This window comes from Pseudomonas sp. UBA6276, from assembly GCF_002438365.1.
Classification (GTDB): domain Bacteria; phylum Pseudomonadota; class Gammaproteobacteria; order Pseudomonadales; family Pseudomonadaceae; genus Aquipseudomonas; species Aquipseudomonas coleopterorum.
This window is the reverse complement of record NZ_DJUS01000185.1, coordinates 1-52,332: the sequence shown is the minus strand read 5'-3', so window position 1 is coordinate 52,332 and position 52,332 is coordinate 1. Positions and strand designations below refer to the sequence as shown.

53 protein-coding genes, 1 pseudogene and 1 riboswitch are annotated in these 52,332 nt (G+C 63.5%); of the genes and pseudogenes, 32 read left to right on the top strand and 22 right to left on the bottom strand.

Translation table 11 applies throughout. The features are described 5' to 3' along the window. Both B2V21_RS20880 and B2V21_RS20875 read left to right on the top strand, forming a co-directional pair. A partial coding sequence (locus B2V21_RS20880) for a MazG nucleotide pyrophosphohydrolase domain-containing protein (protein ID WP_286917911.1) occupies positions 1-308 on the top strand: 308 nt, incomplete at its 5' end. 26 nt (positions 309-334) lie between these two features. Then, positions 335-877, top strand: coding sequence for a DUF2058 domain-containing protein (locus B2V21_RS20875; RefSeq protein WP_049859054.1), 543 nt, complete (start codon positions 335-337; stop codon positions 875-877). A gap of 54 nt (positions 878-931) precedes the next feature. Here the strand turns inward: B2V21_RS20875 and B2V21_RS20870 are convergent, their stop codons facing one another. The 5 genes from B2V21_RS20870 to purM form a co-directional block, all read right to left on the bottom strand. Next, positions 932-1,114, bottom strand: coding sequence for a hypothetical protein (locus B2V21_RS20870; protein ID WP_049859055.1), 183 nt, complete (start codon positions 1,112-1,114; stop codon positions 932-934). 253 nt (positions 1,115-1,367) lie between these two features. Next, complete coding sequence (locus B2V21_RS20865; RefSeq protein ID WP_049859056.1) at positions 1,368-2,726, bottom strand: dicarboxylate/amino acid:cation symporter; 1,359 nt, start codon at positions 2,724-2,726, stop codon at positions 1,368-1,370. A gap of 331 nt (positions 2,727-3,057) precedes the next feature. Then, entirely contained in the window at positions 3,058-3,768 is a 711-nt protein-coding gene (locus B2V21_RS20860; RefSeq protein WP_049859057.1) for a DUF3108 domain-containing protein, read from the bottom strand. An 8-nt stretch (positions 3,769-3,776) separates the two neighbouring features. Then, positions 3,777-4,424 carry a phosphoribosylglycinamide formyltransferase gene (gene purN, locus B2V21_RS20855; protein ID WP_286917910.1) on the bottom strand — a complete coding sequence of 216 codons (648 nt, stop codon included), beginning with the start codon at positions 4,422-4,424 and terminating at the stop codon, positions 3,777-3,779. Continuing rightward, positions 4,424-5,482, bottom strand: coding sequence for a phosphoribosylformylglycinamidine cyclo-ligase (gene purM / locus B2V21_RS20850; RefSeq protein ID WP_056843136.1), 1,059 nt, complete (start codon positions 5,480-5,482; stop codon positions 4,424-4,426). Before purM ends, purN begins: the two co-directional genes overlap by 1 nt. A 245-nt stretch (positions 5,483-5,727) precedes the next feature. On the opposite strand from purM, the gene B2V21_RS20845 reads away from it, so the two are divergent. From B2V21_RS20845 to B2V21_RS20825, 5 genes are all read left to right on the top strand, one after another. Continuing rightward, positions 5,728-6,771 (top strand): DUF2066 domain-containing protein, encoded by a 1,044-nt coding sequence (locus B2V21_RS20845; protein WP_286917909.1) that lies wholly within the window; start codon positions 5,728-5,730, stop codon positions 6,769-6,771. Between the two features lie 95 nt (positions 6,772-6,866). Then, positions 6,867-7,940: an AI-2E family transporter gene (locus B2V21_RS20840; RefSeq protein WP_286917908.1), complete on the top strand. Its 1,074-nt coding sequence runs from the start codon at positions 6,867-6,869 to the stop codon at positions 7,938-7,940. Positions 7,941-8,092: 152 nt separating this feature from the next. After that, the gene (gene hda, locus B2V21_RS20835; RefSeq protein WP_049859062.1) at positions 8,093-8,797 is read left to right on the top strand and encodes a DnaA regulatory inactivator Hda; all 705 of its coding nucleotides are present in this window, start codon (positions 8,093-8,095) and stop codon (positions 8,795-8,797) included. 312 nt (positions 8,798-9,109) lie between these two features. Then, on the top strand, positions 9,110-9,745 hold the full coding sequence (locus tag B2V21_RS20830) for a C40 family peptidase (RefSeq protein WP_049859063.1): 636 nt from the start codon (positions 9,110-9,112) through the stop codon (positions 9,743-9,745). A 108-nt stretch (positions 9,746-9,853) separates the two neighbouring features. Further along, positions 9,854-10,399 (top strand): C40 family peptidase, encoded by a 546-nt coding sequence (locus B2V21_RS20825; RefSeq protein WP_049859064.1) that lies wholly within the window; start codon positions 9,854-9,856, stop codon positions 10,397-10,399. 39 nt (positions 10,400-10,438) lie between these two features. Here B2V21_RS20825 and B2V21_RS20820 read toward each other — a convergent pair whose 3' ends face one another. Then, the gene (locus B2V21_RS20820; RefSeq protein WP_286917907.1) at positions 10,439-11,752 is read right to left on the bottom strand and encodes a PQQ-dependent sugar dehydrogenase; all 1,314 of its coding nucleotides are present in this window, start codon (positions 11,750-11,752) and stop codon (positions 10,439-10,441) included. Positions 11,753-11,872: 120 nt separating this feature from the next. Continuing rightward, positions 11,873-12,093: riboswitch (cobalamin riboswitch) on the top strand. 163 nt (positions 12,094-12,256) lie between these two features. Here B2V21_RS20820 and cobO point away from each other — a divergent pair. The 12 genes from cobO (at position 12,257) to B2V21_RS20760 (ending at position 22,490) form a co-directional block, all read left to right on the top strand. Beyond that, the gene (gene cobO, locus B2V21_RS20815) at positions 12,257-12,868 is read left to right on the top strand and encodes a cob(I)yrinic acid a,c-diamide adenosyltransferase (protein WP_049859066.1); all 612 of its coding nucleotides are present in this window, start codon (positions 12,257-12,259) and stop codon (positions 12,866-12,868) included. Then, the gene (locus B2V21_RS20810; protein WP_286917906.1) at positions 12,865-14,199 is read left to right on the top strand and encodes a cobyrinate a,c-diamide synthase; all 1,335 of its coding nucleotides are present in this window, start codon (positions 12,865-12,867) and stop codon (positions 14,197-14,199) included. The genes cobO and B2V21_RS20810 overlap by 4 nt, the downstream gene beginning before the upstream one ends. Then, positions 14,196-14,843, top strand: coding sequence for a 5,6-dimethylbenzimidazole synthase (bluB, locus tag B2V21_RS20805; protein WP_286917905.1), 648 nt, complete (start codon positions 14,196-14,198; stop codon positions 14,841-14,843). Before B2V21_RS20810 ends, bluB begins: the two co-directional genes overlap by 4 nt. Before the next feature lie 11 nt (positions 14,844-14,854). Then, on the top strand, positions 14,855-15,748 hold the full coding sequence (cbiB, locus tag B2V21_RS20800) for an adenosylcobinamide-phosphate synthase CbiB (protein WP_376787096.1): 894 nt from the start codon (positions 14,855-14,857) through the stop codon (positions 15,746-15,748). Further along, on the top strand, positions 15,741-16,733 hold the full coding sequence (cobD, locus tag B2V21_RS20795) for a threonine-phosphate decarboxylase CobD (RefSeq protein WP_286917903.1): 993 nt from the start codon (positions 15,741-15,743) through the stop codon (positions 16,731-16,733). Before cbiB ends, cobD begins: the two co-directional genes overlap by 8 nt. Next, positions 16,730-18,196 (top strand): cobyric acid synthase, encoded by a 1,467-nt coding sequence (locus B2V21_RS20790; RefSeq protein ID WP_286917902.1) that lies wholly within the window; start codon positions 16,730-16,732, stop codon positions 18,194-18,196. Before cobD ends, B2V21_RS20790 begins: the two co-directional genes overlap by 4 nt. A gap of 1 nt (position 18,197) precedes the next feature. Beyond that, complete coding sequence (cobU, locus tag B2V21_RS20785; RefSeq protein ID WP_286917901.1) at positions 18,198-18,719, top strand: bifunctional adenosylcobinamide kinase/adenosylcobinamide-phosphate guanylyltransferase; 522 nt, start codon at positions 18,198-18,200, stop codon at positions 18,717-18,719. Then, positions 18,716-19,771 (top strand): nicotinate-nucleotide--dimethylbenzimidazole phosphoribosyltransferase, encoded by a 1,056-nt coding sequence (gene cobT / locus B2V21_RS20780; RefSeq protein ID WP_286917900.1) that lies wholly within the window; start codon positions 18,716-18,718, stop codon positions 19,769-19,771. The genes cobU and cobT overlap by 4 nt, the downstream gene beginning before the upstream one ends. Next, on the top strand, positions 19,768-20,340 hold the full coding sequence (gene cobC / locus B2V21_RS20775; protein WP_049859074.1) for an alpha-ribazole phosphatase family protein: 573 nt from the start codon (positions 19,768-19,770) through the stop codon (positions 20,338-20,340). Before cobT ends, cobC begins: the two co-directional genes overlap by 4 nt. A gap of 2 nt (positions 20,341-20,342) precedes the next feature. Next, a complete protein-coding gene (locus tag B2V21_RS20770) occupies positions 20,343-21,062 on the top strand; it encodes an adenosylcobinamide-GDP ribazoletransferase (protein WP_286917899.1) in 720 nt (239 codons plus the stop codon). Positions 21,063-21,159: 97 nt separating this feature from the next. Next, positions 21,160-22,368 carry an MFS transporter gene (locus B2V21_RS20765; RefSeq protein ID WP_122741812.1) on the top strand — a complete coding sequence of 403 codons (1,209 nt, stop codon included), beginning with the start codon at positions 21,160-21,162 and terminating at the stop codon, positions 22,366-22,368. Then, positions 22,365-22,490, top strand: a complete 126-nt coding sequence (locus tag B2V21_RS20760; RefSeq protein WP_269082549.1) for a hypothetical protein — start codon at positions 22,365-22,367, stop codon at positions 22,488-22,490. Before B2V21_RS20765 ends, B2V21_RS20760 begins: the two co-directional genes overlap by 4 nt. A 55-nt stretch (positions 22,491-22,545) precedes the next feature. Here the strand turns inward: B2V21_RS20760 and B2V21_RS20755 are convergent, their stop codons facing one another. Further along, positions 22,546-23,808 (bottom strand): OmpP1/FadL family transporter, encoded by a 1,263-nt coding sequence (locus B2V21_RS20755; RefSeq protein WP_056843121.1) that lies wholly within the window; start codon positions 23,806-23,808, stop codon positions 22,546-22,548. Positions 23,809-24,236: 428 nt separating this feature from the next. Next, on the bottom strand, positions 24,237-24,458 hold the full coding sequence (locus B2V21_RS20750; protein ID WP_049859078.1) for a hypothetical protein: 222 nt from the start codon (positions 24,456-24,458) through the stop codon (positions 24,237-24,239). A gap of 785 nt (positions 24,459-25,243) precedes the next feature. Between B2V21_RS20750 and B2V21_RS21690 the strand changes: the two are divergent. The 6 genes and pseudogenes from B2V21_RS21690 to B2V21_RS20725 form a co-directional block, all read left to right on the top strand. Then, positions 25,244-26,020: pseudogene (locus B2V21_RS21690) on the top strand (PAS domain-containing protein); the annotation flags it as partial. Continuing rightward, positions 26,000-26,551: a methyl-accepting chemotaxis protein gene (locus B2V21_RS21685; RefSeq protein WP_269083344.1), complete on the top strand. Its 552-nt coding sequence runs from the start codon at positions 26,000-26,002 to the stop codon at positions 26,549-26,551. The pseudogene B2V21_RS21690 and the gene B2V21_RS21685, both read left to right, overlap by 21 nt. A 69-nt stretch (positions 26,552-26,620) precedes the next feature. After that, complete coding sequence (gene msrA, locus B2V21_RS20740; RefSeq protein ID WP_286917898.1) at positions 26,621-27,127, top strand: peptide-methionine (S)-S-oxide reductase MsrA; 507 nt, start codon at positions 26,621-26,623, stop codon at positions 27,125-27,127. Between the two features lie 406 nt (positions 27,128-27,533). Next, positions 27,534-29,759, top strand: a complete 2,226-nt coding sequence (locus B2V21_RS20735) for a TonB-dependent siderophore receptor (protein ID WP_286917897.1) — start codon at positions 27,534-27,536, stop codon at positions 29,757-29,759. Positions 29,760-29,834: 75 nt separating this feature from the next. Continuing rightward, complete coding sequence (cobF, locus tag B2V21_RS20730; RefSeq protein ID WP_286917896.1) at positions 29,835-30,590, top strand: precorrin-6A synthase (deacetylating); 756 nt, start codon at positions 29,835-29,837, stop codon at positions 30,588-30,590. 246 nt (positions 30,591-30,836) lie between these two features. After that, entirely contained in the window at positions 30,837-32,897 is a 2,061-nt protein-coding gene (locus tag B2V21_RS20725; protein ID WP_286917895.1) for a hybrid sensor histidine kinase/response regulator, read from the top strand. 60 nt (positions 32,898-32,957) lie between these two features. On the opposite strand, the gene B2V21_RS20720 is transcribed toward B2V21_RS20725, so the two are convergent. From B2V21_RS20720 to B2V21_RS20705, 4 genes are all read right to left on the bottom strand, one after another. Next, the gene (locus B2V21_RS20720; RefSeq protein WP_156463138.1) at positions 32,958-33,101 is read right to left on the bottom strand and encodes a hypothetical protein; all 144 of its coding nucleotides are present in this window, start codon (positions 33,099-33,101) and stop codon (positions 32,958-32,960) included. A gap of 176 nt (positions 33,102-33,277) precedes the next feature. After that, positions 33,278-34,216 (bottom strand): class I SAM-dependent methyltransferase, encoded by a 939-nt coding sequence (locus B2V21_RS20715; protein ID WP_286917894.1) that lies wholly within the window; start codon positions 34,214-34,216, stop codon positions 33,278-33,280. Between the two features lie 37 nt (positions 34,217-34,253). Beyond that, positions 34,254-35,141: a YghX family hydrolase gene (yghX, locus tag B2V21_RS20710; RefSeq protein WP_056843113.1), complete on the bottom strand. Its 888-nt coding sequence runs from the start codon at positions 35,139-35,141 to the stop codon at positions 34,254-34,256. A gap of 84 nt (positions 35,142-35,225) precedes the next feature. After that, positions 35,226-35,435: a DUF6434 domain-containing protein gene (locus tag B2V21_RS20705; RefSeq protein ID WP_043188013.1), complete on the bottom strand. Its 210-nt coding sequence runs from the start codon at positions 35,433-35,435 to the stop codon at positions 35,226-35,228. Positions 35,436-35,601: 166 nt separating this feature from the next. Between B2V21_RS20705 and B2V21_RS20700 the strand changes: the two genes are divergently transcribed. Then, the gene (locus B2V21_RS20700; protein ID WP_090357287.1) at positions 35,602-36,258 is read left to right on the top strand and encodes an alpha/beta family hydrolase; all 657 of its coding nucleotides are present in this window, start codon (positions 35,602-35,604) and stop codon (positions 36,256-36,258) included. A 55-nt stretch (positions 36,259-36,313) separates the two neighbouring features. Here the strand turns inward: B2V21_RS20700 and B2V21_RS20695 are convergent, their stop codons facing one another. The 10 genes from B2V21_RS20695 to acnA all read right to left on the bottom strand — a co-directional run bounded on the left by B2V21_RS20695 (position 36,314) and on the right by acnA (position 47,200). Next, entirely contained in the window at positions 36,314-37,879 is a 1,566-nt protein-coding gene (locus B2V21_RS20695; RefSeq protein WP_056843111.1) for a methyl-accepting chemotaxis protein, read from the bottom strand. A 145-nt stretch (positions 37,880-38,024) separates the two neighbouring features. After that, entirely contained in the window at positions 38,025-38,903 is an 879-nt protein-coding gene (locus tag B2V21_RS20690; RefSeq protein WP_286917893.1) for a metal ABC transporter substrate-binding protein, read from the bottom strand. Continuing rightward, entirely contained in the window at positions 38,904-39,803 is a 900-nt protein-coding gene (locus tag B2V21_RS20685) for a metal ABC transporter permease (RefSeq protein ID WP_376787090.1), read from the bottom strand. Beyond that, positions 39,803-40,552, bottom strand: a complete 750-nt coding sequence (locus tag B2V21_RS20680) for a metal ABC transporter ATP-binding protein (protein WP_286917892.1) — start codon at positions 40,550-40,552, stop codon at positions 39,803-39,805. Before B2V21_RS20680 ends, B2V21_RS20685 begins: the two co-directional genes overlap by 1 nt. Then, a complete protein-coding gene (locus B2V21_RS20675; RefSeq protein WP_049859092.1) occupies positions 40,549-41,478 on the bottom strand; it encodes a metal ABC transporter substrate-binding protein in 930 nt (309 codons plus the stop codon). The genes B2V21_RS20680 and B2V21_RS20675 overlap by 4 nt, the downstream gene beginning before the upstream one ends. Before the next feature lie 26 nt (positions 41,479-41,504). Next, the gene (locus B2V21_RS20670) at positions 41,505-42,068 is read right to left on the bottom strand and encodes a DUF6162 family protein (RefSeq protein ID WP_286917891.1); all 564 of its coding nucleotides are present in this window, start codon (positions 42,066-42,068) and stop codon (positions 41,505-41,507) included. Then, positions 42,065-42,400 (bottom strand): hypothetical protein, encoded by a 336-nt coding sequence (locus B2V21_RS20665; RefSeq protein WP_286917890.1) that lies wholly within the window; start codon positions 42,398-42,400, stop codon positions 42,065-42,067. Before B2V21_RS20665 ends, B2V21_RS20670 begins: the two co-directional genes overlap by 4 nt. Beyond that, positions 42,397-42,939, bottom strand: a complete 543-nt coding sequence (locus B2V21_RS20660) for a thiamine pyrophosphate-binding protein (RefSeq protein ID WP_286917889.1) — start codon at positions 42,937-42,939, stop codon at positions 42,397-42,399. The genes B2V21_RS20665 and B2V21_RS20660 overlap by 4 nt, the downstream gene beginning before the upstream one ends. Continuing rightward, entirely contained in the window at positions 42,936-44,150 is a 1,215-nt protein-coding gene (locus B2V21_RS20655; protein ID WP_286917888.1) for a PepSY-associated TM helix domain-containing protein, read from the bottom strand. Before B2V21_RS20655 ends, B2V21_RS20660 begins: the two co-directional genes overlap by 4 nt. A gap of 299 nt (positions 44,151-44,449) precedes the next feature. Beyond that, positions 44,450-47,200: an aconitate hydratase AcnA gene (gene acnA / locus B2V21_RS20650; protein WP_286917887.1), complete on the bottom strand. Its 2,751-nt coding sequence runs from the start codon at positions 47,198-47,200 to the stop codon at positions 44,450-44,452. Between the two features lie 138 nt (positions 47,201-47,338). Between acnA and rlmM the strand changes: the two genes are divergently transcribed. The 6 genes from rlmM to B2V21_RS20620 all read left to right on the top strand — a co-directional run. After that, positions 47,339-48,403: a 23S rRNA (cytidine(2498)-2'-O)-methyltransferase RlmM gene (rlmM, locus tag B2V21_RS20645; protein ID WP_286917886.1), complete on the top strand. Its 1,065-nt coding sequence runs from the start codon at positions 47,339-47,341 to the stop codon at positions 48,401-48,403. 110 nt (positions 48,404-48,513) lie between these two features. After that, positions 48,514-48,759, top strand: a complete 246-nt coding sequence (tusA, locus tag B2V21_RS20640) for a sulfurtransferase TusA (protein ID WP_134721384.1) — start codon at positions 48,514-48,516, stop codon at positions 48,757-48,759. An 87-nt stretch (positions 48,760-48,846) separates the two neighbouring features. After that, a complete protein-coding gene (locus tag B2V21_RS20635; protein ID WP_376787089.1) occupies positions 48,847-49,452 on the top strand; it encodes a tRNA-(ms[2]io[6]A)-hydroxylase in 606 nt (201 codons plus the stop codon). Between the two features lie 144 nt (positions 49,453-49,596). Continuing rightward, complete coding sequence (locus B2V21_RS20630; protein WP_056843100.1) at positions 49,597-49,965, top strand: MerR family transcriptional regulator; 369 nt, start codon at positions 49,597-49,599, stop codon at positions 49,963-49,965. Positions 49,966-50,045: 80 nt separating this feature from the next. Next, positions 50,046-51,224 (top strand): isovaleryl-CoA dehydrogenase, encoded by a 1,179-nt coding sequence (locus B2V21_RS20625; RefSeq protein WP_286917912.1) that lies wholly within the window; start codon positions 50,046-50,048, stop codon positions 51,222-51,224. 51 nt (positions 51,225-51,275) lie between these two features. Then, positions 51,276-52,332 (top strand): acyl-CoA carboxylase subunit beta (locus tag B2V21_RS20620; RefSeq protein WP_286917885.1); only part of this gene is annotated, 1,057 nt, incomplete at its 3' end.

The window sequence follows — 52,332 nt, the reverse complement described above, 5'->3', positions numbered from 1 at the left end:
CGGTGCTGGACAAGGTCCGCGAAGAATTGGACGAAGTGCTTCAGGCCATGGCCGCAGACGATGCACCGGCAGTGGCCGAGGAAATCGGTGACCTGCTGTTCAGCGTGGTCAATCTGGCTCGCCACCTCAAGGTGGATCCGGAGAACGCCCTGCGCGGCGCCAACGTCAAGTTCGACCGGCGCTTCCGTTTCATCGAGCAGGCATTGCGCGACACCCACCGCAACATCGAAGATTGCACCCTGGAAGACATGGACGCCCTGTGGGGCGAGGCCAAACGTCAGGAACAGAATCTGCCCAGCTGTGGCTGAGCCGTTTTATAAGTGAGCAGAACACCATGAGCCTTTCCCTCCGCGACCAATTGTTGAAAGCTGGACTGGTCAACCAGAAGCAGGTCAAACAAGTCAGCAAGGACAAGCAGAAACAGAAGCGCCTGGAGAACAAGGGCCAGGTCGAAATCGACGACACGCAGAAGCGCATCGCCCAGGAAGCCATGGCCGAGAAGGCGCGCCGCGACCAGGAGCTCAATCGCCAGCAGCAGGAGAAGGTCGAGGAGAAGGCACGCGCTGCCCAGGTCAAGCAATTGATCGAGGCGACCCGCCTGCCCAAGCTGACCACCGAGGACTACTACAACTTCGTCGACGACAAGAAGGTCAAGCGCCTGTCGGTCAACAACCTTATGCGCAGCAAGCTGAGCAACGGTTCGCTGGCCATCGTCCAGCACGGGGGTGGCTATGAGGTCATCCCGCGCGAGGCTGCGCTCAAGGTGCAGGAACGCGCGCCGCAGCGCATCGTCATGCTCAACGTGGCGACCGAAGAAGTCGACTCGGCGGAAGATCCGTACGCCGCCTACAAGATTCCGGACGACTTGATGTGGTAACCCACTGAAACGACAAACCCCGCCTGAGCGGGGTTTTTCTTGCGCGGCGAACGGTCAATTCGAAGCGCGTTGGCTTTCGAGTGTTTCCAGTTCGTTCTTGTAGCTCTGAGCGTCATTCTCGTTATGGAACATCCCCACCAACAGGTCCTGTTGATAGACATCCCAGATCTGGATGCCTGCCGCCACGCCTTCGTGGGACATGTGGGCTTCGTCGCGTTCGGTCACTTTTACTGTCATGGGAAAGCTCCTGTCTCGAATAGCTGCCTCGAATATCTGCACGTGGCGTGTGCAGGTCTTTGTTATAGATTTGAGTAGCTTGCTAAGTAAACAGACGTTTTTTGCAACAGTTTTTTACCGAACTAGAGACAATCCGCAAACGCCCGCACGGCGTGCCCTGCGGCGGATTGTCGCAGCGAGTTCACGGCGGTGAAACAAATTTCATCCAATAAAAAACCCATCCGAAGATGGGTTTTTTCAGTTCTACAGCCGATCAGCGCAGGGTAGTGCCCTGAGTCGTGGTGTCCTGAACCGGATCGCGGCCTTCGGCCACGCCCAGATCATCTTCCGGACGACCATCGACGATGCCTCGGCCACCGGAAGCCAGCTCGGTCTGCAGGACTTTCTCGTCCAGCTCGCCTACCCACTTGGCAACCACGAGGGTGGCGACAGCATTACCGACCAGGTTGGTCAGTGCGCGTGCTTCGGACATGAAGCGGTCGATACCCAGGATCAGCGCCAGGCCAGCCACCGGTAGTTGACCTACGGCCGACAGGGTGGCGGCCAGCACGATGAAGCCCGAACCGGTGACGCCGGCGGCGCCTTTGGAGGACAGCAGCAGTACCAGCAGCAGGGTGATCTGATGGGTGATGTCCATGGTGGTGTCGGTCGCCTGAGCGATGAACACGGCGGCCATGGTCAGGTAGATCGAGGTACCGTCCAGGTTGAACGAGTAGCCGGTCGGAATGACCAGACCCACCACCGACTTCTGAGCGCCCAGGCGTTCCATCTTGATCAGCATGCGTGGCAGTGCCGATTCCGAGGAGGAAGTGCCCAGAACGATCATCAGCTCTTCACGGATGTAGCGGATCACCTTGATCACGCTGAAGCCGTGGGCGCGGCAGATGGCGCCCAGCACCAGCAGCACGAACAGTACGCAGGTGACATAGAAGCAGATCATCAACTGGCCCAACTGCACCAGCGAACCCACGCCGTAGGCACCGATGGTGAAGGCCATGGCACCGAACGCACCGAGCGGGGCCAGCTTCATGATCATGTTGATGATGTTGAACATGGCGTGCGCGAAGCGATCGATCAGGTCCAGCAGCGGCTTGCCGTAGGCACCTAGGCGATGCAGGGCGAAGCCGAAGATCACCGAGAACATCAGCACCTGAAGGATATCGCCGTTGGCGAAGGCGCCGACGATGGTGTTCGGGATCACGTTGAGGATGAAGCCGACGATGCTCTGGTCAGCGCCTGCCGAGACATAGCTGGCGATCTTGCTGGCGTCCAGGGTCGATACGTCGACGTGCATGCCGGCACCCGGCTTGACCACGTTGACCACGACCAGGCCGATGATCAATGCCAGGGTCGAGACGATTTCGAAGTACAGAAGGGCGTAGCCACCGGTCTTGCCGACCGATTTCATGCTCTGCATACCGGCGATACCACTGACCACGGTGCAGAAGATGATAGGGGCGATGACCATCTTGATCAGCTTGATGAAGCCGTCGCCGAAAGGCTTGAGCTTGACCGCGAACTGAGGGTAGAAGTGGCCGATCAGGATACCGATGATGATCGCGACGATCACCTGGAAATACAGCGATTTGTACAGTGGCTGACGAGTCGTCATTTGCAAGTTCCTCAAGTGTATCGCCTGGCACCCGTTCCGGAGTGGTCGCGACACCTAAAGCACGAACCCTCCTGTCTGGAGGGATTTGTTGTGGGCGAGTTGCGCATTGGCAGGCCTCTGCCGACTGTATTGCAGGTGCCGTGCCATAGTTGCGTACTGATGGCCATAGCGCCAGTGGCTGCGGCCTAGGCAGGGGTATGGTTGTCGTCACATAGCTGTACAAGTGGCGGGAATCCGCCCCAGTCGCCCCTGAAGGGCCTGTGCATGGCGGATATCCGCCCACAAAAAAGGGCCCCACAGGGCCCTTTTCGTTTCAGTGCTATGCAGCTGGTCAGCTGCCTTTCACTGATTTTCCGTCCACCGTGCCGTCCAGCAGCATGATGTTGTATTCCTTGCCATCGGTTTCCACCTGTTGCAGGCGCACCAGCAGGTAGTCCCAGTCCTTGGCGAACCAGAGCACGGTGATGCGCTTGCTCTGCGTGGGGTCACGCACACGCTCGACCTTGATCGCATCGACCTGGCCAGCCTTGGTCTCGACTTTTTCGGTGCCCAGCACGCGGAAATCATAGGTGTCGATCTCGTCGCCATCGACCACCTGATAGCTCATGCTCTTCTTGCCGGCGGCCACGTCGTGTTGCAGGGCCAACTGGTAAGTGGACTTGTCCAGTACGCCGTTGTTGAGCGGCAGGTTGATCGGATCGCCACGGTCGGTACCGGTGACTTTCTTGGCTGCCCAGTCGAAGTCCAGGTCGACCTTGCGGGCCTTGCCCAGGCCGCCACGTTCGAAGGTGTAGGTTTCCGGCAGCATGGCCTCTTTATCGACACGCAGGGTGCTGACTTCGGTCAGGCTGGCGATCATCATCGAGGCCTTGAACGCCAGGGTCCAGTCGCCATTGGCGTTCTTGCTCAGGCTGCGCTCGGCAGTGCCGCTCATGGGCAACTGCTTCCAGTCGGCGGTGTAGCTGGCGGAAAAAGGCTTGAGCTCTGCGGCATGGACCGGAAGGGCCAGCAGGGCAGCGGCGAAGAGCAGGGCGCGACGCATATAAACTCCTAGGGTCGAATCAAATGGCCACAAGCCGGCAGGGGCTGGCCATCGAGCAATGCACCGTGTTCGTCGAGGCGCACACGGCCTTCGGCGAACCAGCGCACTGCCAGCGGGTAGATCTGGTGTTCCTGGGCATGCACCCGGTGCGCCAGGGTCTCTGGCGTGTCGGTCGACTGTACCGGAATCACTGCCTGTACGACCAGTGGTCCGCCATCGAGTTCCTCGGTGACGAAGTGCACACTGCAGCCGTGCTCGGCATCACCTGCCTCGAGGGCGCGACGGTGGGTATGCAGGCCTTTGTAGCGCGGCAGCAGGGAGGGATGGATGTTCAGCAGACGGCCGTGATAGTGGCGCACGAAGGACGGGCTGAGAATGCGCATGAAGCCGGCCAGCACCACCAGCTCCGGCTGGTACTGATCGATGAGATCGATCAGCGCCGCATCGAAGGCTTCGCGATCAGCGAAACCTTGATGCTCCAGCACCCGTGCCTCGATGCCTGCATCGCGGGCGCGCTGCAGGCCGAGCGCATCGGCGCGATTGGAAATCACCGCGGCGATGCGGGCGGGGTGGCCCGCCTGCATGCTGTCCAGCAACGCCTGCAGATTACTGCCGGTGCCCGACAGCAGCACCACTACGTTACAGGTCGAAGGCATCAGTGAGCCTTGAGGTTCTTCAGTTCGACCTGAGCGGCGCCTTCGGCGGCCTGGGCAATTTCACCGATGACCCACGGCTGCTCACCGGCACTGCGCAGGGAAGACAAGGTCTTCTCGACGTCGGCCTGAGCCACGCAGATGACCATGCCGACACCGCAGTTCAGCACGCGGTGCATTTCGTGCTCATCGACATTGCCCTGCTGCTGCAGCCAGTCGAACACGGCGGGACGCTGCCAGCTGGCGACGTCGACCACGGCCTGGGCACCTTTTGGCAGAACGCGCGGGATGTTGTCGAGCAGGCCGCCGCCGGTGATGTGGGCCATGGCCTTGACGGCGCCGGTGTCCTTGATCAGTTGCAGCAGCGGTTTGACGTAGATGCGCGTGGGTGCCATCAGCAGGTCGGTCAGCGGCTTGCCGTCGAGCTGGACGTTCTCGATGTCGGCACCGGCGACTTCGATGATCTTGCGGATCAGCGAATAGCCGTTGGAGTGCGGGCCCGAGGAGGGCAGGGCGATCAGCGCGTCGCCGTTGGCGACCTTGCTGCCGTCGATGATGTCGGCCTTCTCGACCACGCCTACGCAGAAGCCGGCCAGGTCGTAGTCTTCGCCTTCGTACATGCCCGGCATTTCGGCCGTCTCGCCGCCCACCAGGGAGCAGCCGGCCAGTTCGCAACCGGCGCCGATACCGGTGACCACGGTGGCAGCGGTGTCGACGTTGAGCTTGCCGGTGGCGTAGTAGTCGAGGAAGAACAACGGCTCGGCGCCGCACACTACCAGGTCGTTGACGCACATGGCGACCAGGTCGATGCCGATGCTTTCATGGCGGTCGAGGTTCAGCGCCAGACGCAGCTTGGTGCCCACGCCGTCGGTGCCCGACACCAGGACGGGCTGCTTGTAGCCGGCCGGGATTTCGCACAAGGCACCAAAACCGCCCAGGCCGCCCATGACCTCCGGGCGCGCGGTGCGCTTGGCGACGCCTTTGATGCGTTCGACCAATGCTTCACCGGCGTCGATGTCTACACCGGCGTCCTTGTAGCTCACGGAGGGTTTATTGCTCATGATCCAGGCCTTTAAAGGAGGGAGTCGGGGGAGTCGACCGTCGTCGATCCACGAAGGCGCGCGATTTTATCAGGCTTGCCCGAACGTCACCAGCGCGGTTCGATGGTTGTCCGCATACCGGCGCCAGGTCGGCCGCAGCCAAGGGTTGCGTGGTCATGCTACATTGGGCGCCGAGATTGACCACTGAGCTTTTTGCCGATTGTACGGTCACAGCCTCAATCCGCTATCACCGTCGGGAAACGTCCATGCGTCTGCGCCACTACCTGCTAGCCACCTGCATCACCTTGTCGAGCGTGCCGCTTCACGCCGAAACCATCAGCAACCTGTATCAGGTACGCGAGCCCGTGGCCAGCCAGACGCCCGAGGAACGTACCCAGGCTACCCAGCGAGCGTTGGAGACCCTGGTGCTGCGCCTGACCGGCGATGCCAAGGCGATTGCCAACCCCGGCCTGGCCAGCGTGCGCCAGGATCCGCAGCAGATCATCAGCCAGTACGGCTACGATGCTGGCCCACCGGAGTCGCTGCAGGTCGATTTCGACATTGCCAGTACCGATAATGCCCTGCGCTCGGCCGGCCTGCCGACATGGGGCAGCAATCGTCCCTCGATCCTGGGCTGGTGGTTGAGCGACAGCGTCGAGGGCAGCAGTCTGGTCGGCGACGGGCAATCGGCCGCCGAGCCGCTGCGCCGTGCGGCTCAGCATCGTGGCCTGCCGTTGCGCCTGCCCCTGGCCGATCTCGGCGAGCAGGGCGTCGGCACCGCGCAGAACATCGAGGCCAGCGATCCGGCAGCGTTGCGCAGCGCTTCCGAGCGCTACGGCGCCGATGCTCTGCTCGCCGTACATGCCCGTGAAGAAGAGGGCAAATGGTCGGGCACCTGGCGCCTGTGGCTGGGCAACCAGCGTGAGCAGGGCAAGGCCGAGGGCGCGGATCAAGCGGCCCTTGCCGATGCCGTGCTCCTGGCCGTCAGCCAGCGGTTGGCCACGCGCTTCGTTGCCAAACCCGGCGCCAGCACCGAAATGACCCTGGCGGTGGAAGGCATGAACCTGGAGCGTTACGCGCAGATGGGTCGCCTGCTTGAATCCTACGGTGCGCGAGTGCGTACCGTGGACGGCGACAAGGTGGTCTATCGCGTGACCGGCAGCGCCGAGCAACTGCGCGCCCAGCTGGGTCTGGCCAAACTGCAGGAAGTGCCGTACCAGGCGCCGGTCTTACCGGTCGATGCCCAGGCCGCCCCCGGCGCACCGGTACCGGCGGCGCAACCCGCACCGGACCTGAACTTCCGCTGGTAAGTGGTCGAAAAAATGCGCCGCCGCTCGTGTGGCGCATTCGTTTCTCGCTGACTGAATCCGCTTTTCATCTCTTCTATATATAGCTGAGCTGCCTGATGACTGATATGCGCCGTTGGTTCTGGCTGGGGGCAGTGTTGCTGCTCTGCGTCTTCCTCTATGTACTGCACCCGATTCTCTCGCCATTCCTGGTGGGTATCCTGCTGGCCTATCTGGCCGATCCACTGGTCGACAAGCTGGAGAAGTGGAAGCTGTCGCGGACCTGGGGTGTGGTGGTGGTGTTCGCTCTGTTCACGCTGCTGTTGGTGCTGGCGCTGCTGGTGCTGATTCCCATGCTCGCCAAGCAGCTCGTCAGCCTGTATCAGATGGCCCCGCAGATGCTCGACTGGCTGCAGCACACAGCGCTGCCGTGGGTGCAAACTCGACTGGGTCTGGCCGAAGGCTTCTGGAAGTTCGACCAGATCAAGGCTGCCATCAGCAGCCACATGGGGCAGACCACCGACATGGTCGGAGTGATCCTGTCCCAGGCCACCGCCTCGGGGCTGGCGCTGATGGCCTGGCTGGCCAACTTCGTGCTGATCCCGGTGGTGGCGTTCTACCTGCTGCGCGACTGGGACCTGATGATGGCTAAGATCCGCAGCCTGCTCCCGCGTCAGCGCGAAGGGCAGATCGTACGCCTGGCGGGCGAGTGTCACGAGGTGCTCGGCGCGTTCGTGCGCGGGCAGTTGCTGGTGATGTTGGCCCTGGGCGTGATCTATGCCACCGGGTTGATGCTGGTGGGCCTGCAACTGGGCCTGTTGATCGGAGTCGTGGCGGGGCTCGCGGCCATCGTGCCGTACATGGGCTTCGTCATCGGCATCGGGTCGGCGATCATCGCCGGGCTGTTCCAGTTCGGTCTGGATCCTTTCCACCTGATTGCCATCGTGGCCGTGTTCATGATTGGCCAAGCGCTCGAAGGCATGGTGCTGACGCCCCTGCTGGTGGGCGATCGCATCGGCCTGCATCCGGTGGCGGTGATCTTCGCCATCCTGGCCGGCGGCGAGCTGTTCGGTTTCACCGGTGTGCTGCTGGCCTTGCCGGTGGCGGCGGTGATCATGGTGTTGGTACGGCACATGCACGACCTATACAAGGAATCGGACATCTATGCCGGGTCCGAGGATCCAGACCTCTGAACCCGACCGGCCGCCTGGGCCTTCGCAGGCTCAGGTAAACCGTTGATTTATCAAGCAGTGTTGCGCATTGTGCGGCTGCTCGGGCAGGTATAGACTTTGCACACTTCACATTGAGGCCCGTTGCAGCTCGATCCCAGGGCTGTTCAGCCAGCATGAAACCGATTCAGCTGCCCCTAGGTGTGCGTCTGCGGGATGACGCGACCTTCATCAATTACTACCCAGGCGCCAATGCCGCGGCACTCGGCTACGTCGAGCGCCTGTGCGAAGCCGAGGCCGGGTGGACCGAAAGTCTGATCTACCTGTGGGGCAAGCATGGGGTAGGGCGCACCCATTTGTTGCACGCTGCCTGCCTGCGCTTCGAGCAACTGGGCGAACCGGCGGTCTACCTGCCCCTGGCCGAGTTGCTCGATCGCGGCGTGGGCATTCTCGATGACCTGGCCCAGTACGAGCTGGTCTGCCTGGATGACCTGCAAGTGGTGGCCGGCAAGCCGGAATGGGAAGAGGCCCTGTTCCACCTGTTCAACCGCCTGCGCGACAGCGGCCGCCGCTTGCTGATCGCCGCCTCCCACTCGCCTCGCGAACTGCCGGTGAAGCTCGCCGACCTCAAGTCCCGCCTGACCCTGGCCCTGATCTTCCAGATGCGTCCGCTGTCCGACGAGGACAAACTGCGCGCCCTGCAATTGCGTGCGTCGCGTCGCGGTCTGCACCTGACCGACGAGGTCGGTCATTTCATCCTCACCCGTGGCACGCGAAGCATGAGCGCGCTGTTCGACCTCCTGGAGCGTCTCGACCAGGCCTCGCTGCAGGCGCAGCGCAAGCTGACCATCCCCTTCCTCAAGGAAACGCTGGGCTGGTAGTCGAGCGACTCGATTCAACCGCTCTATGACCTGTTTCATGGATGTTCCATTCGGTTCTAACGGACCTTGCACACCTGGTTTATCTGTATACCTGTCCAGTCCCAGTGATGGCTATGTGCGACCATTTATCGCCCAATGATTCCGGGGATTTTGGGCCATTACCGTGCAAACGCCCATACGCCGGGCTGCAAAACGGAGCGTTAGATGTCAGCATAATTCTCCGGAGTCACATTTCGTTCGATTGAATTTGCAAATAATCGCCAGACGGGTATAGTCGCCACTTCTCAACTATTCCTTGTCACGGTCGTGCCCATGCTCAATCGCTTAGCACCCCTCGTGCCCATCGCACTGTTGACCCTTCTGGTCGGTTGCGCGGCGCAAGCCCCGGTCTCCCAGCAGCAGGTCCTGGACCCGGTCACCGCCGTCCAGCCGCATCAATCCCCCTCGAAGGCCTCGCTGGTTTTCGAAGACGAAATCGCCACCGAAGACGAACTGGCCCAGTTCGACGGCAGCAAGGCCTACAGCCTGCCGATCCTGGCCGACAGCATTCTGGAACGTGGCAAATCCCTGATCGGCACCCGCTACCGTTTCGGTGGCACCGACAAGGCGTCCGGTTTCGATTGCAGCGGTTTCATCGGTTATCTGTTTCGCGAAGAGGCGGGCATGAACCTGCCGCGATCGACTCGCGAAATGATCAACGTCAAGGCGCCTCTGGTCGCACGCAACAAGCTCAAGCCAGGTGATCTGCTGTTCTTCAGCACCAATGGCCGCGGTCGTGTCAGCCATGCCGGTATCTACCTGGGCGATGACCAGTTCATCCACTCCAGCAGCCGCCGTAGCGGTGGTGTACGAGTCGACAGCCTGGGCGACAGCTACTGGAGCAAGACCTTCATCGAGGCCAAGCGGGCCTTGGCCATGGCGCCTGCCACGATGATCTCCAGCAAATAACAGGCGCAGCGCAACAAAGCGGCGGTGAGGTGAAAACCTCAGCGCCGTTTGTGTTTTCGGGTAATGAATCTAGTCTATTACGGCAGTTGGCTCAGGATGGTTCGGTACATGTCTACCCAGGCACGCGTGTTCGCTTCAATCGCAATGGCCGCCATCCTCGCCGGGTGCGCCAGCGCGCCTCCGGCCAAGGTGGTGAGGCCCAAGGTCATCAACCCGATCGTCAAGAACCCCAACAACGACATGGTCGGCGCTGCCGACGACGTGCTGTTTCGGGCATTGGGATTGGTAGGTACACCGTACCGCTGGGGGGGTAATACACCCGACTCGGGCTTCGACTGCAGCGGCCTGATCAGCTTCGTCTACCGCGACGCCGCCGGTATCGCGTTGCCGCGCTCGACTCGGGAAATGATCGTCATGCGCTCCCCCGATGTCGACCAGTCCCACCTGCAGTCCGGTGATCTGGTGTTCTTCGCCACCAGCGGCGGCTCGCAGGTCAGCCACGCGGGGATCTATGTGGGTGAGGGACGTTTCGTGCACGCACCGTCGAGTGGCGGTACGGTCAAGCTCGATTACCTGAACAAGCCCTATTGGCAGAAAGCCTACCTCAACGCCAAGCGGGTGCTACAACCAGGCCAGTTGGCCCGCAACCCGTGACGGCAACAGGGCGAGTGTCCTCGCCCTGTTCAAGCCATATCACTTGGCGGCAGTGACTCGCCAGATCTTGTTGCCCACATCGTCTGCAACCAGCACTCCACCCTTGTGATCGGGCAATACCGCGACCGGGCGACCCATGGCCTTCTCGTCTGAATTGAGGAAGCCGCTCAGCAGATCGATCGGCTGGCCGCTCGGCTTGCCGTCCACGAACGGTACGAACACCACCTTGTAACCACTGTGCGGCTTGCGGTTCCAGGAACCATGCTGGCCGATCAGGGCGCCGGTGGTGAAAGGTGCGGGCAAGCCACTGCCGTCGGCGAAACTCAGGCCCAGCGAAGCGGTGTGCGGGCCGACTGCGTAATCGGGAGCAATGGCCTTGGCCACCAGCTCAGGATTCTGCGGTTCGACACGCACGTCTACGTGCTGACCGTAGTAACTGTAGGGCCAGCCATAGAAGCCACCGTCCTTGACCGAAGTGATGTAGTCGGGCACCAGGTCGCTGCCGATTTCGTCACGTTCGTTCACGGCTGTCCACAGCTTGCCGGTCTTCGGTTCCCAGGCCATGCCGTTGGGGTTGCGCAAGCCGGAGGCGAAGATACGGTGCTGGCCGGTGGCAGCGTCCACTTCCCAGATCGCTGCACGACCCTGTTCCTGCTCCATGCCGTTTTCGCCAACGTTGCTGTTCGAGCCGACGGTGACGTAGAGCTTCTTGCCGTCGGGACTGGCAATGACATTCTTGGTCCAGTGGTGGTTGAGCGTGCCGCCCGGCAGGTCGACGACTTTCTCGCCCGCGCCGCTGATCGAGGTGGCGCCGTCGATGTACTTGAAGCGCAGCAGCTTGTCCGTGTCCGCCACATAGAAGTCGTTGCCGACCAGGGTCATGCCGAAGGGCGAGTTGAGGTTGGCGATGAAGACCGTGCGGGTTTCGGCCACACCGTCACCGTCCTTGTCGCGCAACAGGGAAATCCGGTTGGCGCTGGGCACGCCCGCGCCGGCGCGGCTCATCACCTTCTCCATGACGAAGCCACGTATGCCTTTGCTGTCGTCCGGCTTGGCCGGGGAGTTGGTTTCAGCCACCAGCACGTCACCGTTGGGCAGCACGTACAGCCAGCGGGGGTGGTCCAGGTCCGCGGCGAAGGCGGCTACTTGAGTACCGGGCGCCGCTGTGGGCTTGCCCCCTTCGGCCCAGCCTACGGCCGGTGCGATGTTGACGGTGGGGATCAGGGTCTTGTTGGGCTCGGGCAGTTTGGGCGAGGGCCCGGTCCCGTCGCTGACCTGCAACGATGACGTTTCACCACAGGCGGCGAGGCCGGCTGACAGCAGGATCAATGTAGCGAGGCGGGTCTTGTGCATGGTCGGGCTCTCTGAGGTTTTGTTCACACAGGGTAGAGGCACCGGGCCTGGGCAAGGTTCAACCGCGTTGTCCGTCAGCAGCGGTGGTGGATCAATTGACGCTCCGGGCGCAACCCTCTAACCTGCGCGGCTGTTCCAGGTGCTCGGCGATCAGGCGATCGACCCGGGTGAAACAGGGAAGCCGGTGCGCAGCGTTTACGCGCAATGCCGGCGCTGCCCCCGCAACGGTAGACGAGTCAAGGCTGCACACGATGCCACTGAAGCGATTCGGGAAGGCGTGTCGCCTGGGTGTACAGACCCCGCTCGTGAGCCCGGAGACCGGCCTGGTGCACTTTTTACGGCTCGTTGCAGAACCTGCGTTCATCCCACGATGACGTGGGCCTGGGGCGTGCCCTGATCCATCTTCTGTCGCGCGGGGAGAGCGGCATTGACGTTCACTGTCCGGCCAGTCGGCCACGGTGTCGCGTCGATGCCGCCTGCGCGCAGGTGTAGCGGAGAGCCACCATGAACGAAACAGCCGAGCGCGACGCCCGTCACCTGGCGCGCATGCTGCGCAAGAAAGCCGTGATCGACGAACGCATTGCCAACTCCCCCAACCAATGTGGCTTGCTGCTGGTGCTCAGCGGCAACGGCAAGGGCAAGAGCAGCTCGGCTTTCGGCATGCTCGCGCGGGCCATGGGCCACGACCTGCAGTGCGGCGTGGTGCAATTCATCAAGGGGCGCAACAGCACCGGCGAGGAGCTGTTCTTCCGGCGCTTTCCCGAGCAGGTGCGCTACCACGTGATGGGCGAAGGCTTCACCTGGGAAACCCAGGATCGCCAGCGTGACATCGCGGCGGCCGAAGCGGCCTGGGAAGTCTCCAGGCAACTGCTGCGCGATCCAGCCATTGGCCTGGTGGTGCTCGACGAACTCAATATCGCGCTCAAGCACGGGTATCTCGATCTGGACACCGTGCTGAGCGATCTGCAGGCGCGTCCACCCATGCAGCATGTGATCGTCACCGGCCGTGGCGCCAAGCCCGAGCTGATCGAGCTGGCCGACACGGTGACCGAAATGGGCATGATCAAGCATGCTTTCCAGGCTGGCATCCGTGCCCAGAAGGGCATCGAGCTATGACCGAACCGCGCCAGTGCCCGGCGGTGCTGATCGCCGCGCCGGCCTCCGGGCAGGGCAAGACCACCGTCACCGCCGCTCTGGCGCGCCTGCATCGCAATCAGGGCCGCCGCGTGCGGGTGTTCAAGTGTGGCCCGGATTTTCTCGATCCGATGATCCTGGCAAGGGCCAGCGGTGCTCCGGTCTATCAATTGGACATGTGGATGGTCGGCGAGCAGGACAGCCGGCGGTTGCTGTGGGAAGCGGCCGAGGAAGCCGACATCATCCTCATCGAGGGGGTCATGGGGCTGTTCGACGGTACACCCTCGAGCGCTGACCTGGCGCGCCATTTCGGTGTTCCGGTGCTGGCGGTGATCGACGGCACGGCCATGGCGCAGACTTTCGGCGCCCTGGCGCTCGGTTTGGCCTGTTACCAGCCTGACCTGCCGTTTGCCGGGGTTCTGGCCAACCGTGTCGGCACCGTGCGCCATGCGCAGTTGCTCGAAGGCAGCCTGACCCAGGGGCTGCGCTGGTACGGCGCCTTGTCCCGGGAAACCGGGATCGAATTGCCCAGCCGCCATCTGGGGTTGGTGCAGGCCAGCGAGCTCAACGATCTGGACACCCGTCTGGATGCCGCGGCCGCAGCCCTTGCGCAGACCTGCCAGGTGGCCTTGCCGCCCGCGGTCACGTTCGCCGTCCCGGTCGAGCACCGAGTCGCGCGGCTGCTCGACGGCGTGCGCATCGCCGTGGCCCGCGATGCCGCTTTCGCCTTCGTCTATGACGCCAGCCTCGATGTACTACGCGACATGGGCGCCGAGCTGGTGTTCTTCTCGCCGCTGCACGATGTGCACCTGCCCGCGTGCGACAGCCTTTACCTGCCCGGCGGCTACCCGGAGCTGCATCACCTGGCACTCGCCGCCAACACTTCGATGCTCGCCGACATTCGTGCCCATCACGCAGCGGACAAACCGCTGTTGGCCGAATGCGGCGGCATGCTTTACCTGCTCGACGCGCTGACCGATGTCGACGGCGCCCGCGCCGAGCTGCTGGGGTTGCTGCCGGGCGAGGCGGTCATGCAGAAACGCCTGGCCGCCCTCGCGTTGCAGGCGGTCGAGCTGCCTGAGGGCGTCCTGCGCGGGCACACCTACCACCATTCGCTGACCAGTACCGAACTGCAGCCGATCGCGCGTGGCGTGAGCCCCAATGGCGGTCGTGGCGCCGAGGCGGTTTACCGCCAGGGGCGGATGACGGCCTCTTACGTGCATTTCTATTTCCCGTCCAATCCGGCGGCGGTGGCAGGGCTGTTCGCCCCCGCTGATTGCGCGCGTGCAACCGAGCATCGGGACGCGTCATGAACGAGCCCTACAGCGACAGTGAGCGCGCCGCCATCTACCGTGTCATTGCCGAACGCCGCGACATGCGCCACTTCATCGGCGGCAGCGTGCCTCCCGCGCTGCTCGCCCGGTTACTGGCGGCTGCCCATCAAGGGCCCAGTGTCGGCCTGATGCAACCGTGGCGCTTCGTCCGCATCAGCGACCGGGCCTTGCGCGGCCGCATCCAGGCCCTGGTCGAGGAGGAGCGGCTTCTCACCGCGCAGGCCATGGGCGAGCGCTCCGACCAGTTCATGCAGCTCAAGGTCGAGGGCATCAATGACTGCGCCGAGGTGCTGGTGGCCGCGCTGATGGACGATCGCGAGCGCCATGTGTTCGGCCGCCGGACCTTGCCGGAAATGGACCTGGCCTCGGTCTCCTGCGCCATCCAGAACCTGTGGCTGGCCGCACGCGCCGAAGGCCTGGGCATGGGTTGGGTATCGCTGTTCGATCCTCAGGCCCTGGCCGAGGTGCTGGGCATGCCCGCCGGGGCCAAGCCGGTGGCGGTGCTGTGCCTGGGGCCGGTCGAGCAATTCTACGAAGCGCCCATGCTGGAACTGCAGGGCTGGGCGGCAGGCCAGCCACTCGAACAGATGCTGTACGAAAACCAGTGGGGAACATCGTTGTGAGTATCGCGTTGATGACGGTCGCCGGGGTGGCGCTCGATGCCCTCTTGGGCGAGCCGCGCAAGCACCATCCGCTGGTGGCTTTCGGCCGTCTGGCCAATCGCATCGAGACACGCTTCAACCGCGCCGGGCGTGGCTGGCGCAGCCACGGCGTCACCGCCTGGTTCCTGGCTGTGGTGCCCTTGACCCTGCTGGCCACGGTGCTGTCCTGGCTGCCGCTGGTGGGCTGGCTGGTCGAGATTTTTGCGCTGTACCTTGCGCTGGGCATGCGCAGCCTGGGTGAGCACGTGATGCCCGTGGCCCAGGCGCTGCGCAGCGACGACCTGGACGCTGCGCGTCAGCGGGTCGGCTACCTGGTCAGCCGCCAGACCGAAGCGCTCGACGCCGAAGCGGTGGCCCGCGCCGGTACCGAATCGGTGCTGGAAAACGGCAGTGACGCCGTGTTCGCGGCCATCTTCTGGTTCGTCGTGGCCGGCGCCCCTGGTGTCGTTCTCTACCGGCTGAGCAATACGCTGGACGCCATGTGGGGCTATCGCAACGAACGTTTCGAACGCTTTGGCTGGGCCGCGGCGCGAATCGACGACGTGCTCAACTACATTCCGGCGCGCCTGGTCGCGCTCACCTACGCAGTCCTGGGCAAGACCCGCCTGGCCCTGCGTTGCTGGCGGCAACAGGCGCCGAAATGGGACAGCCCCAATGCCGGCCCGGTGATGGCGGCAGGCGCCGGCGCGCTCGGTGTGCAACTCGGTGGCCCGGCGATCTACCACGGCGAACTGCATGAGCGTGCCGTGCTGGGCGAAGGCGCGCCGGCCGATGCCGACGCCATCGAGCGCGGTTGGAACCTGGTCCGGCACGGCGTCTGGCTATGGCTGCTGGTACTGTGCCTGGGAGGCTTGATCGATGCTTGAACACGGAGGGCGCTTGCGCCAGGCAGTGCTCGATTACGGCATTGCCGAAGCGGACTGGGTCGACCTGTCCACCGGTATCGCCCCCTGGGCGTTCCCCATTCCCGACATCGCGCCCCGCGCCTGGGCCCGGCTGCCGGAAAACGACGACGGCCTGGAAGACGCTGCACGCGGCTATTACGGCTTCCAGCACGTGCTGCCGGTGCCGGGTTCGCAGGCGGCGATTCAGACACTGCCACGCCTGCGTCGCAGCGGTCGGGTAGGGGTGCTGTCGCCGTGTTACGCCGAACACGCCGAAGGCTGGCGCCAGGCTGGGCATGTGGTGCGGGAAATCAACGAGGAGGAAGTCGAGCACTTCATCGACAGCCTCGACGTGCTGGTCGTGGTCAATCCGAACAACCCGACCGGGCGGGTGCTGTCCACCGAGCGGCTGCTGGCCTGGAACGCCCGGTTGAACTGTCGCGGCGGCTGGCTGGTGGTCGACGAGGCCTTCATGGACAACACGCCGCAGGGCAGTCTGGCAAGGCACGGTGTTCAGCCCGGACTGATCGTGCTGCGCTCGTTCGGCAAGTTCTTCGGCCTGGCGGGCGTGCGCCTGGGCTTCGTTCTGGGCGAGCCGCGCCTGCTGCGGTCGCTGGCCGAGCTGATCGGGCCCTGGGCCGTCAGCGGTCCGACACGACGATTGGGCCAGGCGTGCCTGCTAGACGAGGCTGCACAGCGTGCCCAGATTGCCCGCTGCGCGCAGGCCAGTGAGCGCCTGCTGCGGTGCCTGCAACATCACGGCCTGGCGCCTCAGGGCGGCTGCGCGCTGTTCCAGTCGGTATCGTGCGCGCAGGCCGAGCACCTGCAGGGGTTTCTGGCCCAGCGTGGCATCCTGGTGAGGCTGTTCAAACAGGACAGCCGCCTGCGCTTCGGCCTGCCCGCCGACGAGGGTGACTGGGCGCGACTCGAAGCTGCCCTGAGCGACTATCGGGAGCACCTGGCATGAGCACATTGATGGTCCAGGGCACGACGTCCGATGCCGGCAAAAGCACCCTGGTCACCGCGCTGTGCCGCTGGCTGACCCGCCAGGGCGTCGCCGTGGTGCCGTTCAAGCCGCAGAACATGGCGCTCAACAGCGCGGTGACCGCCGACGGCGGCGAGATCGGTCGCGCCCAGGCCGTGCAGGCCCAGGCCGCGTACCTTGAGCCGCACACCGACATGAACCCGGTGTTGCTCAAGCCCAACAGCGACACCGGTGCCCAGGTGATCATTCACGGCCGTGCCGTGACCACCATGAACGCGGTCGCCTATCACGACTACAAGGCCATCGCCATGCAGGCGGTACTGGCGTCGCACCAGCGTTTGAACGACACGTACGATGTGGTGATGGTCGAAGGCGCCGGGTCGCCGGCCGAGATCAACCTGCGCGCCGGCGACATCGCCAACATGGGCTTTGCCGAAGCGGTCGACTGCCCGGTGCTGCTGATCGCCGACATCAACCGTGGCGGCGTCTTCGCCCATCTGGTCGGCACCCTGGAATTGCTCTCGCCCACTGAACAGGCGCGAGTGCAGGGCTTCATCATCAATCGCTTTCGCGGCGACATCGCCTTGCTCCAACCTGGCCTGGATTGGCTGGAAGCCCGCACTGGCAAGCCGGTGATCGGTGTGCTGCCCTACGTCATGGACCTGCACCTGGAAGCCGAAGACGGCTTGGATCGGCGTCAGTCGGGCAAGGCCGACACCGTGCTCAAGGTGATCGTGCCGGTGCTGCCACGCATCAGCAACCACACCGATTTCGATCCGCTGCGCCTGCACCCGCAGGTCGACCTGCAGTTCATCGGCGCAGGTGACGATATCCCCCCGGCTGACCTGATCATCCTGCCCGGCTCCAAGAGCGTGCGCGCCGATCTGGCCCACCTGAGGGCCCAGGGTTGGGAAGAGGCGATCAACCGCCACCTGCGTTACGGCGGCAAGGTGCTGGGGATCTGCGGCGGCCTGCAGATGCTCGGCACGCGCATCGATGACCCCTTGGGACTCGAAGGCGCCGCCGGTTCCAGTGCAGGCCTGGGCCTGCTGGAGTTCACCACCCAATTGCATGCGGAAAAACAGTTGCGCAACGTCACTGGCCAACTGAGCCTCGAACAGGCCGCTGTCAGCGGCTACGAGATTCACGCCGGCGTCACCGTCGGCGCGGCGCTCGAGCGTCCGGCCGTGCAGCTCAGTGATGGTCGGCGCGACGGCGCGATCAGCGCGGACGGGCAGATCCTGGGCACGTACCTGCATGGACTGTTCGAAGCGCCGCAGTCGTCCGTGGCACTGCTGCGCTGGGCGGGGCTCGCCGACGTGCAATCGGTGGACTACCACGCGCTGCGTGAAGCGGACATCGAACGCCTGGCCGATCTGGTCGAGCGGCATCTGGACACCGCTCGCCTGCGTGAACTGTGTAGCCTGCCTGGCGGGAGTGTTTGACATGCTGCAACTGATTCTGGGTGGCGCCCGCTCGGGCAAGAGCCGCCTGGCCGAACGCCTGGCCGCCGACAGCCAGCTCAAGGTGATCTACATCGCGACCAGCCAACCGCTGGACGGCGAGCTCGACCAGCGTGTGGCTTTGCACCGTGCACGTCGTCCCGATCACTGGGGGCTGGTGGAAGAGCCCTTGGCCCTGGCACAGGTGCTGCGCAGCCAGGCGCGGGCTGATCGCTGTCTGCTGGTCGATTGCCTGACCCTGTGGTTGACCAACCTGCTCATGCTCGACGATGCACAGCGTCTGAACGCAGAGCGCGAGGCGCTGCTTGAAACCTTATCCAGCCTGCCGGGTGAGATCCTCTTCGTCAGCAACGAAACCGGCCTGGGTGTGGTGCCCTTGGGCGAGCTGACCCGGCGCTTCGTCGACGAGGCCGGCCTGCTGCACCAGGCGTTGGCCGAACGTTGCGAGCGAGTGGTGTTCACGGTGGCCGGCCTCCCCATGATACTGAAAGGACCTGCGTTATGAACTCAGCCTGGTGGCTGCAAACTGCCCGTGCACCCGATGCGAACATTCATCGCCAAGCGCTGGAGCGTCAGCAGCAGTTGACCAAGCCAGCCGGCTCGCTGGGCGCGCTCGAGCAGATCGCCGTGCAACTGGCGGTGCTGCAAGGTCGACTCAAACCTTCGGTCGAACAGGTCTGGATCGCGGTGTTCGCTGCCGATCACGGCATCGTCGCCGAGGGTGTCTCACCCTATCCGCAGGAAGTCACCGCGCAGATGGTGCACAACTTCGTCAATGGTGGGGCGGCCATCAGCGTATTGGCCCGTCGCCTGGCGGCGCGCCTGGAAGTCGTGGACCTGGGGACCGCCACGCCACTCAACGACTTGCCCGGCGTGCAGCATGTACGCATCGCCGCCGGTACGCGCAATTTCATCGAAGCTCCAGCGATGAGCTTCGAGCAAGGCCTGCAGGCACTGCAGGCCGGTCGCGACAGCGTGTTGCGAGCCAAGGCCGGCGGCAGCGAACTGTTCATCGGCGGTGAAATGGGCATCGGCAACACGACGTCCGCCACCGCCCTGGCCTGTGCGTCCCTGGGGTGCGCGGTGGCCGAACTGGCGGGGCCGGGCACGGGCCTGGACGCTGTCGGTGTGGCGCACAAGGTGCAGGTCATCGAACGGGCCTTGCAGGTTCACGCCGACCTGCCCGACGAGCCTTTGCAACGCTTGTTCTGCTTCGGCGGCTTCGAAGTCGCCGCGCTGGTCGGCGCCTACCTGGCCTGTGCTCAGGAGGGCATTGCGGTCCTGGTCGACGGCTTCATCTGCAGCGTCGCTGCGCTGGTGGCGGTGCAGTTGAATCCGTCCATTCGGCCTTGGCTGCTGTTCGCGCACAACGGCGCCGAGCCGGGCCATCGTCACGTACTTGCGGCGCTCGACGGGCAACCGTTGTTGCAGCTTGGCTTGCGTCTGGGTGAGGGCAGCGGTGCGGCACTGGCGGTGCCGCTGTTGCGCCTGGCGTGCGACCTGCACGGGCAGATGGCGACCTTCGCCGAAGCCGCCGTGGCGGATCGCCCGGCATGACCCTGCACCTGGACCTGCTGCGCCATGGCGAAACCGAGATCGGCGGCTTTCGCGGCAGCCTCGACGATGCCCTGACCGAACGCGGCTGGGCGCAGTTGCATGCGGCAATCGCCGAGCGCTCCGGCTGGGACCGGATCGTCAGCTCGCCACTGCAGCGCTGCGCACGCTTTGCCCAGGTGCTGGCCGAACAACGCGGGCTGCCGCTGAGCGTCGACGCCGGTTTGCAAGAGCTGCACTTCGGTGCCTGGGAAGGGCTGAGTGCAGCGCAGTTGATGCAGACCGATGAAGCCGGCCTGGGCCTGTTCTGGAACGATCCCTATGCGTTCACGCCGCCCGACGGCGAGCCCATGCTGGATTTCTCCGCGCGCATCCATGCCGCGTTGAGCAGGCTGCACCTGCAGTATCCGGGCGAGCGGTTGCTGCTGGTGGTGCACGGTGGAGTCATGCGCCTGCTGCTGGCCGAAGCGCGCGGGCTGCCACGCGAACAGCTGCTCCAGGTCGAGGTCGGCCACGGTGCCTTGTTCAGCGTGACGATGGCGGCCGACGGCCGCTTGAGCGAGCGGTCCTGAGCATGCTGCCCTTCTGGATCGCCCTGCAGTTTCTAAGCAGTCTGCCAGTGCGCTTGCCTGGCATGCCCAGTGCCCAGGCGTCGGGCCGTTCGCTGTTGTTCTATCCGGCCGTGGGGTTGCTGTTTGGCGCACTCTTGTGGGCTGCCAACGCTCTGCTCGCTGGAACGCCGATACTTCTGCATGCGGCGTTGCTGCTGACGCTGTGGGTGGTGCTCAGCGGCGGTCTGCACCTGGACGGGCTGGCGGACAGCGCCGATGCCTGGCTGGGTGGATTCGGCGACCGCGAACGCACCTTGCTGATCATGAAAGACCCGCGCAGCGGACCCATGGCCGTGGTCACCCTGGTGCTGGTGCTGCTGGTCAAGTTCTGCGCGCTGCTGGCCTTGCTCGAACAGGGCCAGCAGGCCGCTCTGGTCTTGGCTCCGGTGCTGGCGCGAGCCGCCATGCTCGGCCTGTTCATGAGCACGCCGTACGTGCGTGCCGGTGGGCTGGGCCAGGCGTTGGCCGACCACTTGCCACGCCGTGCCGGGCGTTGGGTATTGGGCGCTGTCGCGCTCGCCAGTCTAGGGTTCTGTGGGGTCTGGATCAGCCTGTTAATGCTGGTGGGCTTTTGGGTATTGCGGCGCCAGATGATCCGGCGCCTGGGTGGCACCACGGGTGACACCGCCGGTGCCATGCTCGAATTGCTTGAACTGCTGGTGCTGCTCGCCGCCGCGCTATAGATATCACCGTTCATGGCCGTGCACGAGATGCTGCCTGTCGGCGCTGAACAGGCATACAATCGGGCAGCCTGTCCCTTCCTGCCCGGAGCACACAATAATGACATCGGTATGGCGTACCAGCGGCTGGGTGCTGCTCGGCGCAGCGTTGATCCTCGCCCTGTCCTTGGGCATTCGTCACGGCTTCGGCTTGTTTCTGGCGCCCATGAGCGCAGAATTCGGTTGGGGGCGAGGCGTGTTCGCCCTGGCCATTGCCCTGCAGAACCTGATCTGGGGACTGGCCCAGCCCTTCGCCGGCGCCTTGGCTGACCGCTTCGGCGCCGGGCGAGTGGTGGCGCTGGGTGGCGTGCTCTATGCGGTCGGCCTGGGCTGCATGGGCCTGGCCGATTCCGAGCTGAGCCTGACTCTCAGCGCAGGTCTGCTGATCGGTCTGGGGCTTTCCGGTACGTCCTTCTCGGTGATTCTGGGGGTGGTCGGGCGAGCCCTGCCAGCCGAGCACCGCAGCATGGGCATGGGCATCGCCAGCGCCGCCGGCTCGTTTGGTCAGTTCGCGATGCTGCCAGGCACCCTCGGCCTCATCAGTTGGCTGGGTTGGTCCGCAGCCTTGCTGGTGATGGGCGTGCTGGTAGCGTTCATCGTGCCGCTGGTGCGCTTGCTCAAGGACCGACCATTGCCGAGCCAGGGTCCTGAGCAGACCCTGGGCCAGGCGCTGCGCGAAGCCTGCAGTCACTCGGGCTTCTGGCTGTTGGCGCTGGGCTTTTTCGTCTGTGGTTTCCAGGTGGTGTTCATCGGCGTGCACCTGCCTTCCTATCTGGTCGATCAGCACCTTCCCGCGAGCGTGGGCACCACCGTGCTCGCGCTCATCGGCCTGTTCAACATTGTCGGCACCTACACCGCCGGCTGGCTGGGCGGTCGCATGTCCAAGCCGCGCTTGCTCACCGCGTTGTACCTGCTGCGCGCCGTGGTGATCGTGCTATTTCTGTGGTTCCCGGTGACGACCTTCAGCGCCTGCCTGTTCGGCATGGCGATGGGCTTGCTCTGGCTGTCCACGGTTCCATTGACCAATGGCACGGTGGCGACCCTGTTCGGCGTGCGCAACCTGTCGATGCTCGGTGGCATCGTGTTTCTCTTTCACCAGTTGGGAGCGTTTCTCGGCGGCTGGCTGGGCGGCCTGGTGTACGACCAGACCGGCAGCTATGACCTGGTCTGGCAGTTGTCGATTGCCCTGAGCCTGCTTGCAGGAGCGCTCAATTGGCCGGTGCGCGAGCGGCCTGTTGCACGGCTGCAAGCGCAGGGTGCGACAGCATGAACAGGTTGCGAAGTCTGCAACTGGCTGTGGTGGCTGTGCTGCTGGGGCTATTGGGGCTGGCGTGGTGGGGCTGGCAGCAGGGCGGTCTGGCCTTGCTGCAGCTGAACATGAGCCTGTGCTGAGCCTGAACATGAAAAAGCCCCGAACCTGTCGGGGCTTTTGCGGTGAACCGATCGATCAGAAGCGATAGGTCACGGAAGTGCCGAAGCCATGTGCGCTGTTCTCGTACTTGGCCTGGTAGGCACCCTTGGTGGCGCTGACCAGATTGATCTTCGTGTCTTCTTCCTTCAGGTAGGAATAGGCGAAGTCGAAGGTCAGGTCGTCGGTCGGGCTCCAGCCAGCACCAAAGCTGAGAATGGCGCGGTCACCCGTCGGGATGCGTGGCGAGCGGTTGGTGTTGTTGGTCGGCGACTGGTCGACCGAGAACCCTGTGCGCAGCGTCCACTGCTTGTTCAGCTTATAGGCGGCGCCCACGGCATGGGACCAGGTGTCATGCCAGTTCTGCTCTTCGGTGATGGTGCCGATCGAGGGACGCAGCAGTGCAGGCACGCCGTCGTTCTCGACCGAAATTTCCTTCAGGCGACTCCAGCGGGTCCAGGTGCTGCCTGCGTACAGGGTCCAGTCCTGGTTGAGCTCGTGGGTGACCGAGAAGTCCACCGACTCAGGCGTGTCGATGTCCAGCGAGGCGTCGTACTTGCTGCCGTTGAACGGCCCGAAACCTGAGCCCTCGACCTTGGTATGGCCATCGAGCTTGTACTTGACCTTGGAGTGGTAGGTCAGGCCCAGGCGGGTGTCGTCAGTGGCCTGCACGAGCACGCCGACGTTGAAGCCCACGGCGGTGTCGTCGCCCTTGATCTTGACTTCACCGTCGTTGCGGCCGGGTGTGGCACGGTTCAGCGTGGCCGATGTCAGCTCGCCTTCGAGGCGGTTGATGGTCGGGCCGAAGCCGATCGAAACGCGGTCGTTGAAGGCATAGCTGATGGTGGGCTGCAGGGTGACGACGGCCACATGGCTCTTGTCAGCCCAGTAGCGGCCAGCGAACCCGCTTTCATAGTCGGTGACCAGGCCGAACGGGGCGTAGAGGCCCAAACCGACCGTCCAGTTGTCATCCAGCGGCTTGACGTAGTAGCCCATCGGAACGCCAACGAACGGCACCATGTCGCCGTCGTTGCTGCCGCCGAAGGTCCCGCGTCCGCTGAGGTCGGTCTTGGCGACGATGGCTGCGGCCCCGACGCTGACCTGTTCACGCTTGATACGCGACATGCCGGCCGGGTTGCCATAGACGGTGCTGGCGTCTTCGGCGGATGACGAGCGCCCGGCGAAGCCGGTGCCCATGCCGCTGATGCTTTGTTCGTTGAGGGCGAAGCCGGCAGCGAAGAGTTGGCCGGATGCCAGAGTGACAGCGAGGCCGAGAGTGGTCTTGAGCATTAGTCTTTTCATTGTTTTAACTCTAGGGGGGCACTGAGGCGCAAGCTACCAACATTTTGATCGCAACGCTATAGCCTGAAACACTCCGGCTAGAGCGGTTTTGTAGGACAATCCGACCAGATTTCGCGAGCGTTCAAATCCGTTCTGCATGCTGCCTGTGCCTGTGGTGCCCGTGTTGCGGGCACGAACGGGCATCTGGCAGGTCAGGTCGAGCCGTCTAGACCGGTCACTTGGGGTTGCATTCAGGAAAAAAGAACTGACGTCAGAATTACGCCGGACCCGACCTTCGGTTCCACAAAGGGTTCAATCCAAGACAGGTGTGCGGTAACTTGTGTTTACAGTTGGTCGTCACAAATGGCCGCAATGCCATGCGCCGAAGGTCAAATCCCGGGCAAGAAAAAGCCCCGGATGTCGGGGCTTTTCGTGCGTCGCCGCGGCGATCAGGCAACCAGTGCCTGACGCGTGCGTTCGATCACGGCCTGCAACGGTTCTGCACTGGAATACTGTTCCGGGTACAGACGCTCGCTGTGACGGGCAATGCCGTGTTCGTTGACGATGGTGAAGCTGAAGCAGCCTTTGCGCGCTGCCATGATCAGGCAGTTCATCGGAGCGAAGGCGTGGGTGAGGGTGCGGATAGCATCCTGGGTCTGGATATGAGTCATGTTGTTGTGTGTTCCTGCAATGGTCACGACTTGGAGCCGTGATCGATAAAAACGTTCCAGTGACGCGGGCCTTTTGGCCGGGCGAAGAACCTGTCTGGAACAAGACAGCCAGTGAACAGCGCCGCTTTGATATGGCTGTTGGACTGACTGGTAGGTACTTAGGAGGGCAGGCAACATTCCGGGCTGAGGTTCATGGCCCTGGAAGCAGATCCTGATCAATCGTAGGTTGGTCGGGGCAGAGTAATTCGCTTGATGCCGGACTTGTTCGCAAGTCGGGGGGCGTTACCTGGAGACCATCATGTTGGTCGATCCCGTGTGAACAGGGTGGTCGACCTGAATTGACTTTCAGCTTGGTACTAACGGGTCGAAGACTATCGCAGCCGGCGCAGGGTACGCAAGCTCTTTCGCAAAAAAATGCACTATGGCACCGATGCAGATGCAAACGAAGCGTTAAGGGCCTTCTGTGTACGAAGATGTGTCTGCAGGGCCTGCCAAGCGCTCCTGGATCATGGCTACTCGTTATCAGTCGCTTAAGTCAATGAAAAAAAACGTCTTTTCGAGTTGGTGAAAAAATCGACAGTTTGACTTCAGGCCCCATTCCATACGGGTTTGCGAGGGGCGGGGGGGTGTTGTCCACTGACTTATCCACAGCTTCTGTGGATTGTCCCGACGGCCCGCTCTAGCACGGGATCAGCTCGCCTGGCAGCAAGAACATTTACCGTGAACGCCTAAACCCTGGCGAGATACCGCCGATAACGTGCACATGACCCTGATGCCGGTGCCCTATGTTCAACAATAAACTCAAACAGCAACTCAGCGCCCAGGCCGACGAACTGGTGGAGCTGCGCCAACTGGTCGCCGGCATGACGAATGAAATGCTCAGCCTCGACATCGATACGTCGCTGCGCATCATCGCCTGCAATGAATTGTTCGCCACCACCCTGGGCTATACCGAGGCGCAGCTGGTGGGCCGGTTGATGACCGAGCTGGTTCCCAGTTACGTGACCAAGCTGCCTTGCTACAACAACTTCCGCTCGGCGGTGGCAGCGGGTACGTCGGTGTCCGACAACTATCGCTACCTCAAGGCCGATGGCAGCCTGGTCTGGGTCAACGCCCACTGGAAACCCATCAGAAACGCGGCGGGTGTGCTCATGCACATCAAGTGCTTTGCAACCGATGTCACCCAGAGCATGGAGAAGGCCGCGGAAAACGCCTCGTTCATCGACGCCTTGCTGCGGTCCACGGCGGTCATCGAATTCGATCTGAAAGGCAACGTGCTGTCGGCCAACGATCAGTTCATGCGCGGCATGGGCTATACCCTGGCGCAGGTGCAAGGCAAACACCATCGCATGTTTTGCCACAGCGAGGATGCCAACGCTCCCAGCTACGGCGAGTTCTGGGCGAGCCTCAACCGCGGCGAGTTCATGGCCGGACGCTTCAAGCGCCTGGACAGCATGGGTCGCACCATCTGGCTGGAAGCGACCTACAACCCGGTCTACGACACCGAAGGCAAGCTCTACAAGGTGGTCAAGTTTGCCACTGTGGTCACCGATCAGGTCGAGCGCGAAGCGGAAGTCAACCAGGCGGCGCAGACTGCCTATGATATCTCGCGCAGTACCGACACCAGCGCCCAACGGGGCGCGGTGGTGGTGACCGATACAGTGCAGACCATGCGCAAGATCGCCGACGACATGCAGTCGGCGGCAAGCGGTGTGGAGGCGCTGGGCAAGCAGTCGCTGCTGATCAGTTCGATCATCCAGACCATCAGCAGCATCGCGCAACAGACCAACCTGCTGGCCTTGAACGCCGCCATCGAAGCGGCCCGTGCCGGCGAGCAGGGGCGTGGGTTCGCCGTGGTGGCCGATGAAGTCCGGCAGTTGGCGGGGCGCACCAGCACCGCGACCGACGAGATCGCCGCGGTGGTTCAGCAGAACCAGGCGCTGGTCGATGGCACGGTACGCGACATGGCCAACAGCAGGCTGCAGGCCGAGCAGGGCGTTCAACTGGCCGGGCAGGCCGGTGACGTGATCGTCGAAATCCAGGATGGGGCAAAAAAGGTGGTGGAGGCGGTCGCTCGTTTCACCAACCTCTGACGGCCTGTACGGCGCCTTCGCGACGGTTGTATTAGAATGGGCGACGTTCATTCAGCGAAGGTAATCGATATGACAGTCCAGACCGAAACCGCTCTGCTGGCGGGTGGCTGCTTCTGGGGCATGCAGGACCTGATTCGTCGTTATCCAGGCGTCCTGAAAACGCGGGTCGGGTACAGCGGGGGCGATGTGCCCAACGCCACCTACCGCAACCATGGCACTCACGCTGAAGCCATCGAGATCGTTTTCGATCCCAGCGTGATCAGCTACCGCCAGATCCTCGAGTTTTTCTTCCAGATTCATGACCCGTCCACTGCCAACCGCCAAGGCAACGACCTGGGCCTGAGCTACCGTTCGGCAATCTTCTACACCAGTGAAGAACAACAACGTGTGGCGCTGGAGACCATCGCCGATGTCGACGCCTCGGATCTGTGGCCCGGCAAGGTCGTGACCGAACTGGCCCCGGCGGGTGATTTCTGGGAAGCCGAGCCCGAGCATCAGGACTACCTGGAGCGTATTCCCAACGGCTATACCTGCCATTTCATACGGCCGAACTGGAAGCTTCCTGCGCGCGGCTGAGCGGTACATCTCCAAAGTTAGACACATCCAGACATAATTCCCCGACCTTGGTGCGTGCCAGGGCGGGGCGTTTGTTGTCGCAAGCCTCTTCGATGTTCTCCCTCCCTATGTAGACCGCAGCCGCTGTGCTCTTCAGGCCTTGTACCGGCTATCTCTTCGCGAGTTTCCCAGCCTGTTTCCGTTATCAGTAGCGAGCTTCGACTGCAAACGCGTGCGTATGGCATGCGCGAATTCATGTCAGCTGACATGAATTACCATTTACATTTTTTTTACATTTGCATAGCCTTGCCGCGCTTCCGCATTCAACGCGGTTTCGCACACAAGTTTGCGAGGTCTCCTACAGCCCGCATTCGAGTCTTCGCCCGGGGGGGGCAGACCGCCTTGTGTGGGTTCCTGAGGTCATGCCATGAATCAATTTCCGTTGCGCCCCATTGCGCTCTGCATTTCTTTGTCCATCGCCGGCCTGGCCCAGGCAGCACCCATCGCGGCGAATTCGCCTGCACAGCCATTGGCTGAAGCACCGACGGACACTGCTGCAAGCGGTGCGGCCATCGAGCTGGGCGCGACAGCGGTGTCGGCCACCAGCAGTTCCATTGCCGGCACGAGCACCACTGAGCACTCCGGTTCCTACACTACCGGCAGCATGAGCACCGCGACCAAGCTGCCGCTGTCGATCCGTGAAACGCCACAGTCGGTCAGCGTCATCACGCGCCAGCGCATCGAAGATCAAGGGCTGAACGACGTCAACGACGTGGTCAAGTACGCACCTGGCGTCACCCTGCGAAAGTTCGGCGGCGACCGTCAGCAGTTCCTGGCGCGTGGCTTCACCATCGACAACCTCATGTACGACGGCTTGCCGACCATCCTCAGCACGTTCACTCAGGACACGTTAGCTGAGGCTGACCTGGCGATATATGACCACGTTGAGGTTGTACGGGGAGCGACCGGCTTGATGACCGGCTCCGGCAGTCCCTCGGCCACGCTGAACCTGGTGCGCAAGCGTCCGACAGCCACTCCGCAGGTGAGCATCACGACCAGCGCCGGCAGTTGGGATCGTTATCGCACAGAGGTGGATGCATCGAACAAGCTGAATGACTCCGGTACCGTTCGCGGTCGAGTGGTGGCGGCTTATCAGGATGACAAGAGCTTTATCGATGAGCGCGACAAGCAGCGCCAGACCTTCTACGGTGTCCTTGAAGCTGATCTGAGCGACTCGACCACGTGGACCATCGGCGCGTCGAAACAGCGCGACGATGCCACCTCGGACTGGGGCAGCCTGCCGTCCGGCTACAACGGTGAATATCTCGGCCTGCCGCGCTCGACCTTTCTCAGCGGCGACTGGGCCTACTGGGATCGCGACAACGTCAGCGTTTTCACCGACCTGACCCATCGTTTCGACAATGGTTGGAACGCCCGTCTGGCCGGCTCGAAGATCTGGGCCGAGTCCAACACGTTCTCCAATTACCTGAGCTTTCCCTATCCCTACCTGGGCTCGGGCTACGAGCAAGGCGCCGGTCAGTACGACACCACCGATACCCAGACCAACCTGGACGGCTCGCTGTCCGGCCCGTTCCAGCTGTTTGGTCGCGAGCACGAATTGAGTGTCGGGGTGAGCCATCGCCAGGAGAAGTTCGACCAGACCGGTGGTTACTGGGCTGGGTATCCAGTGGATCCCTACAACATTCGTCCCGAGCTGGTGCCCAAGCCTTCAAGGGCCGATCGGTCTCCCTATGCCAGCAAGAATACGGCCACCGAAGACGCTGCCTACGCCGTTGCGCGTTTCAATCCGATCGATCCCCTGCACATCATCGTCGGCAGTCGGTTGAGCTGGTATGACTACGATAACCGGACCGGTCCAGGCGACTACAAGGTGACTCAGGAAGTCACGCCATACGCGGGCGTGATCTACGACCTCAATGACACCTACTCGGTGTATGCGAGTTATACCGAAATCTTCAAACCACAGACCGAGCAGGACAGTGGCGGCTCGGTACTGGATCCGATGACCGGCAAGAGCTATGAGATCGGACTCAAGGGCGAGTACTTCGACGGAGCCTTGAACGCTTCCTTCGCATTGTTCGACATGACTCAGGAGAAGCGGGCCTACCTGCTCACCAACCAGAACGCATCCAATTGCGCGACGTTTCCTGCGACCAGTTGCTACGGTTCGGCCGGCGAAGTACGCAGCCGCGGCATCGACACGGAAATCACCGGCGCGCTTACGCCGAACTGGCAATTCTCGGCTGCCTATACGCTCATCCTCAGTCAATACGTCAAGGATGCTGTCGAGCGGAACGAGGGCCGCAAGTTCGCGCCCGATCAGCCCAAGCATCTGTTCAAGGCCGCCACCAGTTACAACTTCGAGGGTAACCTGAACAAATTGCGCATTGGTGCGGATGTCATCGCCCAGAGCGATACCTTCAATCGGGTCGGCAGTGGCTATGCCACTCAGGATTCGTATGCTGTGGTTGGTTTGATGGCGGGCTATCAGTTCGACGAGCACTGGGACGGTCGCGTCAATTTCAACAACGTTTTCGATGAGAAGTACTGGCAGGGCATACCGACAGGCTCGGGGAGCGGTACCTATGGCGATCCGCGCAACGTGATGTTCTCGTTGAAGTGGTCCCTGTAGAGACGATTGCCCTCATGGGCCTGAAATAGGCCCATGGTTTGGATGCCGGTGCTTCAAGCGCAATCCGGGACATTCGTGAAAACACTCCTCATCATCGGCATCGGTGCCGGTCATCCCGAACACATCACTGTCCAGGCCGCCCGTGCGCTTGGGCGGGTCGATGTGTTCTTCCTGTTGGACAAGGGCGAGCACAAGGGCAAGCTCAATGCCCTGCGTCGCGACATTCTGGAACGTCACACAACGCCTGGCGCCTATCGAGTGGTCGAGGTGCTTCAGCCCGAGCGTCCGGCTGGGTCGGATTATCGGGCGTCGGTGGATGTTCTGAACACACGCAAGCGCGCGGTCTTCGAGCAACTGCTGGACGACGAAGTGGCTGATGGCGAGTGCGCCGGGGTGCTGGTGTGGGGCGATCCGTCGCTGTACGACAGCACGCTGCGCATCGTCGAGGCGATTGCTGCCGACGGGGCGCGGGCGCTGGACTATGAAGTGTTTCCGGGCGTGACCAGCGTTCAGGCGCTGACGGCGGCGCACCGGATCACTCTCAACAGCATTGCCGGCGCGGTGCAGATCACCACGGGGCGGCGTCTGGCGGCGGGGATGCCGGATGGGGTCGATACGGTGGTGGTGATGCTCGATGCGCAGGACGGCTTCCTGGCCTTGCTTGGGGAGAACCTGGACATCTATTGGGGCGCGTATGTGGGAACCGAGGATGAAGTGCTGCTGAGCGGATGGCTCGATGACGTGGCCGACACTATCGTTCAGGCGCGGCAGGCGGCGCGGCGTCGGCATGGGTGGATCATGGACAGTTATCTGCTCAGGCGGCGTACCTGACACTCCGCGGCGCAGCCGGACGCGGCTCGCGCCGCTGCTACAGGGGTTGTGTTGTGGGCGGTGGGTGCGAGGGGGCTGTAGCAGCGGTGCAAGCCGCGTCGGCGGACGAGGTGATCTCTCTGATACCCCGCGGTGCAGCTGGACGCGGCTCGCGCCGCTGCTACAGGGATTTTGCGTTGCGCAGGCTTGTATTACCCCTACGTCAAGGTCACCATCAGCGCACCCTGCGTTCCGCTGTGAGCCGATATGCCGACCCAGCCTCCCGAACACCCTCGCGATCCCTGCGCGCCTGACGAGCCGAACGCTCCCGATACGGCCGAGCGCTTGCAGTTGGCCCTCGACACCGGGGCGATCGTGGGCACCTGGGTGTGGGATGTCGCAGCCGACCACTTCAGTGCTGACGACCGCTTCGCTCGCACCTTCGGCCTGTCCGCCAAGGTCTGCGCACAAGGCCTGCCGCTGGAAGAGGCCATGGCCAGCGTTCATCCGCAGGATCGGCCCCGGGTCGAGGCGGCCGTGTTCGAGACGCTCGGCAACGGCGGTCATTACCGCTGCGAGTATCGAGTGCTGCAGAGTGATGGCAGCTACCGCTGGATCGAAGCCAACGGCCATGTGGAATTCGACGCAGCCGGCCGGCCGCAGCGCTTTCCCGGTGTTCTGCTGGACATTCAGAAGCGCCGCGCCGCCGAGGCTGAACGCGATCGCATGACCCACCTGCTGCGCACCTTCACCGCTGCCGTGCCGGGTGTGGTCTACGCCAAGGATCGCCAGGGGCGAATGCTGGTGGCCAACCGCGGCACCAGCGAACTCATCGGCAAACCGCCCGAGCAGTACATCGGCCGCACCGACCTGGAGTTTCTGGAAGACAAGGTCCAGGCCAGGGTGATCATGGAGACCGACCGGCGCATCATGGAAGGCCGCCACACCCAGGAAGTGGAAGAAGAAGTGCGCCTTCCCGACGGCACGGCGGCGACCTGGCTGTCGCTCAAGACGCCCCTGGTGGACGAGGACGGCGAAGTCATCGGCTTGATCGGCTCGTCCATCGACGTCACGGCACGCAAGAAGGCCGAGGCTGCCGTCATGGAGCTGAACCAGACCCTCGAAGAGCGCGTGCGCATCGCCATCGCCGAACGGGAAAAGGCCGAGGCGGCGCTGCATCAGGCGCAGAAGATGGAGGCTGTGGGTCAACTGACCGGCGGCATCGCCCACGACTTCAACAACCTGTTGGCGGGCCTGTCCGGAAGCCTGGAGTTGATGCACATGCGCCTCAAGCAGGGGCGTATGGATGATCTGGAACGCTACCTGAACGTGGCCCAAGGCGCGGTCAAGCGCGCCGCGTCGCTGACCCATCGCCTGCTGGCGTTCTCCCGTCGCCAGACCCTGGCGCCGGTACCGACCGACGTCAACGCGCTGATTCGTGGCCTGGAAGAGTTGGTGCGGCGTTCGGTTGGACCGGCCATCGAAGTGAGTGTGCGCGATACCCCCGCGTTGTGGACCGCCCTGATCGATCCGACGCAGCTGGAAAACGCGTTGCTCAACCTGTGCATCAACGCTCGCGACGCCATGCCTGCGGGTGGCCGCATCACCATCGAAACCGCGAACCGGTGGTTGCCCTACAGTGACGAATACAATCACGAGGTGCAGGCTGGCGAGTACCTGGCGCTACACGTCACCGACAACGGCTCGGGGATGACCGATGAAGTGATGGCCAAGGTGTTCGAGCCGTTCTTCACCACCAAACCGGTCGGCGAGGGCACCGGCCTTGGCTTGTCCATGATCTACGGATTCGCCCGGCAATCCGGCGGACTGGTGAAGATCCAGTCGCAGCCAGGCCACGGCACTACGGTCAGCCTGTACCTGCCCAGGCATTGTGCCGGCATGGACGTCGCGCCCGTGGATGCCGGTCATGCACCGATCGAAACGGGGGGGGCCGGCGAGACGGTGCTGGTGGTCGACGACGAGGCATCGGTGCGCGACGCCGTGGCCGAGTTGCTGGAAAGTCTGGGCTATGTGGTCCTGCAGGCCGCAGACAGCGCTCAGGGGCGCGACCTGCTGCAGTCGACGGTGCGCATCGATCTGCTCGTGACGGACGTGGGCCTGCCGGGCGGCCTGAATGGCCGGCAGATGGCAGAGCTGGGGCGGGTGACTCGACCCGGACTGCCTGTGCTGTACATCACCGGCTATGCGCAGAACCTGACACTGGACAAGTGCCATCTGCAGCCGTGCACCGAGGTGCTGACCAAGCCGTTTGCGCTGGAAGCGTTGAGCGAGCGGGTGCGCACCCTGATCACCCAGCGTCAGCCTTGAAACCGGTTCTGCAGACATTAAAAAGCCCCGCCATGGCGGGGCTGCACACTACCAGCAGGCTCATCGGGTCAATCTGGCATTCAGGATCGCGTCGCGCACCAGCGGACGGCAGGCTTCGACAAAAGCGATCAACTGACTGGCCGGGATCGAGCCCAATGCACTGACAGGGGTGTGGCGGATGGTGTTATATTCCTGCGCTGACATGGCGGATACCTCTCAAGGGTTTCATTCGATGTGTCACCCGAGCCGCCGGGACTCTCACCTCCCGGTGGCTCTCTTTTACTTGGTTCGCCAGGCACGCAAAAGCGTTCAATATTTAAGATGGTCAGTCGCCGTACGGTATGTTAGGCCCTCGCTGATCTTCCCTTCGCCATATCAATTCAACGCTGCACGAACACCAGCGCCTTGAGGCCACTGGCCGGATCGATGTCGGCAAATTCCGGCGGGTTGTCCAGGCGTCGCTCCAGACGCAGGCCCGGCGCCTCGCGACGCAATTCCTCGACGAGAAACTCCGGGCCCAGCGCCGGATCGTTCATGCAGGCCAGTACCACACCCGATTCGCTGAGCAGTTCCGGCAGGCGACGCAGCACCCGCTGGTAATCCTTGGTCAGCAGAAAGCTGTCTTTCTGGAACGACGGCGGGTCGATGATGACCATGTCGTATGGGCCGTCCCTGCAGACTCGCGCCCAGGACTTGAACAGATCGTGCCCCAGGAAACTGACCTTGCCCAGGTCGTGACCATTGAGGTGATGGTTCTCACGTCCCCGGCTCAGGGCGGCGCGCGACATGTCCAGGTTCACCACATGGGCGGCGCCACCGGCGATCGCGGCCACGGAGAACCCACAGGTGTAGGCGAACAGGTTGAGCACCCGTCGGCCCTGGGCATTCTCCCGTACCCAGTCGCGGCCGTAGCGCATGTCCAGAAACAGCCCGTTGTTCTGCTTGCGCCCCAGGTCGATGCGGTACTGCAGACCGTTTTCGGTCAGGATCGCCTGCTCTTGCGCCTCGCCGACCAGCCATTGCACGTCGCTGCTGGGTAGGTAGCGGTGTTGCAGGGCAAGGCTGCGCGCGCCGCTGCTGGCCCACTCCGGCGAGTCGCCCAGTTGAACCAGTAGATGTTGCAAGGCGGTCAGTTGCTCGGGCGGCGGCTCCTTGAACAGCGACACCAGCACGATGCCCTGCAGCCAATCGACCGTCAGTTGCTCAAGCCCTGGCCAGCGCCGTCCGCGGCCGTGAAACAGCCGGCGGGTTTCCAGCGGTGGCTGCGTGAGGGCCTGAAGCAGGTGTTGGTGCAAGGTGGCGAGGGCGTCGGCGTTCATGGTTCAAATCACGGCTGCAAAGGGCCGGCATTCTACGTCAGCTCAGGTACTTTTCGAACCAGCCCAGAGTACGCTCCCAGGCCAGGTCGGCTGCGGCCTTGTCGTAGCGAGGGGTGGAATCGTTGTGAAAGCCATGGTTGGCGCCGGGGTAGATGTAGGCCTCGTAGGTCTTGCCGGCGGCCTTGAGCGCCGCTTCGTAGGCCGGCCAGCCCTCGTTGATGCGTGTGTCCAGCTCGCCGAAATGCAGGAGCAGGGGTGCCTTGATCTTCGGCACATCCTTGGCATCGGCCTGGCGACCATAGAAGGGCACCGCGCAGGCCAGCTCCGGATAGGCCACCGCCGCGGCATTGGAGACGCCACCGCCATAGCAGAAGCCGGTCATGCCGACCTTGCCGGTGCTGCCCTCATGCTGCATCAGCCATGGAATTGCGGCGAAGAAGTCGTTCATCAACTTGGTCGGGTCGACTTTCTCCTGCAAGGCTCGGCCCTTGTCGTCGTTGCCGGGGTAGCCGCCGACCGAGCTCAGCCCGTCGGGCGCCAGCGCCATGTAGCCAGCCTTGGCGACCCGTCGCGCGACGTCTTCGATATAGGGGTTCAGGCCACGGTTTTCGTGCACCACCACCACGCCGGGGACCTTGCCGGTCGCCTGGGCCGGCCGCACCAGATAGCCACGCACCTGGCCGTGACCGTTCGGCGACGGGTAGGTGACGTACTCGGCAATGATCTGCGGGTCGGTGAATTCCACCTGCTGGGCCAGCGCGTAATTAGGGCTCAGGCTGGCCAGCAATGCGCCCGCGGTCAGCCCACCGAAAGTGAACAACGCGGCGCGGTCGAGAAACTCGCGGCGGTTGATCTTGCCGTGAGCGTAGAAGTCGTACAGCTCGAGCAGCTCGGGGGAGAAGTCTTTGGCACTGAGGCGATCCATCGGGTACTCCTGTCGCAGGACACTGGACGGTAAGGGTTGCACTCATTAAAGCAGCGTTTTGCCACCCGGCCACCGCTTCATGCGTCAGCGCCGATGCATCAGCTTCCAGTGATCTGCAACCTGGCCCATGGTCTTGGCCTCGCCACTCTTGAGCCAGGCCATGAAAGCGCGGTCGAAATGAAAGCTGGGGCCGCAGGCCTCGGTGAGGAAGCGCCGCACGTTCTGCGTGTTGCGATAGCCTCGGTCCAACGGGGTGTAACGAGTGATGGGCGCGCTGTGCCAGTCGAAGTTCATGAATCGCTATCCTTGGCGAAAAGAGTTGGGGAGAGGCGTGCCTGGATCATGGCACTGCACATGACGGCTCAGTGTAGCGCCATCCTGCATCGGGCACTGTTCCTGCGCCGCGTTTTGCCTCAGAGTCCGTAAATCGCCAATAGTGCCAAACGTCGACGGAAAGATCATGAGCGAAGACCAGTGGACCCAACGCATGCAAGACAACGGCTGGCTGTGGAATCCCGCCCAGACCGGCGCCCAGGCGCCTTGCCTGATCCTGGCGCACGGTGCCGGAGCGCCCATGGACAGCCCGTTCATGAACGCCATGGCCGAGCGTCTGGCGGCCACCGGTGTCAGTGTGGTGCGCTTCGAGTTTCCCTACATGGCCCAGCGCCGCAGTGGCGGCAGCAAACGTCCGCCCAGCCCGCAGGCGAGCTTGCTGGAGAGCTGGCGACAGGCCTACGCCCTGGTGCGTCCCCTGGTGACCGGAACCCTGGCGGTGGGCGGCAAGTCCATGGGCGGACGCATGGCCAGCCTGCTGGCCGACGAATTGGGCGCCGATGCGCTGGTGTGCCTGGGGTATCCGTTCTACCCGGCGGGCAAACCGGAGAAACCGCGCGTCGAGCACTTGGCCAAGCTGCGCACGCCGACCCTGATCATTCAGGGCGAACGCGATGCACTGGGCAACTGCGAGACGGTGGCGGGCTATGAACTGTCGGAAGAGATCGAAATGTACTGGCTGAGCGCGGCCGACCACGATCTGAAGCCGTTGAAGGCCTCGGGGTTCAGCCACGACCAGCATCTGCAGACCGCTGCCGACCGGATCGTGGCTTTTCTGTCCTGATCTGCAGGCTGGACGCGGGCCGCCGTGGAGGCGGCGCCGCGCATCCAGAGGCCGATCAGCGGTTGAAGCGCTCCACCAGCGAGTACTGGCTGTTGGCGGTCTTGGTCAGCTCTTCGCTGAGCAAGGCCGAGTTCTGGGCCTGCTCGCTGGTTTCGTCGGCCAGGTGCGAGATGGTGGTGATGTTGCGGCTGATCTCTTCGGCCACCGCGCTTTGCTCTTCGGTGGCTGCGGCGATCTGGGTGGTCATGTCGGTGATGTTGGCCACCGCCTCGCTGATGCCGATCAACGCGCGGTCGGCCTCCAGCACCCGGGCCACGCCATCTTCGGCCTGGCGGTGACCGGCATCCATGGTCTGCACGGCGTTGTTGGCGGTCTGCTGCAGCTTGGCAATCAGCCCGTGGATCTGTCCGGTCGATTCGCTGGTGCGTTGTGCCAGCTGGCGGACTTCATCGGCGACCACGGCAAAGCCGCGACCCATTTCGCCAGCCCGCGCCGCTTCGATGGCCGCGTTGAGCGCCAACAAGTTGGTCTGGTCGGCGATGCCCTTGATCACATCCACCACGCCGCCGATCTCGTCGCTGTCCTTGGCCAGCTGCGTCACGGTCTGCCCCGTTTCGCCCACCACCACCGACAATCGCTGGATCGCCTCGCGGGTTTCGCCGGCGATGTCGCGGCCGCGACTGGTCAGGCGATTGGCTTCCTGAGTGGCGTCGGCGGTGCGCTGTACATGGCTGGCCACCTCCTGGGTGGTGGCCGCCATCTGGTTCACCGCCGCGGCGACCTGTTCGGTTTCCAGGCGCTGACGGTCCAGGCCTTGGGAGCTCTGGTGAGCCAGGGCGTCCGACTGCCGGGCCTGGCCGGTCAGGTGCTCGGCGGTGTCCTGCAGACGGGTCAGGCAGGTCTTGAGGCGCGCCTCCTGACTGAGGATGGCCATTTCCAGACGCGCCTGGGCGCCGCGGCTGTCGGTGTACATCTGCGCGATGAGCGGGTCGGACGTGGTCTGATCCGCCAGCTTGAGCAGGCGCTTGATGCCGCGCTGCTGCCAGCTCAGGCCGATCAGGCCCAAAGGAATCGACAGGCCGGCCGCCAGGGCGAAGCCCCACGACGTATTGAGCCAGGCGCCGATCATGAAGCTGATCTGGCTGACCAGAATGAACGGCAGCCAATCCTGTACCACCGGCATCCAGCGATCGCGGCCGGGTACTGCGGATTTGCCTTTGTTCAACCGTTCATAGAGCGCCTGAGCCCGGCGCACCTGCTCGGCGGTCGGTTTGACCCGAACCGATTCGTACCCCACCACCTGCTTGTTTTCCAGCACCGGGGTGACGTAGGCATTGACCCAGTAGTAGTCGCCGTTCTCGCAGCGGTTCTTGACGATACCCATCCACGGCAGACCCTGGCGCAGGGTCGCCCACATGTGCTCGAACACCGCCGGCGGAACGTCCGGATGGCGCACGGTGTTGTGCGGCGCGCGAATCAGCTGGTCTCGGGTGAACCCGCTGATCTCCACGAACGCGTCGTTGCAGTAGGTGATCATTCCTTGGGTGTCGGTCGTAGAAATCAGGCGCTGTTGAGCAGGGAAAGTCCGTTCGCGCTGAGTGATAGGCTGATTGTTACGCATGAGTGTCCATTCATTCCGTGGGGCTTTGACAGGTTCTCGGCCAAATCGGGAAAAGGTTGAATCGAATTTCCCCAGGAGCGAGGCGGGATGCGTGCGCCGTCAGGCCAAGGGCGAAGCGTGCGCATCGCCTTGGACCAGGAAGTGGTCAGAGGGCCTGGATGACGGCGTTCATGTGCGCCTGCAGGTCGGCGATCGGGTCATCGCTTTCCTCGGCCAGTACCAGCAGTTTGCCGCCTGCGGCGGTGATGGCCGCCTTGACCGCTTCGGGGGGTTGCCGATGGTCGATGACCAGGGCGACGTCGTTGTCCTTGAGCGTCGTGCTCAGGTTCTCCAGTTGCGCGGCATCCCATTGCTCGTCGGTGAGCGCCTGGGTGGCGACCGTGTCCAGGTTGAGGCCGGCGGTCAGGTAGGCGAAGCGGTCGCTGAGGCTGATCACGCTGACATTGTCGACCTTGGCCAGGCGGGTTTCGCTGTCGGCGCTGAGCTTGAGCAACTGCTGCTTGAGCGCAGCCAGATTGGCATCGATCCGCGGCTTGGCGGCGGGCGCCAGACGCACCAGATCGGCGGCCATGACATCGGCCATGCGCCCCATGTTGTTGCTCGACAGCCAGGGCTGGCTGTTCAGGCCACTGACGCCGGGCTGGACGGCGATACCGGGCAGTACCCCGTCCACCGGGCGCGCCGCGTCGATCTCGACGATGCGAATGTTACTGCGGCGTGCCAGCGGATACAGCGAATCATCGGACCACAGCGAGCGCAGTCCGATCACCGCATCGGCGGAGCTGGCCAGGCCGGCCAGGGCTTCTGCACCGCGGCCGGTGAAATAGGCATTCTGCCGGGAGCCGGGCAGGTTGGCCGCGGCTGCACGCTGCAGCTGCACGCCGCTGTCCTTGAGCAGCAACTGGCCCAGGCCGTAGGTGATCGGCAGGCTGGCGAGGACTTTCACCGGCTCGGCGGCGAAGGCGGCGGGGGCGAGCACCGCACACAGGGTCAGGGCCGTTGTCAGTTTGCGCAGAATAGGCATTTATCCAATGTTCCCTCTGAGGCTGGGCAAGGTGCCGCGGGCGATGGCGGCGAGGGCGAAGGCCACGCCTGCGACCAGAATGATGGCGGCACCGGAGGGTACCGGTAGATCGAAGAGGATCGGCAGCAGGATCCCGCACAGCGTGCTCAGCGTGGCGATGATCACCGAGATCCAGAAGAACCCCTTCAGCGACTGGCTCAAGAGCCGCGCCGCCGCTGCCGGTATCACCAGCAGCGCACCGACCAGGATCGCGCCGATGACCTTGACCGCCGCCACGGTGATCAGCGTCACCAGAATCACGAACAGGTAATCCAGCGCTTTTACCGCCACGCCGCGTACGGCGGCCAGTTGCGGGTTGAAGCTGGCCAGCATGATGCGGTTGTACAGCGGCAGGCTCAGGCTCAGCACCAGCGCGCCGACCACGGCCAGTACCAGCAGGTCGTTGCCGTTCACCGTCAGGACCGAACCGAACAGCACGTTTTCGAGAATGTGCACGTTGATCTTGCCGGCCAGGGTCAGCAGCAGGCTGGCGCCCAGGGCCAGGGATACCGACAGGAATACACCGATCAGGGTATCCGGCGCCAGGCCGGTGCGGTTGCGCAGGTAGTTGAGCACGATGCCGAACAACAGGCAGTAGCCGAACAGGCTGCCGTAAGGGCCGGTGTAGGGTTCGCCGAGCAGGATGCCGATGGCCACGCCCGTCAGTGCGGCATGGCCTACCGCTTCGGAGAAGAACGAGAAGCGCTTGACCACCACCAGGGTGCCTAGGCCGCCCAGGACCGGACCGATCAGCAGGCCGGCGATCAAGGCGTTGACCACGAACCCGTAGGCCAGCGCAGCGGGCAGGTAACCGTCCGAGGCCAGGCCCTGGATGGCCAGACGAAACTGTTCGTAGTCCATCAGGCGAGGCCTCCGGCGCGGGGATGGGTGGAGAACAGCGTCAGCAGTCGGTCCGGCGTGAGTGCCTCGGCAGGCGTGGCGTCGAACAGCACGCGGCGGTTGAGCCCGGTGACCCGGTCGGCCAGGCGCTTGACCGCTTCCAGGTCGTGCTCGATCCACATCACCGTGATGCCGGCCTGCTGCCAGTCCAGCAGCAACCGTTCGAACACCTGGATACCAGCCTCGTCGAGGGCAGACATGGGTTCGTCGAGAATCAGCAACTGCGGCGCCGGGATCAGGCCTTGCGCCAGCAGCACGCGTTGGCGTTCACCGCCCGACAGCGCGCCCATGCGACGTTTGCGCTTGTCCTGCATGCCCACGCGTTCGAGCGCTTCGCCAATGGCGCCGGCATAGTGCCGGGAGAGGCCGAGAAACGCCGGCCGACGCTGGCACATGGCGGCCATGAAGTCGTCGACAGTCATCGGCAGGCCACGGTCGAATTCCAGCGCCTGCGGCACGTAGCCGATCACACCGGGACTGCCCGGCCATTGCAGACTCAGTTGCCCGCGGTGGGGCATCTGCCCCAGCAGGGTCTTGATCAGCGAGCTCTTGCCACCGCCGTTGGGCCCGACCAGCGCATGCACGCTGCCGCTGGCCACGCGGAAGCTGACATCGTCGAGAATCTGCGTGCGGCCCAGCACCAGGCCGACCTGATCGAAGTCGATGGCAGGCCCGCAGCGAGCCAGGGTGAGGGGTTCGGCTGCGGTCATGCGCCGGCCTCCTGAATCGCCCGTACCACGGTGTCGAGGTTGCCGCCCATTTCCTTCTCGTACTTGTCGGCGCTGTATTGGCCATAGGAAATGTGCGAGAGCGGGTACATCTTGACGCCCGATTCGCGCTGGATGGTTTCGACGTAGGTCGAAGGGAAATCCATTTCCGAGAAGATCACCTTGACGTCCAGTGCCCGCAACTGGTCGATGGTCTTCTTCAACTGGCTGGGGCTGGGTTCGATGCCATGGGCCGGCTCGACCACGGCAGTGACTTCCAGACCGAACTCGCGCAACAGGTAGTCATAGGCCGCGTGCACCGTGGCGACCCGCAGCTCGGCGTTGGGTGCCTGAGTCAGCTTGGCCAGGGCATCGGCACGCAGCGTGCGCAGGCGCTTGCCGTAGGCACGTGCATTGGCGGTATAGAACCTGGCGTTGTCCGGATCGAGCTTGCCCAGTTCGCGGGCAATGTTGTTGACCTGAGCAATGGACGCGCTGATGGACAAAAAGGTGTGCGGGTTGACCACCTTGCCGGCGCCGCGGGCCATGGTCCCGGTGGCGGCCAGCAGTGGCACGTCGGCATTGGCCTCGATGACGGCGATGTCAGGCTTTTCGCTGGCTTCTATCATGCGGTCGGCGAAGTCGTCATGGCCGACGCCATTGAGCACCACCACGTCCAGGCTGCCGATGCGCTTGATGTCCTCGGCCCGTGGCTCGTACGCATGGGGGTTGAACCCGGCCGGGATCAACGGCACCACCTCGGCCTTGTCGCCGACGATGTTCGCCACATAACTGTAGTAGGGGTGCAGGGTGATGCCGATGCGCAGCGGTTTGCCGTCGGCGGCCCAGGCGGTGCTGTTGAGCAGGGTGCCCAGGACTGCGACGGACAGGAGTCGCAGCAACGGACGGCGGGCGATAGATCGGGGCATGGAAAATCCTGGGGAAGAGGGCGTATTCAATGGCGGTGCTGGCGGGTGACACCGGTGTCGAACTGGGCGATCACCTGTTGCCAGCCGGCGGCGGCGAGCGTCTTGTCATCCATCTGCGAAGGTGTGCTGGCCGAAGAAGCACGATTGATCCAGACATCCGCGTCGGGCCCGTTCACCCGCAGCAGGAACGAACCGGCCACCGCGGGCGCCTGGCTCAGGCCCACATAGGAGCTCTCAACCATTTCCCACGCATGACTACCCCGGCTGACCGAGCTGGCGTCCTGGGCGAAGGGTGCGAAGCCTTCGCTGGCCAACTGCGCAGGCGTCACCGGTTCGGGCTGTTCCTCGGCGAGCAGCCGCACTTCGTCCAGGGTCACCCGCAAGTCGGCGTAGATGCCCTGTTCGGCAGGCGTCAGGTCGCGCCGTGCGTCGAGCTGATGGGCCGGCACCGCCACGGGCTCGTGGCTGACACCGTGCCAGGCCACCACCCCGGCCGCGGCCAGCAGGATGAACAGGCAGAGCAGGCCGACGTAGAGGGTTTCATGACCCGCCCCGGCAGGGCGGACGATCTGGGTGACCGGCGTACTCATGGTGCTTGGATGTCGGCTTGGTCGATTTCCACGACATGGCCGGGACCGGCATCGAACAGCACATAGAATTCGGCATCGGGACGCTTGAAGGTCACTGTCGAATCGCTGCCCAGCTTGCCGGGCACCAGAATGCTTTCGTCATAGCCGACCACGTCCAGGGTCACCCCCGGAGCGCCGCTGCCATCGGAGAACCCCCCTGTGCAGCGAATCTGCTGGTCGTCGATCTGCTTGCATTCGCACATGGGATTGTGAGCCAGGGCAACACCGCTGCAAGCGGCGGCGAGCAGCCCGAGCGTGAAGGCAGGCCAGCGGGGGAATGAAACACAGATCATGGTTGGATTCCTTGGCGGTTCTTCAGCCAGGCCACTGTTGCGGGCGACGCCTGGCTCAAGGGAATGGAGGTCTGATGCATGGAGCCGTCCCAGCCTTCCATGGTGATCCACAGCTGTGCATCGGTCTCGGTTTTGCTCGGCACCGGCAGGCCGGCGAACATGCGGTAGCCGCTGCCGAAGAAGATCACCCCCGCAGCCCTCAGGCTGCGCGGCTTGCCGATGCGCAGGTAGGTGGCCTTGACCTGATCGATGCAGGACTTGCACAGGGCAGCGGTGAAGTACTTGATGTCCTGACCGCTTTCGGCGGTCGGGCCTTCGATGCGGCGCTCGGCCAGGGTCAGGCTCCAGGGCCCGACGGCGATGTCGCCGACGGTGCGTTCGCCCAGCCCGCTGTCACCGCGATCCATGGCGTTTTCGGCAAAGTAGTGCGGCATGAAGCCGAGTGGAATCAGCACCAGCAACACGTTGATGTGGAAGCGCCACTTGCGCCACAAACGCGACAGCGGCGACAGCGAAGGGGCAGTGACGACTCGGCTCACAGGCTGCGCTCCGCGGTGGTATGGGCCATCGGACGCAGGTCGCCGACGGGCATCTGCGAGGCTTCCTGGCGATTGCTGCGCTTGAACGCCTGGGCGGTCGCCAGGGCCGTGCGCTTGCTCCAGATCATCAGGCCGCTGAGCACCATCATGCTCAGCAGCAGGCCGAAGAAAGCCCAGATGAGTTTGATCCACAGGCCCCCGAAGTCACCGGTGTGCAGCGGGCGCATGGATTCGGTGACGAATTCCAGCGCGTTGCGGTCGCCCAGCAGGTGCGAGCTGATCAACTGCCCCGTGTAGGGGTTGATGCTGGCGGTCTGGAACATCAGCGGGTACCAGCTGCGACCACCGACTTCCATCGGGCTGTAGGCATTGAGCGGCAGGGACACGTAGCTGGCATCCAGGTCGGGCACCTGCTGCTTGACCACGGCAATCGCCTGTTCGACCGGAATCATCGGTGCCGGGGTGCCATTGGCCACCAGCGGTACGTCGGCCCGTGCGATCACCGAGGTCACCGGCGAATAGCTGGAGATGCTGATCTGGTTGTCGTAGAGGATGGCGCGAATCAGGAACCAAACGCCGGTGATTGCGATCACGGCGATGAACCAGATCGACCAGATGCCACTGAGGCGGTGGAAATCGCCCCAGAACACCCGGGCGCCCTGGTTCAGGCGCAGGGTGGGCTTGAGGAAGCCCTTCCAGAACTTCTTGTAGACCACCAGCCCGGTGATCAGAGACACCAGCAACGGCAGCCCGAGGAACGACACCAGGTACCAGCCCCAGGAGAAACCGTTGGTGAAGGGCACCAGCCACCAGCCATGCAGGGCGCGGGTGAAGGCCGGGAAATCGAATGCCGGACTGACGCCTTGCAGCGCGCCGGTGTAGGGGTTCACGTAGACCGTGGGTGAACGGCCGTCCGGGTAGGTCACGCTGGCGTTGACCGCGAAGTAGTCGCCGTCCGGATGGGTGAGGTTGCTGACGCGCAGTTCGGGGTGATCGCGCTGGATGGCGCTCATCAACTGGTCGTAGTTCAACGGCTGGGCGTCATCGGACGGCTTGTTGGCGCGCATTTCCGGGTTGATCAGCCACATGATTTCGGTGCTGACCACCGCCAGCGTGCCGGTGACGCAAACGATCAGCACGAAGAACCAGATCGGCAGGGCCAACCAGCTGTGCACCAGAAACCAGATTTTCGAGCGGGATTTCTTGGACATGGGAAAACGTTCTCGATTCACGATCCCGACAGCCGGACGGGCAGGCTGTGGTTCCAGCGAACAGGTGGCCACCGATTTGGAAGGCCGCTATTGCACTGGATAAACAAGAATGAGAACAAGAACCAAATGAATATGGAGCGCGTTTATTTGAAACCGAATGTTTCAATCAAGCAGAAGGACCCGGACGCGGCTTGCGCCGCTGCTACAGAAACTTCAGATCCCTGTAGCAGCGGCGCAAGCCGCGTCAGCGTCATCCACGGTGTCGCCGATTCACCACGTACAAACCAGGCGTGGCTCAATCACACCACCGGATTACCAATCAACTGACGCAGCACATAATGCAGGATCCCACCGGAGCGGAAATACTCCACCTCATTGAGTGTGTCGATCCGGCACAGCAGCTCCACGGTTTCTTCCTGGCCACCTTCGCGACGGATGAGCAGGTCCAGACGCATGTGGGGCTGCAGATGCGCCCCCGTCAAACCAACGATATCCAGCGTCTCCTGCCCGGTCAGCCCCAGGCTCTTGCGGCTCTGGCCGTTGGTGAATTGCAGCGGCAGCACACCCATGCCGACCAGGTTGGAGCGGTGGATGCGCTCGAAGCTCTCGGCCACCACGGCCTTGACGCCGAGCAGGTTGGTCCCCTTGGCCGCCCAGTCGCGGCTGGAACCGGTCCCGTACTCCTGACCGGCAATGACCACCAGCGGTGTTCCCGCTGCCTGGTAGCGCATTGCTGCATCGTAGATCGGCAGTTTTTCGCCCGTCGGAATGAACAGGGTATTGCCGCCTTCTTCTCCCCCGAGCATTTCGTTGCGGATACGGATGTTGGCGAACGTGCCGCGCATCATCACTTCATGGTTGCCACGGCGCGAGCCATAGGAGTTGAAGTCTCGCGGTTCCACGCCCTTTTCGCGCAGGTAACGTCCAGCGGGACTGTCGGCCTTGATGTTGCCGGCGGGGGAGATGTGGTCAGTGGTCACCGAATCCCCCAGCAATGCCAGAATGCGGGCGTCCTTCACGTCGGCGATGACCGGGGCCGGACCGGCAATGTCCTCGAAGAAAGGCGGGTGCTGGATGTAGGTCGAATCCGCCTGCCATACATAGGTGGGCTCTTGTGACACCTCGATGGCCTGCCACTGTGCATCACCAGCGAAGACTTCGGCGTACTCCTTGTGGAACATGGCCGTATCGACCTTGGCTACGGCGTCGGCGATCTCCTGCTGAGTCGGCCAGATGTCGCGCAGGTAGACCGGCTGACCATCGGTGCCGGTGCCCAGCGGTTCGCTGCTGATGTCGGTGCGCACACTGCCGGCCAGGGCATAGGCCACCACCAGTGGCGGCGAAGCCAGCCAGTTGGTCTTCACCAGCGGATGCACCCGGCCCTCGAAGTTGCGGTTGCCCGAGAGCACCGAAGCGACGGTCAGATCGGCGCTCTGGATCGCCTGCTCGATGGGCTCGTCCAGCGGCCCCGAGTTGCCGATGCAGGTGGTGCAGCCGTAACCCACCAAGTCGAAGCCCAAGGTGTCCAGGTATTGGGTCAGGCCGGCTGCCTTGTAGTAGTCGGTCACCACCTTGGAGCCCGGAGCCAGCGACGTCTTGACCCAGGGTTTGGTGGTCAGGCCTTTTTCGACCGCTTTCTTGGCCACCAGCCCGGCAGCCATCATCACACTGGGATTGGAGGTGTTGGTGCACGAGGTAATGGCGGCGATGACCACCGCCCCGTGTTGCAGATTGTGCGTCTGGCCACGCCAGGTGTAGGGCGTGCCTTCGGTCTGGTCGGCATTGCCCACGGCCACGCCACCGCCACCTTCGCTTTCCAGGCGGCCTTCTTCCTTGCTGGTCGGTTTGAGCTGCAGACCGATGAAATCGTTGAACGCTGCGCTGACCTTGGGCAGTGCCACGCGGTCCTGGGGACGCTTGGGGCCCGCCAGGCTGGCCTCGACCTCGCCCATGTCCAGCGCCAGGGTATCGCTGAACACCGGCTCCTGACCAGGCAGGCGCCACATGCCCTGGGCCTTGCAGTAGGCCTCGACCAACTGCACCGTCGCTTCCGGCCGACCGGACAGGCGCAGATAGCTCAGGGTCACGTCGTCCACCGGGAAGAAGCCGCAGGTCGCACCGTACTCTGGCGCCATGTTGGCAATGGTCGCGCGGTCGGCCAGGGGCAGATCGGCCAGGCCGTCACCGTAGAATTCGACGAACTTGCCGACCACGCCTTTCTTGCGCAGCATCTGCGTCACGGTCAGCACCAGGTCGGTGGCGGTGATGCCTTCCTTGAGCTTGCCAGTGAGTTTGAAGCCGATCACTTCGGGGATCAGCATCGACACCGGCTGGCCGAGCATGGCCGCTTCGGCTTCGATGCCGCCGACGCCCCAGCCCAGCACGCCCAGGCCGTTGATCATGGTGGTGTGCGAGTCGGTCCCCACCAGGGTGTCGGGGAAAGCGTAGGTGCGGCCGTCCTCTTCCTTGGTCCAGACCGTACGGCCCAGGTACTCCAGGTTGACCTGGTGGCAGATGCCGGTACCCGGTGGCACCACGCTGAAGTTGTCGAACGCGCTCTGGCCCCAGCGCAGGAACGCATAGCGCTCACCGTTGCGCTGCATTTCGATGTCGACGTTTTCCTCGAACGCCTGTTCGCTGGCATAACGGTCGACCATCACCGAGTGGTCGATCACCAGATCCACCGGCGACAGCGGATTGATTCGCTGTGGATCGCCACCGGCCTTGGCCACTGCGGCGCGCATGGCAGCCAGGTCGACCACGGCCGGTACCCCGGTGAAGTCCTGCATCAGTACGCGCGCCGGGCGGTACTGGATCTCGCGATCGGAGCGGCGTTCATGCAGCCAGTCGGCGAGGGCGCGCAGGTCATCACCGGTGACGGTCTTGCCGTCTTCCCAGCGCAGCAGGTTTTCCAGCAGCACCTTGAGCGACATCGGCAGTCGTTGCAGATCGCCCAGGCTCTTGGCGGCTTCGGGCAGGCTGAAGTAGTGATAGGACGTGCCGGCAACGTCCAGGGTGTTGAGGGTTTTCAGGCTATCGAGGGAAGGCATCTGTCAGCTCCTTTTCGGGCCCGCACGGCACGGGCTGAATAATCAGGTTCTTTCAGTGAGGGACTTCCGGTACATGCCGGGGGTTCCGATTTCCTTTATCATGCGCCGATTTCGGCCCCAGGCAGTGAAAGTCTCTTTATGAATACGTTGTTTATGCATTGCCGCCCCGGCTTCGAAGGCGAGGTCTGCTCGGAGATCGCTGAACACGCCGCACGGCTGGGGGTTGCCGGCTATGCCAAGGCCAAGCCGCAGACCGCCTGCGCCGAATTCATCTGCCACGAACCGGCCGGTCCGGCACGGCTGATGAGCGAGTTGCGGTTTAGTGACTTGATATTTCCCCGGCAGTGGGCGCGTGGCGACTTCGTGCAGTTGCCCGAGACCGATCGCATCAGCGTGCTGCTCGAACAGCTGTCGTCCTATCCAGTCTGCGGCAGCCTGTGGCTGGAAGTGCTCGACACCAACGATGGCAAGGAGCTGTCGAACTTCTGCAAGAAATTCGAGGCCCCGCTGCGCAAGGCCCTGCTTGGTGCTGGTCGTCTGGTGGATGATCCCCGCCTGCCGCGCCTGCTGCTCACCTTCAAGAGCGGCCGCGAAGTCTTTCTCGGGGTGGCCGAGGCGGGCAACTTCGCCATGTGGCCGATGGGCATCCCGCGGCTGAAGTTCCCCCGCGAGGCACCCAGCCGCTCGACCCTGAAGCTGGAGGAGGCGTGGCACCACTTCATTCCCCGCGAGCAGTGGGACGAGCGCCTGCACGGCGACATGACCGGCGTGGACCTGGGCGCCGCGCCGGGTGGCTGGACCTATCAACTGGTCCGCCGCGGCATGCTGGTCACCGCCATCGACAACGGTCCGATGGCGCAGAGCCTGATGGACACCGGCCTGGTCACTCATCTGATGGCCGACGGCTTCACCTACAAGCCCAGGCAGACCGTGGACTGGATGGTCTGCGACATCGTCGAGAAGCCTGCGCGCAACGCTGCCTTGCTGGAAACCTGGCTGGGCGAGAACCTCTGCCGCGAAGCGGTGGTCAATCTGAAGTTGCCGATGAAGCAGCGCTATGCCGAAGTGCGCCGGTTGCTCGACCGTATCGAGGATGGCTTCAAGGCCCGTGGCATCAAGGTCCAGATCGGCTGCAAGCAGCTGTACCATGATCGCGAGGAAGTCACCTGCCACCTGCGCCGACTCGACAGCGTCCGACGCTGACCCCCGATGTGCCGCGGCCTGGGGTCGCACTGTGCGCCGGGCCTGCGCTGCGCCGCTACACTGTCCGTCTCGACCGTCTGCCTGAATTCCCGCTTGATCTGGAGTTTTTCATGACCCAAACCCTGTCTGCCGACCGTACCCTGGATGCGACTGGCCTGAGCTGTCCGGAGCCGGTGATGATGCTGCACCAGCACGTGCGCGACCTGCCTGCCGGTGGCCTGCTCAAAGTCATCGCCACCGACCCCTCGACCCGCCGCGACATTCCCAAGTTCTGCGTCTTCCTGGGCCACGAGCTGGTGCAGCAAGAGGAGGAGGGCGGTACCTACCTCTATTGGATCCGCAAGAAAAGCGACTGATTGCCCCAGCCCGGCGCGTGTGCGGCGCACATACCCAGTTGCAGGCGAGCTGGGTATAATCGCCCCCTTTTTTCCAGGTGCCTGGCCATGTTGTCTGAAATTCATGCCTTTCTCGGCTGCCCCACGCCCGACGCCTGGGTCCAGGCCGCGCTGGCCGACCAGAACACCTTGCTGATCGACCACAAGAACTGCGAATTCAAGGCAGCGTCCACGGCCCTGAGCCTGATCGCCAAGTACTGCACCCACCTTGACCTGATCAACATGATGTCGCGCCTGGCGCGCGAAGAGCTGGTCCATCACGAGCAGGTTCTGCGCCTGATGAAGCGCCGCAAGATCGAGCTGCAACCGCTGTCGGCAGGCCGCTATGCTTCTGCGCTGCGCAAGCAGGTGCGCAATCACGAGCCGGTCAAGCTGGTCGACACCCTGGTGGTCGGCGCCTTCATCGAGGCGCGCAGCTGCGAGCGCTTCGCGGCGCTGGTTCCGCATCTGGACGAAGAACTGGGCACCTTCTACAACGGCCTGCTGATGAGCGAGGCGCGGCACTACCAGGGCTATCTGAAACTGGCCCATCAATACGGCGATGCCGCCGACATTGCCCGCACCGTCGACAAGGTCCGCGTGGCCGAAGCCGAATTGATCGAAAGCCCCGATCCGGAATTCCGTTTCCACAGCGGCGTTCCTGCCTTCGCCTGACCGCGCCCGTGCGGCGCATTCGTTGCGCCGCTTCTGACTATCCCTCCTTCAATACACACATGACCTACGCTTCATGCCAGTCCGCGTGTTGACACACTGCATCTTGACGTTTACGTTAACGTAAAGCATCGGGAGCAGATCCACGTGAGCACTCTCTATAGCATCTCCGAAATATCCCAACTGCTGGACGTCACACCCAGAACGCTGCGCTTCTACGAGGAGCAGGGCATGGTGGCGCCCACCCGTCGGGGGCAGGAACGGGTCTACTCGGCGCGCGATCTGGTGGCGATGAAGTTGATCTTGCGGGGCAAGCGCATCGGGTTCTCCCTGGCCGAATGCAAGGAGCTCATCGACATGTACGACCCCTCGGGCAACCGCAAGCAGCTCGATCGGTTCCTGGAGAAAATCGCCGAGCGCAGGGCGCAGCTGCAGCAGCAGATGCTCGACATCGAACAGATGCAGGTGGAACTCGACACCGCCGAGGAGCGTTGCCGCGTGGCCTTGCAAACCTGATCGCGGCTAGGCATTCCCTGCGATCTTCTCGACCTTCTTGATCTCCTTGATAAATACAAAAAAAGCGAGTGACGAACATGATTTCAGTACCGGGACTGGATTTCTTCCTTGGCGAAGACATCGACATGCTGCGCGATTCGGTGGCGGCCTTCGTGGCGCGCGAGATCACCCCGCGCGCCGCCGAAGCCGATCGCAGCGACCAGTTTCCAGCCGACCTGTGGCGCAAGTTCGGCGACATGGGTTTGCTGGGCCTGACCGTGCCTGAAGAATGGGGCGGGACGGGCATGGGCTACTTGGCGCACATGGTTGCCATGGAGGAAATCTCCCGCGGCTCGGGCGCCATCGGTCTGTCCTACGCGGCCCATTCCAATCTGTGCGTCAACCAGATCAACCGCAACGGCAGCGCCGAGCAGAAGGCGCGTTTCCTGCCCAGGCTGATCAGTGGCGAGCACATAGGCGCCCTCGCCATGAGCGAGCCGAACGCCGGTTCCGATGTCGTCTCCATGCGCCTGCGTGCCGACCTCAGGGGCGACTGCTACGTGCTCAACGGCACCAAGATGTGGATCACCAACGGCCCGGACTGCGACGTGCTGGTGGTCTACGCCAAGACTGACATGGCGGCCGGCGCCAAGGGCATCACCGCGTTCATCGTGGAGAAAGGCGCGCCGGGCTTCAGCGTCGCGCAGAAGCTCGACAAGCTGGGCATGCGCGGTTCGCACACCGGTGAACTGGTGTTTCAGGACGTCGAGGTGCCGGTGGAAAACGTGCTCGGCCAGCCGGGGCAGGGGGTGGGTGTGCTCATGAGTGGTCTGGACTACGAGCGCGCCGTGCTCAGTGCCGGCCCGCTGGGCTTGATGCAGGCGGCCATGGACCTGGTGCTGCCCTATGTTCACGACCGGCAGCAGTTCGGCCAGAGCATCGGCGAATTCCAGCTCATTCAGGGCAAGCTCGCTGACATGTACACCACCCAGCAGGCGTGCCGCGCCTACCTCTATGCAGTCGGCCGACACCTGGATGGGCTGGGCCAGGCGCCGATCCGTCAGGTCCGCAAGGACTGCGCCGGGGTCATCCTGTATGCCGCCGAAAAAGCCACCTGGCTGGCCGGCGAGGCCATTCAGATCCTCGGCGGCAACGGCTACATCAACGAGTTTCCTGCCGGGCGCCTGTGGCGCGACGCCAAGCTCTACGAGATCGGTGCAGGCACCAGCGAGATACGCCGCATGCTGATCGGTCGTGAACTGTTCGAGCAGACGCGCTGACGTTTTCTCGTTGCCCCTTCCATCGGTGCCGTACCCGCACAGGAAATGCCCATGGCCATTCTCCACAGTCAGGTCAACACACGTTCAGCCGACTTCGTCGCCAACCGCGAGGCGATGCTCCAGCAACTCGATACGCTGCAGCGTTGCGCAGCGCAGATCCACCAGGGCGGTGGCGAAGCCGCCCAGGCGCGCCATGTCGCCCGCGGCAAACTCCTGCCACGCCAGCGCATCGATGTGCTGCTCGATCCCGGCTCGGCGTTCCTTGAAGTCGGGCTGCTGGCCGCTCACGAGGTGTACGGCGAACAGGTCGCGGCCGCCGGACTGATCACCGGCATCGGCCGGGTGGCCGGCGTCGAATGCATGATCATCGCCAACGACGCCACGGTCAAAGGCGGCAGCTATTACCCGCTGACCGTGAAGAAGCACCTGCGCGCTCAGGAAATCGCCCAGCACAACCGCTTGCCCTGCCTGTACCTGGTCGATTCCGGCGGCGCCAACCTGCCGCGNNGCATCGCCCAGATCGCCGTGGTCTTGGGCTCGTGCACGGCCGGGGGCGCCTATGTGCCGGCCATGAGCGACGAGACCATCATGGTCCGCGATCAGGCAACCATCTTTCTCGCAGGTCCCCCCCTGGTCAAGGCGGCCACCGGGGAGGTGGTCAGCGCTCAGGCGCTGGGCGGCGCCGATTTGCACTGCCGGCAGTCGGGGGTCGCCGATCACTACGCGGAAAACGATCAGCATGCGCTGGCCATCGCCCGTCGCTGTGTTGCCCGCCTGAACTGGCGCAAGCAAGGGTGGCTGGCCTGCGTCGAACCCTTGCCGCCACGCCACGCGGCGGATGAACTCTACGGCCTGGTGCCCACCGACCCCAAGCAGCCCTTGCCGATCTACGAGATCATCGCACGCATCGTCGACGACTCGGCCTTCGACGAGTTCAAGGCGCTGTTCGGGCCGACCCTGGTCTGTGGTTTCGCCCACATCCACGGCTACCCCGTGGCGATTCTGGCGAACAATGGCGTGCTGTTCGCCGAAGCTGCGCAGAAGGGCGCGCATTTCATCGAACTGGCCTGCCAGCGCGGCATTCCCCTGGTGTTCCTGCAGAACATCA

Bases quoted from the DNA above. Each gene is read 5' to 3' on its own strand.
- B2V21_RS20655 (WP_286917888.1), bottom strand. From the start codon at position 44,150: ATGTCCAAGAAATCCCGCTCGAAAATCTGGTTTCTGGTGCACAGCTGG.
- B2V21_RS20680 (WP_286917892.1), bottom strand. From the start codon at position 40,552: ATGACCGCAGCCGAACCCCTCACCCTGGCTCGCTGCGGGCCTGCCATC.
- B2V21_RS20635 (WP_376787089.1), top strand. From the start codon at position 48,847: ATGTTGTCTGAAATTCATGCCTTTCTCGGCTGCCCCACGCCCGACGCC.
- B2V21_RS20830 (WP_049859063.1), top strand. From the start codon at position 9,110: ATGCTCAATCGCTTAGCACCCCTCGTGCCCATCGCACTGTTGACCCTT.
- cobO (WP_049859066.1), top strand. From the start codon at position 12,257: ATGAACGAAACAGCCGAGCGCGACGCCCGTCACCTGGCGCGCATGCTG.
- B2V21_RS20860 (WP_049859057.1), bottom strand. From the start codon at position 3,768: ATGCGTCGCGCCCTGCTCTTCGCCGCTGCCCTGCTGGCCCTTCCGGTC.
- B2V21_RS20700 (WP_090357287.1), top strand. From the start codon at position 35,602: ATGAGCGAAGACCAGTGGACCCAACGCATGCAAGACAACGGCTGGCTG.
- rlmM (WP_286917886.1), top strand. From the start codon at position 47,339: ATGAATACGTTGTTTATGCATTGCCGCCCCGGCTTCGAAGGCGAGGTC.
- cobC (WP_049859074.1), top strand. From the start codon at position 19,768: ATGACCCTGCACCTGGACCTGCTGCGCCATGGCGAAACCGAGATCGGC.
- B2V21_RS20845 (WP_286917909.1), top strand. From the start codon at position 5,728: ATGCGTCTGCGCCACTACCTGCTAGCCACCTGCATCACCTTGTCGAGC.
- B2V21_RS20690 (WP_286917893.1), bottom strand. From the start codon at position 38,903: ATGCCTATTCTGCGCAAACTGACAACGGCCCTGACCCTGTGTGCGGTG.
- B2V21_RS20685 (WP_376787090.1), bottom strand. From the start codon at position 39,803: ATGGACTACGAACAGTTTCGTCTGGCCATCCAGGGCCTGGCCTCGGAC.
- B2V21_RS20670 (WP_286917891.1), bottom strand. From the start codon at position 42,068: ATGAGTACGCCGGTCACCCAGATCGTCCGCCCTGCCGGGGCGGGTCAT.
- hda (WP_049859062.1), top strand. From the start codon at position 8,093: ATGAAACCGATTCAGCTGCCCCTAGGTGTGCGTCTGCGGGATGACGCG.
- B2V21_RS20695 (WP_056843111.1), bottom strand. From the start codon at position 37,879: ATGCGTAACAATCAGCCTATCACTCAGCGCGAACGGACTTTCCCTGCT.
- cobD (WP_286917903.1), top strand. From the start codon at position 15,741: ATGCTTGAACACGGAGGGCGCTTGCGCCAGGCAGTGCTCGATTACGGC.
- B2V21_RS20840 (WP_286917908.1), top strand. From the start codon at position 6,867: ATGACTGATATGCGCCGTTGGTTCTGGCTGGGGGCAGTGTTGCTGCTC.
- B2V21_RS20720 (WP_156463138.1), bottom strand. From the start codon at position 33,101: ATGTCAGCGCAGGAATATAACACCATCCGCCACACCCCTGTCAGTGCA.
- B2V21_RS20810 (WP_286917906.1), top strand. From the start codon at position 12,865: ATGACCGAACCGCGCCAGTGCCCGGCGGTGCTGATCGCCGCGCCGGCC.
- B2V21_RS20665 (WP_286917890.1), bottom strand. From the start codon at position 42,400: ATGATCTGTGTTTCATTCCCCCGCTGGCCTGCCTTCACGCTCGGGCTG.
- B2V21_RS20735 (WP_286917897.1), top strand. From the start codon at position 27,534: ATGAATCAATTTCCGTTGCGCCCCATTGCGCTCTGCATTTCTTTGTCC.
- B2V21_RS20825 (WP_049859064.1), top strand. From the start codon at position 9,854: ATGTCTACCCAGGCACGCGTGTTCGCTTCAATCGCAATGGCCGCCATC.
- B2V21_RS20750 (WP_049859078.1), bottom strand. From the start codon at position 24,458: ATGACTCATATCCAGACCCAGGATGCTATCCGCACCCTCACCCACGCC.
- yghX (WP_056843113.1), bottom strand. From the start codon at position 35,141: ATGGATCGCCTCAGTGCCAAAGACTTCTCCCCCGAGCTGCTCGAGCTG.
- cobU (WP_286917901.1), top strand. From the start codon at position 18,198: ATGCTGCAACTGATTCTGGGTGGCGCCCGCTCGGGCAAGAGCCGCCTG.
- B2V21_RS20715 (WP_286917894.1), bottom strand. From the start codon at position 34,216: ATGAACGCCGACGCCCTCGCCACCTTGCACCAACACCTGCTTCAGGCC.
- cobT (WP_286917900.1), top strand. From the start codon at position 18,716: ATGAACTCAGCCTGGTGGCTGCAAACTGCCCGTGCACCCGATGCGAAC.
- B2V21_RS20870 (WP_049859055.1), bottom strand. From the start codon at position 1,114: ATGACAGTAAAAGTGACCGAACGCGACGAAGCCCACATGTCCCACGAA.
- B2V21_RS20760 (WP_269082549.1), top strand. From the start codon at position 22,365: ATGAACAGGTTGCGAAGTCTGCAACTGGCTGTGGTGGCTGTGCTGCTG.
- B2V21_RS20755 (WP_056843121.1), bottom strand. From the start codon at position 23,808: ATGAAAAGACTAATGCTCAAGACCACTCTCGGCCTCGCTGTCACTCTG.
- B2V21_RS20725 (WP_286917895.1), top strand. From the start codon at position 30,837: ATGCCGACCCAGCCTCCCGAACACCCTCGCGATCCCTGCGCGCCTGAC.
- purN (WP_286917910.1), bottom strand. From the start codon at position 4,424: ATGCCTTCGACCTGTAACGTAGTGGTGCTGCTGTCGGGCACCGGCAGT.
- B2V21_RS20675 (WP_049859092.1), bottom strand. From the start codon at position 41,478: ATGCCCCGATCTATCGCCCGCCGTCCGTTGCTGCGACTCCTGTCCGTC.
- B2V21_RS20765 (WP_122741812.1), top strand. From the start codon at position 21,160: ATGACATCGGTATGGCGTACCAGCGGCTGGGTGCTGCTCGGCGCAGCG.
- B2V21_RS20790 (WP_286917902.1), top strand. From the start codon at position 16,730: ATGAGCACATTGATGGTCCAGGGCACGACGTCCGATGCCGGCAAAAGC.
- cbiB (WP_376787096.1), top strand. From the start codon at position 14,855: ATGACGGTCGCCGGGGTGGCGCTCGATGCCCTCTTGGGCGAGCCGCGC.
- msrA (WP_286917898.1), top strand. From the start codon at position 26,621: ATGACAGTCCAGACCGAAACCGCTCTGCTGGCGGGTGGCTGCTTCTGG.
- acnA (WP_286917887.1), bottom strand. From the start codon at position 47,200: ATGCCTTCCCTCGATAGCCTGAAAACCCTCAACACCCTGGACGTTGCC.
- B2V21_RS20705 (WP_043188013.1), bottom strand. From the start codon at position 35,435: ATGAACTTCGACTGGCACAGCGCGCCCATCACTCGTTACACCCCGTTG.
- tusA (WP_134721384.1), top strand. From the start codon at position 48,514: ATGACCCAAACCCTGTCTGCCGACCGTACCCTGGATGCGACTGGCCTG.
- purM (WP_056843136.1), bottom strand. From the start codon at position 5,482: ATGAGCAATAAACCCTCCGTGAGCTACAAGGACGCCGGTGTAGACATC.
- B2V21_RS20820 (WP_286917907.1), bottom strand. From the start codon at position 11,752: ATGCACAAGACCCGCCTCGCTACATTGATCCTGCTGTCAGCCGGCCTC.
- B2V21_RS20865 (WP_049859056.1), bottom strand. From the start codon at position 2,726: ATGACGACTCGTCAGCCACTGTACAAATCGCTGTATTTCCAGGTGATC.
- B2V21_RS20770 (WP_286917899.1), top strand. From the start codon at position 20,343: ATGCTGCCCTTCTGGATCGCCCTGCAGTTTCTAAGCAGTCTGCCAGTG.
- bluB (WP_286917905.1), top strand. From the start codon at position 14,196: ATGAACGAGCCCTACAGCGACAGTGAGCGCGCCGCCATCTACCGTGTC.
- B2V21_RS20875 (WP_049859054.1), top strand. From the start codon at position 335: ATGAGCCTTTCCCTCCGCGACCAATTGTTGAAAGCTGGACTGGTCAAC.